Raw genomic sequence first — 57,671 nt, forward strand, 5'->3', positions numbered from 1 at the left:
CGCGCCGGGATCGACAGGAAGGCCCGGGTGTCGTCGTTGAAACCGACGGTGTTGTAGAAGCCGGCGGTCTCGGTGACCTGCTCGCGGTAGCGCCGCATGCCCTCCGGGCTGTCGTGGAACCACCACGCCGGCCCGAGCTTCAGCGCCGGATAGTGCCCGGCGAGCGGGGCGAGCTCGCGCGAATAGACCGTCTCGTCCAACGTGAACAGGATGATGGTCAGATCGGGCCGGTTGCCGAAACGGGCGAGCAGGGGCTTCAGGTCTTCGACATAGTCGGTCGGACCGGGAATGTCGCAGCCCTTGTCCTTGCCGAATGTCGCGAAGATCTCGGGGTTGTGGTCGCGGCGCGAGCCGGGATGGATCTGCATCACGAGCCCGTCGACGACCGACATCGCCGCCATCTCGGTCAGCATCTGAGCGCGGAACAGCTCGGCCTCGGCCGGCGTCGCCGCGCCGCTGCGGACCCGCGCATAGAGCGCCGCGGCGTCTTCCGCGGACAGGTCGGCGGTCTTGGCGGTGGGATGGCCGTGGTCGGTCGAGGTGCAACCGCCGACCTCGACGAAGTATTTGCGCCGCTTGACCAAGGCCGACAGATAGCCGGCGTAGGAGCCGGTGTCCTCGCCGGTGATCCGGCCGAGCGTGTCGAGATTGGCGGTAAAGCCGGGGAAGGCCGGATCGACGACCGGATCGGGCCGGAAGGCGGTGACGACGCGGCCGGACCAGTCGGAGGCGCGGATCGCCGCATGGTGGCGGAGGTCGTCGAGCGGGCTCTCGGTGGTCGAGATSACTTCGATGTTGAAGCGTTCGAACAGGGCGCGCGGGCGGAACTCGGGGCGCTCGAGGGCGGCGGCGATCTTGTCGTAGATCCGGTCGGCGCTGTCGGCGGAGAGGCGTTCGTCGATGCCGAACACCGTCTGGAAGGCGTGGTTGAGCCAGATCCACGACGGCGTGCCGCGATAGAGGTGGAAGTTCTCGGCCAAGATGCGCCAGATCTTGCGCTTGTCGGTCTCGACCGGGCCGCCGTCGAGGCGGGGCACGCCGACCCGCTCCGGCCGGATGCCCTGGGAGTAGAGCATGCGGTGGACGTAGTGGTCGGGGATCACGAACAGGCTGGCGGGGTCCGGGAAGGCGGCGTTCTCGGCGTACCAGGCGGGATCGGTGTGGCCGTGCGGGCTGACGATCGGCAGACCGGCGACCGAGGCATAGAGCTCGCGGGCGATGGCGCGGGTGCCCGGATCGGCGGGCAGCAGACGGTCGGGGTGCAGGGCGTAGGGCTCGGCCATGGAACGCGTCACCTCCCTCGAGGGCCGGATCGGTGGATCCGATCTCGGAAGCGATCACGCCGGACCGTGACGGCGGCGCCGTCGGTCCCGGTGGCTGGCGGCGTCCGCCGACGAGTCTGCCGGCGTCGGCATCGCCGATGCGCGTCGCAATTCCGCAGACTAGTATGGTGGTTTCGCCTTCGCAACAGAAAATTCGTATGGTAGTCTTACCGCCATGAGCCCCTTCGTCGTCTCCGACCTCGCCACGTCTTCCGAACCGATTGCGCGCCGTCTGGTCGAACTCCTGCGTCACGCCGTCGTGACCATGCAGATCCGGCCGGGCGAACGCCTGTCGGAACAGGACATCGCGCGGCGGTTCGGGGTGTCGCGCCAACCGGTTCGCGAGGCCTTCATCAAGCTCGCCGAGAGCGGGCTGGTGCGCATTCTGCCGCAGCGCGGCACGCTGGTGGTCAAGATCTCGCGCACCGCCGTCGAGGACGCCCGCTTCATCCGCGAGGCGATCGAATGTGCGGTGGTCCGCGAAGCGGCGATCCGCCGCGGCGGCGACCTGCTGCCCTCGCTCCACCTCTGCCTCGACGACATGGAACGCGCCTTCGAGCGCGGCGACGGCGCCCGCTTCTTCGCCCTCGACGACGACTTCCACGCCGGCCTCGCCGCCGCCGCCGGCCGACCCGCCGCTTGGCGCATCGTCGTCGACCTGAAGAGCCAGATGGACCGCGTCCGCTATCTCGACGTCGGCGAGGCGGTGCCGATGCACACCGTGCTCGCCCAGCACCGCGACATCCTCACCGCGGTCGAAGCCGGCGATCCGGTCGCCGCCGAACACGCCGTGCACGAGCACCTGATCGTCATCTTGACCAAGCTGCCGATGCTCGAGGCGCGCTGGCCCGACCTGTTCGAGACCGAGGACGAGGCCGAACCCCCGGCGCGGGCCGCCGTCGGCGGCTGATCGACGCGCCCCCCCTGAGAGACCACCGAAGCGGACGTCAGATCCGCGGACGACCGAAGACAGCGACTGGGAGGAAGACATGAAGATCACGTCGGCGCGGGTCATCGTGACCTGTCCGGGACGCAATTTCGTCACCCTGAAGATCGAGACCGACGAAGGCCTGACCGGGGTCGGCGACGCCACCTTGAACGGCCGCGAACTGGCGGTCGCTTCCTATCTGACCGACCACGTGATTCCCTGCCTGATCGGCCGCGATCCCCACCGCATCGAAGACACCTGGCAGTATCTCTATCGCGGCGCCTATTGGCGGCGCGGTCCGGTGACCATGTCGGCGATCGCCGCGGTCGACACCGCGCTGTGGGACATCAAGGCCAAGGCCGCCGGCCTGCCGCTCTATCAGATGCTCGGCGGGCGCTCGCGCGACGGCGCCCTGGTCTATCCGCACGCCAACGGCGCCGACATCGAGGAGACCGTCGACCGGGTCGGCGACTTCCTCGCCAAGGGGTTCAAGGCGGTGCGGGCCCAGTGCGGCATCCCCGGCATCGCCACCACCTACGGCGTCGCCCACGGCTCGAAGTTCTACGAGCCGGCGACCAAGGGCCTGCCCGAAGAGCAGATCTGGTCGACCGAACGCTATCTCGACTTCGTGCCCAAGCTGTTCGCGCGGCTGCGCGAGGTCTACGGCTTCGGCCCGCATTTCCTCCACGACGTCCACCACCGCCTGACCCCGATCGAGGCGGCGCGGCTCGGCAAGTCGCTCGAGCCCTATCGCCTGTTCTGGATGGAGGACCCGTCGCCGGCCGAAAATCAGGAGGCCTTCCGCCTGATCCGCCAGCACACGGTGACGCCGATCGCCGTCGGCGAGGTGTTCAATTCGATCCACGACTGCCGCGAGCTGATCCAGAACCAGTTGATCGACTACATCCGCACCACCGTGGTCCACGCCGGCGGCATCACCCACCTGCGCCGCATCGCCGATCTCGCGTCGCTCTATCAGGTCCGCACCGGCTCCCACGGCGCCACCGACCTGTCGCCGATCTGCATGGGCGCCGCCCTGCACTTCGACGTCTGGGTGCCCAATTTCGGCATCCAGGAATACATGATCCACGCGCCCGTCACCGACGAGGTCTTCCCCCACGCCTACACCTTCCAGGACGGCTACATGTTCCCCGGCGAGGTGCCCGGCCACGGCGTCGACATCGACGAGCGGCTCGCCGCCGAATACCCCTATGATCCCGCCTACCTGCCGGTCTGCCGGCTGGAGGACGGCACCTTGTGGAACTGGTGAGGCCGATGGCGCAGGGCACGGGAACCGAGACCGCGGCCGATCCGCTCGACGCGGAGATGGCGGCGGTGGTCGCGGCGCTGGCGGCCGCCCCGGCGCCCGATCCGGATGCCCCGCTCGCGGTGCGCCGCCGGGCGGTCGACGACGCGGCCCGCGACTGGGTCGGCGCGGACACCGTCGCCTGCCCGACCCGCGATCTCACCGTGCCCGGCGGGGACGGCGAGCCCTGTCGCGCGCGGCTCCACGGCACGCTCGACGACGACGGGCCGGTGATCCTCCACCTCCACGGCGGCGGCTGGACCTTCGGCTCGATCGACAGCCACGACGACCTGACCCGACGGCTCGCCGTGGCGAGCGGCCGGCCGGTGCTGTCGCTCGACTATCGGCTCGCCCCCGAACATCCCTTTCCGGCGCCCCTCGACGACGCGCTGGCGGCGTTGGATTTCCTCGAGCGCGGTGGCCTCGGCCGGCCGATCGCCGCGCGCCGGCTGGTGGTCGCCGGTGATTCCGCCGGCGCCCACTTGGCGCTGGCCGCGCTCCTCGCCCGTCGCGACGCCGGGCGACCCGCGCTCGCCGCCGGGCTCCTGTTCTACGGCTGCCTCGCCCCCGACTTCGAGACGGCGAGCCAACGCGCCTTCGGCGCCGACGAGACCTTTCTGCTTTCGACCGAACGCATGCGCTGGTACTGGGCCAATCTGCTCGGCGCCATCCCGGCCGAAACCACCGGCCTCGCCGCGCCGCTGCGCGCCGACCTCGCCGGTCTGCCGCCCTTGTTCCTCGATGCCGCGAGCCACGATCCGCTGCGCGACGACACGCTGCGGCTCGCCGCCCGGCTCGCCGCCATCGGTGCGCCGCACCGGCTGCAGATCACCGGCGGGGTGGTCCACGGTTACCTGCGCTTCGCCCGCGCCTTGGCGCCGGCCCGCGCCACCATCGAAGCCGCGGCCGCCTTCGCCGCCACGACCGCCTGAGGCGCAGCGAGCCGCGTCGCCCTACGGGTGAGATGCCGCGGCGCCGATCAGGCGCCCGAGGAGACGGTCGCCAGATTTGGGGCTTCGGACGCGCTCGCCGCCGTAGGCGTCGCCCGCACGGCCGGTCGCGACAGCGCCGCTCCGAGTCCGATGAGCGCGGCGATCCCCACGGCGCAGGTGGCGAGCTGGACGCCGGGATCGAATGCCGTCTCGATCATCACGATCTGGCCGGCGACCGCCAGGATCGTGCCGACCGCGAAGACCTCGAGCGAATGGCGCCCCGCCGCGGCCAGCCGGCGCGCCACCGGCCCGTCGAGCCGGCGGGCGGTCGGCGGCACGGCGCGCAGAAACAGCCAGGCGAGCGCCGCGAAATGGACGAGACGCGCCGGATCGAGGTTGGTCTTGTCGGCCCCGAATTCCATCGCCACCAGGGGCGCGAGCGCCGGCAGCGTCAGGACGCCCGCCTCGGCGAGCTTGACCGCGGCGGCGAACACCACCACGGCAATCGCGAGCGCGTCGACCGCTCTCGCCGCCCGGCCGTGCGGCAAGGCCAGCCCGGCGCTCGCGGCGCGGCCGGCAACCACGCCGAAGGTGAAGATCATCTGCCAGGCGAGCGGGTTGAAGAACCACTCTTCGTCACCGGCGGGCAGATCGATCTGGAAATGCGCCGCCGCCCGCCACAGCGCCGCCGACAGGACGAGCGCCAGCAGCGGCGACCGGCAGACCAGGACGTGGATCAGCGGATAGGCGGCGAGCAGCACCAGATAGAGCGGCAGGATGTTGAGGTAGTTGGGCTGATAGGTCAGCGTCAGCATCGCCACCGCCGCCCCGATCGTGTCGTCGAGCAGGGGATCGACGTCGATCGCATCGGAGTGCGCGGGATCGCCGGTCAGAGCCATCGCTCCGGCGACCAGACACACCACCGCCAGGAACACGATCAGGTGCCAGACGTAGATCGTTCCGAGCCGCGCCAGGATCTTGCGGCCGCCGGCCCCCGGCCCGAGCCGATCGATGGTCCGCCCGAAGCCCCAGGCCGCCGACATCCCCGACAGGAACACGAACAGCTCCGCCGCGTCGCAGAAGCCCCAGGCGTGCGGCATCACCGCGGCGACGAGATTGCCGGGCATGTGGTCGATGAAGATCACGATCAGCGCCAGACCGCGCATCACGTCGAGGCGTCGATCGCGGGGGATCGATGCGGCGGGCTCTCGCCCGATCGCCGCGCCGCCCGCCAGAAATCGCGCCCACGCCATCGTTCCGTTCCGCCGCCGACCGCCGTCCCCGGAGGGGCCCGGCGTCGGTCGTCGTCGAACGGGCCCCGGAAGAGACCGCGCGACGGGGCGAAAGGTTCGATCACGAGGTCGTGTGTCGGCGCTTCGGCGCGCCGGGCGGCGCGCCGACCGAGGCCCCGCGGGGCGGCGGGGCCTCCTCGCGCCGCGGCGCGGACCCGGGGGAACGGTGCGGATGCGCCCCCGGGTGGCCGTTCGATCAGGCCGGAACCAGCGCGAACCGCCGGCCATAGGCATCGGCAGCCTTGAGCGCCGCGAAGACCTGGGCCGGCGTGGTGTCCGACGGCACGTTGTGGATCGTCTCGCCGGCCGCGCAGGCGAGCTCGGCGACCTTCATCAGATCGGCGTCCGACGGCGAGTCGAGGCCGATGTCGGCGAGGGTGATCGGCAGCCCGACCGCGACGCAGAAGCGATAGACCTCGGTGATCACGGCGTTCGGCCGTCCGGTCAGGAACATCAGCGCCTGGGTCCCGATCGCCACCTTCTCGCCGTGCCAATAGTGATGGGTCGGCGCCAGCACGGTCAGACCGTTGTGAATGGCGTGTGCGCCCGACAACCCGCCGCTCTCGAAGCCGATGCCCGACAGGAGCGTGTTGGCCTCGATGATCCGTTCGACAGCCGCGTCGACCAGCCCCTCGGCCGCCTTGGCCTTGGCGGCGACGCCGTCGGCGCGCAGCGTGTCCCAGCACAGCCGGGCGAGCGCATGGACGGTCATCGATCCGACCCGTCCGGTCATGTTGGTGGCGCCCGACTTGAAGCAGTCCTCGGCCTCGAACCAGGTGGCGAGCGCGTCGCCCATGCCCGACACCAGGAAGCGCACCGGCGCCTGGGCGATCACCGCCGAATCGACCAACACCACGTCGGGATTGCGCGGCAGCACCAGATAGCTCTCGAAGGCGCCGTCGGGCGTGTAGATCACCGACAGGGCCGAGCACGGCGCGTCGGTGGAGGCCAGCGTCGGCGCGATCACCACCGGCAGGCCGCGGTCGTGGGCGACCGCCTTGGCGGTGTCGAGGGCCTTGCCGCCGCCGATCCCGACGATCACCTGCGCGCCGGTGCGTTTCGCCACCGCCGACAGGCGATCGATCTCGAGACGGCAGCATTCGCGGCCGAAGATCTCCACGTCGAAGGCGACCTCGGCATTGGCGGCCAGCGCCGCGGCGACGGCGGCATTGGTGTGTGCGGTCGGACTGACGATCGCCAGGGCCCGTGACCCCAGGCGCGCGGTCTCCGACGCCAGCGTCGCGAAGGCGTCGGCGCCCTGCACGTAGCGGCTCGGAAAGATGGAGGTGCTGATCATGACGCCCTTCCCCGTTGACGCCTGGCGTCGTCCGGCGACCACGCCGAACCCCGGCCGGGGCTCGCGTCGCTGCGCACCAGGCGCCGAACCCTAGGCGCCCTCCCGCCGGCCCGCCAATGCGCTAAGCGGGCGTAGTTGTTGTACGAACAGGTGGTTCTCGGGGCGGGGTGCCGCGCGGAAAGCCGAATAGTGTAAATCTTCGCGGGTTTTGAAAATGGCGCGGCCGGGGTCGGTGGACTTATGACTCCAGCGGACGGACGAGCCGCTGCGGAAGGTGCCGCATCCAGCCTCCGCAGATCGCTCCGACGTCGCGGCAGATCCGCGAATCCGGTCGGCATCGGCGGGCGGACGTCGACCAACGAGCGAGGGAGCCATGGACAGGACGGCGTTTCTGGCGGCGGTCGAAGCGGCCGGCATCGTGGGCGAAGGGGGCGCCGGCTTTCCCTCGCACGTCAAATACGCCGCCACGGCGGACACGGTGATCGCCAACGGCTGCGAATGCGAGCCGCTGCTGCACACCGACCAGCACCTGTTGCTGCACCACGCCGACGAGATCGTGCGCGGGCTGAGCCTCGTCCAGGCGGCGACCGGCGCGGCGCGCGGCGTCGTCGCCCTGAAGCGCAAATACACGGAAGCCACCGACATCCTGCGGCGGGCGATCGGCGCGCGGCCGCTGGAGATCGCTCTGCTCGACAACTTCTATCCGGCCGGCGACGAGCAGATCCTGACCCGCGAAGTGACCGGCCGCTCGGTGCCGCCGCTCGGCCTGCCGCTGCACGTCGGTGTCGTGGTCGCCAACGTCGGCACCCTGGTCTCGGCGGCGGCCGCCGCCGACGGCGTGCCGCTCACCCACAAGTACCTGACGATCACCGGCGACGTCGCCCGGCCCGGCATCCTGCGGGTTCCGACCGGTACGCCCCTCTCCGCCTGCCTCGCCGCGGCCGGCGGTGCGACCATCGCCGATCCGGTCTTTGTGCTCGGCGGACCGATGATGGGCCGGGTGGTCGACGAGGCCGCGGCCTTCGCCCGCGAGGTCGTCACCAAGACCTCGGGCGGCCTGATCGTGATCCCGCGCGGCCACCACCTCCACGTCAACGCCACCACGCCGGCCTCGCACACCCGCGCCCGCGCCGCCGCCGCCTGCATCCAGTGCCGGATGTGCTCCGACCTCTGCCCTCGCCAACTGGTCGGCCAACCCTTCGAGACCCACCGGGTGATGCGCGCCTTCGCCCACCACCGCGAGACCGAGGGCGCCGACGGCAAGCTGGCGCTGCTGTGCTGCGACTGCGGCGTCTGCGAGCATTTCGCCTGTCCCATGGGGCTGTTGCCGCGGCGGATCAATCAGTCGATCAAGACCCGCTTCCGCGCCGAGAAGATCGCCTACGACGGCCCGCGCACCATCGAGGAAAACCGCGTCCATTGGCGCGAGTTCCGCAAGGTGCCGGTGCCGCGGCTGGCCTCGAAGATCGGCATCTCCCGCTACCTGGACCTGCCCTGCGACGATCTCGGCGAGTTGCAGCCGGAGCGGGTGGTGATTCCGCTCGCCCAGCACATCGGCGCGCCGGCTCGCGCCGTGGTCCGCCCCGGCGACGTGGTGCGCCGCGGCGATCTGGTCGGGACGATTCCCGACGGGGCCCTCGGGGCGCGGATCCATACGGGCATCGACGGCACGGTCGAGAGCGTGGGTGCCACCGTGGTGGTCGCCCGCTGAACGTCACGTCGGAGTGGGGTCGGCCGACGCCGCCCCGACAGGAAGGAGAGACGCCGTGTCAGAGCTCTACGCCGCCGTCGGAATGGTGGAATTCACCAGCATCGCCGCGGGAATCGACGGCGCCGATCGGATGATCAAGTCGGCGCGTGTGCAGCCGATCTTCTTCAAGACGATCTGCCCCGGCAAGTTCGTCGCCGCCGTCACCGGCGACGTCGCCTCGGTGACCTCGGCGGTCGCGGCGGCGCGCGAGCGGCACCCCGACACGGTGGTCGACTGGTTCGTCATCGCCAACATCCACCCGGAAGTGGTGCAGGGCCTCGCCGGCGTCTGCCCCGCCACCGATCGCAAGGCGCTGGGCATCATCGAGACCTTCTCGGCGATCTCGGTGGTGATGGCCGCCGATGCGGCGGTCAAGGCGGCCAACGTCCATCTCGTCGACGTGCGCATCGCCCTGGCGCTCGGCGGCAAGGGCTACATCCTGTTGACCGGCGACGTCACCGCCTGCGAGGCGGCGGTCGAGGCCGGCGGCGCGGCGGTCGCCCGGCTCGGCCTGCTGGTCGGCAAGATCGTCATCGCCAATCCGTCCGAGGAGATCTTCGCCCAGCTCGGATGATCCGCCCGGCCCGCGGCCTACCGTCGCGCGTCGGACTTCTCGCCACCGTTTCGCCCATTCGGGCGTGCCGGAATCGACCGCAAGAGACGAGGTGACCCGAAATGCCGGCCCTTCTCGTGGTGGACGACACGCCGATCATCCGCTCGACGATCATCAACGTGGTCGAGAGCAGTGCCCTGGGGTTCTCCTCGGTCACCGAAGCCCGCAACGGCGCCGAGGCGATCGACTGCGCCCGGCGGTTGCCGCCCGACGTGGTGCTGATGGACATCCGCATGCCCGGCGTCGACGGCCTGGAGGCGGCGACGGTGATCTGCGGCGAATGCCCCGACGTCCGCATGGTGTTCCTCACCGCCTATGACGAATTCGCCTATGTCCAGCGGGCGTTGAAGCTCGGCGCGGTCGATTATCTGTTGAAGCCGATCCGCCCGGCGATCCTCCACGACGTGCTCGCCCGTCTGGCCCGCGACGTCGCGCCCAAGCCCGCCGCGGCCGCGCCGCCGCCGATCCGCATCGCCGCCCGCACCCACGCCCGCGCCGATCCGATCGAGCGCGCCCAAGCCTACATCCGCCAGAACTTCCGCTCGCCGTCGATCTCGCTCGCCGAGGTCGCCGAGGCCGCCCATCTCAGCCCGTCCCATCTCGCCCACCGCTTCCGCAAGCAGGTCGGGGTCGGCTACCAGCAATATGTCACCGGGTTGCGCATCGAAGCCGCCAAGACCCTGCTCGACACCAGCGATCTGCCGATCTCGACCATCGCCGAGGAGGTCGGCTATCCGAATCTGACCAATTTCTACCGGCTGTTCCAGCGCGAGGTCGGCCAGACCCCGGCCGCCTGCCGCCGGGCCCTGCACGCCGACCGCAAGACGGTCTGACCGAGGTCCTGCTCCGGCGTGATTGCCGACCCGAGTCCCTCGGATCGGCAATCACGCCGGATTTTTTTCGGGCGGCGTCCGTCGATCGGGCGGGTTGGGCGGATCGGGCGAGGGTCACAGTCCGAGCGCGTAGGCGCCGGCGACCAGCAGCGACGAACAGACGAGCAGGAGCAGCGCGAAGCGCGCGTTCCACGACAACCCGACGACGTGCGACGACACGCCCGTGAGCGACCCGGTGATCAGCGACATGGCGCTGATCGGCGACACCGCAATCGCCATCGCCCAACCGAGCGTCAGGGCCAGCGCCAGGGTCATCGGGTGGCCGGCGCCGGTGGTGCCGTGGCCGAACAACTGCACCAGCAGCACCACGAAGATCGAATGGGGGATCATCAGCGCCCCGGCCAGCGGCACGATCAGCAGGCACAGGCCGATGATCGCCAGATCCGGATAGGTGCCGTTCTGGACCGCGCCCCAGAACGCCTGTTCGCGCACGCAGATCGAGATCGCCGCGCCGATCACGTTGGCCGAGAGGAAGATCGCGCTCTCGCCGCGCATGTCGGTGAGCCCACGGAACATGCCGGCGAGATGGACGACGAGGGGCTTGGGCTCGGTCGCCGGTTCGAACATCACCCACACGATCGAGAACAGCGGGATCACCGCCGCCGTGGCGAGAATGAAGCTCATGCCCTGGAACTCGTGCAGCAGGATCGTCGCCGCCAGCAGCGCCGCGCTCACCGCCAGGATCGCCCATACCGGCTTCGAGGACTGGGGTGCGCCGTCGGCGCTCCGATCCTCCGATCCGTCGTCGGAGCGGCCGAACACGAAGCAGGTCAGCGCCAGGAGCAGGATCGCCGACAGGAACGACAGCACCAGGAAGCGCACCGGATCGAGCCGATCGATCCCGGTGGTGACGATCGCAAAGCCCAGTCCCATCGGCGACCAGATGGTCATCAGCACCGTGCCGCGCATGCCGGCGAGCAGCAACTCCTGGCGCTGGCGCTTCGGCATCCGCGCCTTGTCGCCCGAGCCGAGCAATTCGCCGATCAGGGCGATGATGCCGACGTTGAACAACAGGCTGAGGAAATGGCTGCCGACGTTGACCGCCGCATAACGGCCGCGCCGCGGCACCGAGACCAGGAAGCGCGCCGCTCTCTGCGCGATCGCCGAATGGCGCACCGCGTGGCGCAGCACGCCGATGGTCGAGAGCAGCACCGCGAAGGCGACGCCCTGGATCAGCGCCGCATGGAGTTCGCCGATCCGCCGCGGAAACCACAGCGCCACCGCCGGCCCGAGGACCAGCGCCGCGACCACGAAGATCCGCGCCATCACCGGCACCGTGCGCCACTGCGCCAGGGTGGCGAGGATCGCCGCGCCGATCGCCACTTGCGTCGCCGCCGGGACATGGGCGGTCTGGCCGAAGATCAGCAGCAGGCCGGTCGCGAGCACGAGAAGGTTGGTCGATCTTGCCATGATACCGGATGTGCGAGGAGACGTGCCGCTGCGCTCGGGCCGCGCCGCCGTCGCGGACGGACCCGCGACGGGAGGATTGCGGCGGGGCCTTCGCCGCCCCCGGCCGAGTCCGGCCGGGCCGGGCTCACAATCTGGCATCGATCGTGTGCACGAGCTGCGCGCCCAGCTCATAGGCGAGCTCCATGGGTCGTCCAAAAGTGGGGGTCTCGGTGGCGGTGATCGGCAGCGGCATCTCGTAGGCGCCGATCTGTCCGGTGAGGTGGCGGGCGATGGTGCGGCCGAACACCGTGCCCGGCGCGATGCCGCGGCCGTTGTAGCCGGAGAAGCAGATCACATCGTCGGCGGGCCGATGCAGCCGCGGCAGATTGTCCTTGGTCATGCCGATCAGCCCGTACCAGGCCGATTCGAAGGCAACCCGCCCGAGCTGCGGGAACACCTTGCGCGCCGCCCGCTCGGCCCAGGCGCGATGCACCGCCATACCGGTGAGCCGCAGCGCCCCGACGCTGCCGAACACCAGCCGGCCGGCGCGGTCGAGGCGGAACGAGCTCAGCACCTGCTTGGTGTCCCAGCAGCCCTGATGCTCCGGCAGGATGGTGCGCAGCACCTCCGGCGCCAGCGGCGGCGTGGCGAAGTTGAAATAGGGCAGGTGCACCTGCTCGTCGCGCACCGCCGCCCAAGGTCCCTGGGAATAGGCGTCGGTCGCCACCACGATGCGATCGGCGGTGACCCGCCCACGTTCGGTGCGCACTTCCCACTGGGTGCGGCGCCGGTCGGCGGCGATCACCGGCGAACCGGTATGAATTCGCGCCCCGGCGGTGATCGCCGCGTGGGCCAGCCCGCGAGCATAGGCGAGCGGCTGGATGGTGCCGGCGCGGCGGTCGAGCAGCGCCCCGGCATAGGCGGTGGAGCCGACCTTGGCCTCGGCCTCGCGGGCGTCGAGCAGTTCGACCGGCGCCCCGCGCCGCCGCCACTGCCGCTCGCGCTCGGTGATTTCGACGAGCCCGGCCCGCCCGACCGCGCAGTGCAGCGTCCCGGCGTGCGACGCCTCGCAGTCGATGCCCAGCCGCGCCACCAGATCGAAGACGTATTGCGGTGCATTGCCGAGGAGGTCGAGCAGGCGCTCGCCGTAGATCGGACCGAGCGTCGCCAGGAGGTCTTCCGGCTGCACCCACATCCCGGCGTTGACCAGACCGACGTTGCGGCCCGAGCCGCCGAAGCCGATCTCGACCGCCTCGAGCAGGACCACGTCGACCCCCGCCTCGGCGAGATGCAGCGCCGTCGACAGGCCGGTGTAGCCGCCGCCGACCACCACCACGTCCGCCGAGACGTCGCCGATCAGCGCCGGCGTCACTGGTGCGGGCGGCGCGCTCTGTTCCCAGAGGCCATGGGTTCGAGTGTCGTTCTGCATCGCGCGGGGATCCTTTTCATTCCGACCGAGACGCCGTATGGCTCGTAACCTGCCGAGGGTCATTCCGCCGGGCCGGGGATCGGCCGCGGAACGGATCCCCCGCAGACACGAAGACGGCGCGGAAATCCTCGGCAATCTAGTCAGGGACCCGCGAATCGGCCATCGACGTTTGGTCAAGAGTTCATTCTGTCGGAGCATGACATGCAGAGCCCGCGCCGCTTTTTGCCTTCGCTGTCGCTGTTGTCGGCCTTCGAGGCGGCGGCGCGCACCGGCAGCATCACCGCGGCGGCCAAGGAACTGTCGCTGACCCAGAGCGCGGTCAGTCGTCAGATCAAGGCGCTGGAGGAGCAGCTCGAGGTCGAGCTGTTCCACCGCGAGCGCCAATCGATCCGCCTGACCGTCGGCGGCGATGCCTATGCCCGCGAGATCCGCGACGCGCTGCGCAAGATCGGCGCCGCCTCGCTCAACCTGCGCGCCAACCCCTTCGGTGGCACGCTGACCTTGGCGATCCTGCCGACCTTCGGCACCCGCTGGCTGGCGCCGCGGCTGCCGAAGTTCCTGTCGCTGCATCCGGGAATCACCATCAACCTGCTGACGCGGCTGTCGCGTTTCGACTTCGGCCTGGAGCCGATCGATGCGGCGATCCATTTCGGCGCGCCGGAATGGTCGGGGGCCGAGACGGCGCTGTTGCGTTTCGAGACGGTGGTGCCGACCTGCAGCCCGGATCTCAAGAGCCACTACGAGTTCGTCAAGCCGGGCGACATCCGCAAGGCGCCGCTGCTGCACCTCACCACCCGGCCCGACGCCTGGGAACAATGGATGACCCGCCACGCGGTGCCGGCCCAGGCCGTGCACGGCATGCTGTTCGACCAGTTCGCCACCGCCGCCCAGGCCGCGATCTCCGGGCTCGGGGTGGCGCTGCTGCCGGATTTCCTGATCGAGGACGAATTGCGTTCGGGCAAGCTGGTGCTGGCGCTGGACCTGCCGATGCGCAGCCCCGAGGCCTATCATCTGGTGTGGCCGCACGAGCGCGCGGCGCACCCCCCGTTGGTCGCCTTCCGCGACTGGCTCCTGGCCGAGACCGCGCCCGACCGTTGAAGCGCCTCACTCGACCTCGAACACCACCCCCTGGGCGAGCGGCAGGCTGCGCCCGTAGTTGATCGTGTTGGTCGCCCGCCGCATGTAGGCCTTCCAGGCGTCGGAGCCGGATTCGCGGCCGCCGCCGGTCTCCTTCTCGCCGCCGAAGGCCCCGCCGATCTCGGCGCCCGACGGGCCGATGTTGACGTTGGCGATGCCGCAGTCGGAGCCGCGCACCGACAGGAAGGTTTCCATCTCGCGCAGGTCGTTGGTGAAGATCGACGACGACAGGCCCTGCGGCACGGCGTTGTGCAGCTCCAGCACGGCATCGAAATCGTCGTATTTGATCACCCATAGGATCGGCGCGAAGGTCTCGCGCTCGACCGTCGCGGTCTGCGCCGGCATTTCGACCAGCGCCGGGCGGACGTAGAAGGCCTCCGCCGCACCGTCGATCGCGACCCGCTCTCCGCCGGTCACCGTGCCGCCGGCGGCGCGGGCCTCGTCGAGCGCCTTCTGCATCGCCGCATGGGCGCCGCCGTCGATCAGCGGCCCGACCAGCGTGCCGGTCTCCAGCGGATTGCCGACCCGGACCGAGCCATAGGCCTTCTTCAGCCGCGGCACCAAGGCGTCGTAGACGCTCGCATGGACGAACAGCCGGCGCAGCGTGGTGCAGCGTTGGCCCGCGGTGCCCATCGCCGCGAAGGCGACGCCGCGCAGGGTCAGGTCGAGATCGGCCGAGGGGGTGACGATCGCCGCGTTGTTGCCGCCGAGTTCGAGAATCGCCCGGGCGAAACGGCCGGCGAGCTTCGGCCCGACCTTGCGGCCCATGGCGGTCGAGCCGGTCGCCGAGACCAGCGGCACCTTCGGGTGGTCGACCAGCACCTCGCCGAGTTCGCGCCCGCCGATCAGCAGGGGCGCGAGACCGGCCGGCGCGGTGCCGCCGTCGGCGACGTAGCGGGCGACCGCCTTGTCGAAGATCGCCCGGGTGGCGAGCGCCGTCAGCGGCGTCTTCTCCGACGGCTTCCACACCGTGGCATTGCCGCAGACCAGTGCCAGCGCGGAGTTCCACGCCCACACCGCGACGGGAAAGTTGAAGGCCGAGATGATGCCGACGACGCCGAGCGGATGCCAGGTCTCCATCATCCGATGGTCCGGGCGCTCGGTGGCGATGGTCAGGCCGTAGAGCTGGCGCGACAGACCGACCGCGAAATCGCAGACGTCGATCATTTCCTGGACCTCGCCGAGGCCTTCCGAGACGATCTTGCCGACCTCGATCGACACCAGCCGGCCGAGCATCGGCTTGGCCGCCCGCAGTTCCTCGCCGAACAGCCGGACCAGTTCGCCGCGCTTCGGCGCCGGCACCGAGCGCCAGACGAGGAACGCCGCCTGGGCCCGGGCGATCGCCGCCTTCGCCGCGTCGACGTCGTCCTCGGGCAGACGGCCGATCTCGCGGCCGTCGATCGGCGAGCGCACCACCAGGGTGCCGCCGGTGAAGCGGTCTTCGGCGACGCCGAGCGCCGTGAGGAGCGAGTGGACTTCGTGGGGGAGATCGAGGGCAGCGAGGGTCATGGCGGACTTTCCGGGACGGAGCGTTGCGGGGGCGTCCGGGCGAGGGCTGCGCGGGCGCCGGACGCGCGTCGCCGCGGCCTCGCCGGCCGGCTGTGGCGTCGGTTCTAGGGATCGAGCCCCCCCGCCGTAAAGTGACGATCGTGCAAAAGGTCATGCGGGGCCGGAATGCGCCGAGCGAAGGCCGCACGCGCCGGCGCTGCGCGCCGGGCCTCGGCCGGGGCGATCGAAGCGGCGACGCCGTCGCGCCGATTGCCGGATCGGCGCCGGGACCCTGTGCGACGTCCGGCAGTCGGGACCGTCGAGAATGACGAGTTCCATGGCCGTGATCTCGCCGGCGAAGAGCCTGCCGCGCGCCACCGAGGCAACCTCGACACGCCGAATTGCATCGGTGGGGACGGCGTCGCGACGGCGACCCGGCCCTCGGCGATACGAGATGTCGACACCCCTCGATATGTAGAAATCCGATCAAGCGGACATCGCATTGACTCCCGCCGGGAGCGAGACCAGATTATGCGCTGAAACGCATAAGCGGATGACCACATGATCAGCCCCGTCGACCTGATGTCGGCCCTCGCCGACCCGACCCGTCTCGCCGCCCTGCGCCTGCTGTGGGACGGGCGCGAGCACTGTGTCTGCGAACTGATGACCAAGCTCGGCGCCAGCCAGTCGCGGATGTCGCGGCACATGGGGGCGCTCAAGATCGCCGGCCTGCTCGTCGACCGGCGTGATGCCCAATGGGTGCGCTATCGCCGCAACCCCGACCTCGACCCCGCGGTCGCGGCGGTGATCGATGCGGTGATGGCCCTGCCCCTCGCGCAGAGGAAGGACGCCGCATGACCACCTGTTGCCCCGCACCGATCGTCGCCCCGCCGGCGGTCCGCCATCCCGCGCCCTGGCTGATCGGCACCGCCGGTTGCCTGGTCGCTTGGTGCTTGGTCTATGCGGTCCTCGAACCGGCCGCGACCGGACTGGTCGCCCTGATGCCGATCGAGCCCGGCAGCCGCCTCGCCGGCGCCGTCGCCTTCTTCGTCTACGACACGCCGAAGGTCTTGATGCTGCTGACCCTGGTGGTCTTCGCCATGGGCGTCGTGCGCAGCTTCTTCTCCGCCGAACGCACCCGCGCCCTGCTCGCCGGCCGCCGCGAAGGCCTCGGCAACGTCGCCGCCGCCGCGCTCGGCATCGTCACGCCCTTCTGCTCCTGTTCGGCCGTGCCGCTGTTCATCGGCTTCGTCTCGGCCGGCGTGCCGCTCGGCGTCACCTTCTCGTTTCTGATCGCCGCGCCGATGGTCAACGAGATCGCCCTCGGCCTGCTCTTCGCCCTGGTCGGGTGGAAGGTGGCGCTCACCTATCTGGTCTTCGGGCTGGCCGTCGCCATCGTCTCCGGCTGGGTGATCGGCCGCCTGCATCTCGAAGGCTGGCTGCAGGACTGGGTCAGGACCGTCCGCGCCGGCGCGATCGATCTGCCGGACGAGACCATCACCCTGGTCGACCGCATCCGCGCCGGTATCGACGCCGTGAAGGACATCGTCGGCAAGGTCTGGATGTGGGTCATCGCCGGCATCGCCCTCGGCGCCCTGATCCACGGCTATGTGCCGGTCGATCTCGTCGCCGCGGTCATGGGGCGCGACGCCTGGTGGTCGGTGCCCGCCGCCGTGGTCATCGGCATCCCGATGTATTCGAACGCCGCCGGCATCCTTCCGGTGGTCGAGGCACTGCTCGACAAGGGCGCCGCGCTCGGCACCGTGCTGGCCTTCATGATGAGCGTGATCGCGCTCTCCGCCCCCGAAATGATCATCCTGCGCAAGGTCCTGACCACTCGGCTGATCGTCGTGTTCGTCGCCGTCGTCGGCCTCGGCATCCTCGCCGTCGGTTGGATGTTCAACCTCCTCTTCGCCTGACTTCACTTTGTCCTACCGCCGACCGGGCCGAAACCCGCCGCGGCAACCCCCCAGGGAGACTGAAAATGGACGGAATCGGGTTCGTCGGCGCCGGGCGCATCGCCCGGATCATGATCGACGGGTGGCGGCGCGCCGGGCGGTCGCCGGCGACCCTCGTCGCCTATGATGCCGATCCGGCGGTCCTCGACGCGCTGATCCGCGACCATCCGACGGTCCGGCGCGGCGATCCGGCGGCGGTGGCGTCGCAGGCGATCGTCGTCCTCGGCCTGCATCCGCCGGCCGCGGCGGAGGTGCTGCCGGCGATCGCGCCGAGGCTCGCCGCCGACGCCATCCTGCTGTCGCTCGCCCCGAAGCTGAAGTTCGAAGCGCTCCGCGCCCTCGCCGGGGGCTTCGCCCGCATCGCCCGGCAGAATCCCAACGCGCCGTCGATCGTCAATCGTGGCTTCAATCCGATCGCCTTCGCCGCAGGGCTCGATCCCGCCGGCCGGGCGCGGCTGCTCGATCTGCTGGCGCCGCTCGGCGACTGCCCGGAGGTCGACGAGGCGACCATCGAGGCCTATGCGCTGATCAGCGCCATGGGCCCGACCTATCTGTGGTTCCAGTTCCAACAGCTCCGCACGCTGGCGGTTCAGTTCGGCCTGTCCGACGCCGCCGCCCGCACCGCCGTCGCGCAGATGGTCCATGGCGCCGCCGCGACGCTCTTGGAGAGCGACCTGCCGGTCGAGCGTGTGCTCGATCTGGTGCCGGTCAAGCCGCTCGCCGGCGACGAGGCCATGATCGCCGATCTCTACCGCGCCCGCCTCGAGCCCCTCTGGGCCCGCCTGACGGCCTGAACGAATGCGTGACCAAACCCTTGAAAGGACAGACGATGAAACAGGTGAAGGTCCTCGGACCCGGTTGCCGGCGCTGCCGGACGACCGCCGAGATGGTTCAAACCGAGGCCGATCGGCTCGGCATCGACATCACCATCGAGAAGGTGACCGATTATGCCGACATCGCCGGCTGGGGCATCGCCGCGACCCCGGGCATCGTGGTCGACGGCAAGGTCGTCCACGCCGGCGGGCTGCCGAAGGCCGAAGACATCGGCAAGTGGCTCGGCTGAGCGGCCCGCCGCCCCCGCCCCCGCCGCCCGAAACGGCCCCGTACGGGGGGAGGAGGCCCATCCGCGGCGGTGGCGGCGCTTCGGCACCGCCGCGAAATCCTGCGGGTTCGTCCGAACGCCGCCGTCGGCCTTTCATAGGGCGGTTCCCTTCCACCGCAGCAGCCGCATGGCGTTGGCCGTGACCAGGACCGTGGCGCCGGTGTCGGCGAGGATGGCCGGCCACAGCCCGGTGAGGCCGGTGATGGTCGTCACCAGGAACACCGCCTTGAGGCCGAGCGCGACGGCGATGTTCTGTCGGATGTTGGCCATCACGCGGCGCGACAGGGCGACCATGTCGGCGATGTCCATCACCCGGCCGTGGAGAACCGCTGCATCGGCGGTCTCGAGTGCGACGTCGGTGCCTCCGCCCATGGCGATGCCGACGTCGGCGGCGGCGAGCGCCGGCGCATCGTTGATGCCGTCACCGACCTTGGCGACGATCTCGCCCTGCCTCTGCATCTCGCGGACGATGTCCTGCTTGTCGCTCGGCATCAGCTCGGCGCGGGGCGTGATCCCGAGCAGCGTCGCCACCGCCTCGGCCGTGGCCCGGTTGTCGCCGGTCAACATCACCGGCTTCACGCCCGCCGCCTTCAACGCATCGAGGCCGCGCCGGGCATCGGCGCGCGGCTCGTCGCGCATGGCGATGGCGCCGATCGCCTCGCCGCTGCGCACCACCACCGACACCGACTTGCCTCCGGCGCTCAACGCCGCGATGCGCTCCGCGTCGATCGCCCCGATCGGCGCGAGGCCGCCGGCGGACGCGACCGAGCCGAAGAAGACCGCGTCGCCACCGACCACTCCCTCGACGCCCTTGCCCGGCACGGCCGCGGATCCGGCGCTCGCCGCGATCACCACGGTTCTCGCAGCCGCTTCCGTGAGAACGGCGAGGGCGAGCGGATGGCTCGACCCGGCCTCCAGCGCCGCGGCGAGAGACAGGACGGTGTCCGGGGTCTCGCCGCCGAAGCCGATCACGTCGGTGACCCGCGGTCTGCCTTCGGTCAACGTGCCGGTCTTGTCGAAGGCGATCGCCGTGATGCGGCCGACCGTCTCGAGGATGGCGCCGCCCTTCATCAGGAGACCACGCCGGGCGCCGGCCGACAGACCGGCGGCGATCGCCGCCGGTGTCGAGATGACCAGAGCGCAGGGACAACCGATCAACAGGATCGCCAGCCCCTTGTAGGTCCAGGCCGACCAGTCGCCGCCGAAGGCGAGCGGCGGGGCGAGCGCCACCAGGGCCGCGACGATCACCACGCCGGGTGTGTACCAGCGCGAGAACCGATCGATGAAGCGCTCGGTCGGTGCCTTGCTCTCCTGGGCCTCCTCCACCAGCTTCACCACCCGGGCGATCGTGTTGTCGGCGGCGGCGGCGCTCACGCGAATGCGCAGCACGCCGTCGCCGTTGACCGCCCCGGCGAAGACCGTGTCGCCGACCGTCTTGCTCTTCGGCATGCTCTCGCCGGTGACGGGCGCTTCGTCGACGGCGCTCTCGCCTTCGGTGACGGCGCCGTCGGCCGGGATGCGATCGCCGGGGCGGACCACGACGATCGCACCGACGGCGAGGCTTTCGGCCGCCACCTCCTCGATCACGCCGCCCCTCTCGAGGCGGGCGGTCTTCGGCACCAGGGCCGCCAGCCCCTGAATGCCGGCGCGGGCGCGGCTCGCGGCGACGCCTTCCAACAATTCGCCGACCAGGAACAGGAAGACCACGGTGGCGGCTTCCTCGGTCGCGCCGATGACGATCGCGCCGATCGCGGCGATGGTCATCAGCATCTCGATCGAAAACGGCGTGCCGGCGAGAGCCGCCATCAGCGCGCGCCGGGCGATCGGTACGAGGCCGACCGCGATGGCGGCGAGAAAGGCCCAGACTTCGAGTTTCGGCACGGCATGGCCGATGCCGTAGGCCGCCGCCAGCGCCACCCCGCTGGCGATGGTCGGCCGCGCCTTCGGCGACCACCACCACGGCGCATCGTTCGGGCTCGGTCCGTCCGGGTGCGACCGCGGGGCGGCGTCGCTCGTCGGCGCGTCGTGATCATGACCGGCGTGGTCGTGGCCGCCGTGCTCATGGCCGACATGGGCATGAGCGCCGTCGTGATCATGGTCACGTCCGGTAGAGGCCGGCCCGTGAGCCGGATCCTCGGGGGTGCCCGGCGTCGCCGCGGCGCCGGCCAGTCGCGTGGTCGCGTATCCGAGGCCGGCGATCTTGCGGGCGAGCGCGTCGAGATCGACGTCGGGCCCATGGGTCACCGACAGGCTCCGACCGGTGACGGAGACCGAGACGTCCTGCACGCCGGGAACCCGCCGGGCGGTGGTGTCGATCTTGGTCGCGCAGGCGGCGCAATCCATGCCATCGACGCGGAAGCGGGTCTTGGAAACGGTGCTCATGGGATCGTCCTTGTCCATCATCTCGGGCGAGCCTACATTCTCCAGCGACTAGAGGAGCAAGCACCGAGATGTCAGGCGTTCCGATCGGCGAGGCCGCGCGCGTCAGTGGAGTCAAGGTGCCGACCATCCGCTATTACGAAGAGGTCGGGCTGCTGCCGGAGCCGCCCCGCACCGCGGGCAACCGCCGCTTCTACGACGAGGCGCGGCTGCGACGGTTGACCTTCATCCGCCATGCCCGCGAGCTGGGTTTCGAGGTCGGCGCGATCCGCACCCTGCTCGATCTCCAGGACAATCCCGGCCAGTCGTGCTCGCCGGCCGATTCCATCGCGCGGCAACGGCTCCTCGACGTGGTCGCGCGCATCGACCGTCTGAAGGCGCTGCAGACCGAACTCGAGCGCATGATCGCCGGCTGCTCGCACGGGACCATCGCCACATGTCGGGTGATCGAGGTGCTGACCGATCACGGCCGGTGCGCGCATCCGAGCCACTGAAGCGGTCGGCCCCCCGGGCGGAGCGCCTCTCCGTCTCCGCTCACGGGCGGGCGGGGCCGCGCCGGCGCGCTCGACCGGCTTCGCCCCGATCTCGCCGGCGAAGACCCCGGGTTGCGCGCGCCGGTGAGGGATGGGGCGCGGTTCGCCCCGAATTGAATTTTTTGCTCAAATATGTACAATTCCTATGCATTTCATGGGAGAATTCGCCGCGACCAGCATTCCCGCCGGGGGTGCGTCGTTCCGGCGGCGCGCGCCCTGAGCTTGCTCTCGTGCGGGCGCGAGAGGGGATCGGGGCGACCGGTCCGGCCGACACCGACGACGACTCGGCCGCCCGCCGCGAGAACGCCGAACGCGGCGGCTCGAACGTCGCGCATCCCCATCCGAGACGCATCGCCGGCGGAGATCCCGCGCGATCGCCCGATTCGACAAGGAGATCCAACCGTGACGACCATGCTTCCCGTCGACTCCCTGACGCTGCCGCGCTTCTGCGGCGTGCCGACGTTCATGCGGCTCGAGCAGAACGGCAGCCTCGAAGGCATCGATGTCGCGATCCTCGGCATTCCTTCGGATTCCGGCGGCCCCTATCGCACCGGGGCGCGGTTCGCGCCGAACGCGATCCGCGCCATGTCGGTGATGCTTCGCCCGATCAACCCCTATCGCGGCGGCGTCAACATCTTCGAGACGCTCCGCGTCCGCGATGTCGGCGATTGCGGCGTCGTGCCCGGCTATCTGGAGGAGAGTTACCGGCTGATCGAAGAAGCGGTGACCGCGATCGCCGCCGCCGGGGTGGTGCCGATGTCGCTCGGTGGGGATCATTCGGTGACGCTGCCGCAGCTGCGCGCCCTCGCTCGCAGACACGGCCCCCTGGCCCTGGTGCACTTCGATTCCCACAGCGACACCTGGGACAGCTACTTCGCGGGGCTGCGCTACAGCGCCGGCACACCGTTCCGCCGCGCGGTGGAGGAGGACATCGTCGATGCCGCGCATTCGATTCAGATCGGCATGCGTGGCTCGCTGTTCTCGCCGACCGACGTCAGCCAGTCGGTCGAACTCGGCTACGAGGTCCTGACGACGGACGACGTCTTCGCACTCGGCGCCGAAAAGCTCGCCGAGCGGATTCGGGCGCGCACCGCCGGGCGGCCGGTGTTCCTGACCTTCGACATGGATTTCGTCGATCCCTCGGCCGCACCCGGGGTGCAGACGCCGGAGGCGGGCGGCTTCTCGGCCCACGAGACGCTGACCATCCTGCGCAAGCTGAACGGCCTGAACCTCGTCGGCGGCGACGTCGTCGAGACCAATCCGCTCTACGACGGCCCCGGCCAGATCACCGCTCTGCTGGCGGCGACGATCCTGTCGGAACTCCTGGCGCTTCTGGCCGACGAGCGACGCGGGGCGTGACCCCACCCGCCGACCGCCTCCGGCGCCGGCGTTCGGACCCGCGTCGGCGAGCCGGAGCGCCGCCGATCGCCCCTCCGTCTCGCCGATCCGTCAGGACGCGGCGCCCATCGGGCGGATGCGGTATCCGGCCGCTTCCAGGCGGGTGCGCACGGCGCGCGCCATGGCCACCGCGCCCGCCGTATCGCCGTGGACACAGACCGTGTCGGCGCGCACCGGAATGCGACGCCCGCCGACCGTGACGAGCTCGCCGGTCTCGACGATCCGCAGGATGCGTTCGGCCGCTTCGTCGGCATCGTGCAGCACCGCGCCGGGGAGCTTGCGCGAGGCGAGGTTGCCGTTGTCGGCATAGGCGCGGTCGGCGTAGATCTCGCGGGCCATCCGCAGGCCGAATTCCTCGCCGGCCCGCTCGGTCTCGAGCCCGGGCATGACGACGAGGATGAAGTCCGGATCGACCGACTTGACCGCACGGGCGACCGCGCGGGCGAGCTCGATGTCCTCGTGCGCGAGATTGCCGAGCGAGCCGTGCGTCTTGACGTGGGTGAGCTTCTGGCCGCCGGCGTGGGCGAGCGCCTGCAGAGCGCCGATCTGGTAGACCAGCTGCTTCTCGACGTCGTCGGGGCGCTCGCCGAGGATCGGCCGCCGGCCGAAACCCCACAGGTCGAAGAAGCTCGGGTGAGCGCCGGCGCCGACCCCGCGCGCGGCGGCGGCGGCGAGCGTCTTCGCCATCACCAGCGGGTCGCCGGCATGAAAGCCGCAGGCGATGTTGGCGGAGGAGACGATGTCGAGCATGGCTTCGTCGTCGCCGAGCGTGTAGACGCCGAAACCCTCGCCCATGTCGCAGTTCAGATCGATGGTCTTCATGTCGACTCCACAGGTTGTCCGTCGAGCGCCGAACAGACGCCGCCGATGAGATCGAGACCGAGGAGGAAGGCGGAATCGAGATCCTCGGCGGTGCGCGCGACTCGGCGCAGGCGTGTCAGGCGTCCGGTCGCGAGACGGTGGTGGTCGCGCACCGCAGTAGCCGCTTCCGCTGCGCCGATCGCAACGAAGCGGATCGTCTCGCCGGGGCGGCGCTGGGCGATCTTCGGCAGATCCGGCCCGATCACCGTGGCGATCTTGGGATAGCCGCCGGTGGTCTGGCGGTCGGCGAGCAGCACGATCGGCCGGCCGTTGCCCGGTACCTGGATGCTGCCGTTGACGATCCCGTCCGAAACGATGTCGTGCCCGTCGGCGTGTTCGATCGCCGGCCCGTCGAGTTGTGCGCCCATGCGATCGGTGCGGGACGTGACGCGGAATCCGGCGCTCAGGAAGGTCGCGACGCCGGCGGCGGTGAAATGATCGTCCTGCGGTCCCAGAACCACGCGCACCGGGCCGTCGGAACGGGGCCGATCGGCCTCCGGCAGACAGAGGTCCGGTCCTCGCGGCGCCCCGAGCAGCGGCAGCCGGTCGCCGGCGGCGAGCGCGCGACCGTGGAAGCCGCCGATGCCCGACCGCGAATGGGTCGACAGACTGCCGAGCGTCGGTTCGATCGCGAATCCGCCGGCAACCGCGAGATAGGCATACATGCCGTCCGAAATCGCACCGAAGTCGAGGCGCTCCCCTTCGGCGAGGTCGAAGGAGCGCCAACCGTCGACGCGGCGTCCCGCGACCGACATCGGCATGGCGGCACCGGCGACCGCCACGCGACAGGCGCCGCCGACGACGGTCGCGGCGAGGCCGGTCATCGACATCTCGATCACCGCGGTGTCCGGGGAATTGCCGACGAGGGCGTTGGCGATCCGCATCGCCACCGCATCCATGGCGCCGGATCCCGAGATGCCGAAGCGCTGACAGCCGAAACGTCCGACATCCTGGAGAGTCGAGGAGAGACCGCCCCTGTCGATCACGAGATGCAGGGTCACGGCATCATCTCCCGTTCGGCGACGATTTCGCCGGCTTCGGCCGCGCGGCACAGGCGCTCGTAGGTCGCACCGTCGATCGGTTCGAAGCGGATCGCGTCGCCGGCGGAAAACAGAAAGGGCTGAGACGTTCGATGCGGATCGTAGGAGCGAACCGGGGTCCGGCCGATCAGATGCCAGCCGCTCGGGACCTCGAGCGGGGAGGACACCGCCGTCTGGCGACCGCCGATCGACACGCTGCGGGCCGGCGTCTTCGGGCGCGGGTCGGTGCGGCGGCTGGTGTGGAGCGCCGTGGGCAGCCCGCCGAGATAGGCGAAGCCCGGCGCGAAACCGATCATGTGGACGCGATAGGTCGCGCCGGCGTGGAGCCGGACCACCTCGTCGGTGGCGAGGCCGTGACGGGCGGCGACGTCGTCGAGGTCGATGCCGCAGGCGCCGCCGTAACACACCGGAACCCGCCAGAGTCGGCGCTCGGCGTCCGATGCCGGGCGCGGGGGCGGCAACGCGGCGACGATCGCCCGCAACCGTGCGGCCGGCAGCACCAGGGGATCGAACAGCACCAGCAAAGACCGGTAGGTCGGAACCACCTCGTGGAGGCCCGGCAGAGCCAGTGCCTCGATCGCCGCGGCGAGGGCCACGACGGTCGCGTTGAGGCGGTCGTCGATCGTCTCGCCGAGTTCGATCACCAACCCGCCGTCACCGGCATCGAGTAGGCGCGGCGCAGGGGCGTCGCCGGTCATTCACGTCGTCTCCACCTCGTCGGTTCGAAGCTTGGAACAAGAATCGTACCAAGTCACGAAGATCGAACAATCGGCACCCGATCGCATCCCTGATTCCCCCGATCTCCCGGACGCACGGGCGTCCGCGTCGTCGCGCGCTTCCGCCGTTTCCGCGTCTCGGGGGGCTGCAACCGGCGACCGTCCCGGATCGATCGAGACCGAGCGCCACGGCCTCGAAAGCGCGACGAAAGGCGTAGATATCGCCCAGGAATCAGGCAGACCGTGCCAAAATATTCCTCTTGAACTCCACGGGTATACCAAGCACCATCATATGGTTATCTGATTAATGGCGAGTTCGGCGGCAGCCCTGCCCGCTGCGGGTAGACTCGGGGGGTACGATGGCGGAATCGAGGTCCACGGCCGGCGACGTCGAACGTTCCGTCGTTCTGCCGGCAGGCTACGGCAAGGCGATCCGCCTGCAGGCCGGTCGTCGCCTGCGGCTCGTCAATCTGCACGGTGTGCAGGCCGTCGATCTCTGGGCGTTCGTCGACGGCGACCCCGGCGAATACCTTTCGATGGAGCATTTCCGCTCGGTCCACAGCGTCGTCTGGGCGACCACCGCCACGCCGCTCGTCAGCAATGCCCGGCGGGCCATCGTCACGATCGTCGAAGACACCTCGTCCGGCCGTCACGACACCCTGCTCTGCCCCTGCAACGAGCCGCTCTACCGGCAGCTCGGCGCGCCGGCGGGCCACCGCAGTTGCGCCGACAATCTCCACGAGGGCCTCGCGGACCTCGGTCTCGCCGTCCCCTTCACGCCGGCCTCGCTCAACCTCTTCATGTGTGTCGAGGTCCGCGCCGACGGGTCGATCGACCGCCGCCTGCCCTCGTCGTCGCCGGGATCCCATCTCGTGCTGCAGGCGGAGGTCGACGTGGTGCTCGCCTTCTCCTGCTGCCCGCAGGACATCACGCCGATCAACGGGCCCGAGCGCACCCCGCGCGACTGCCGGATCGACATTCTCGCGCCTCCCCCGGAGGATGCTCGATGACCGCCGATAGGGACGCGCTCATTCGCATTCGCGGGCTGCACAAATCCTACGGACCGATCGAAGTTCTGAAGGGCATCTCGCTCGACGTCCATCAGGGAGAGGTCGTTTCGATCATCGGCGCCAGCGGGTCCGGCAAGAGCACGTTCCTGCGCTGCCTCAATGTGCTCGAGATGCCTCAGGCGGGGCGGCTGCGGTTCGAAGGGTTCGACTTCGACTTCGACGAGAATTCCCGGCACCGTCCGACCGCTGCGGATCTGCGCCTGTTGCGGGCGCGCATCGGCATGGTGTTCCAGAGCTACAACCTCTGGCCGCACATGACGGTGCTCGAGAACGTGATCGAGGCGCCGATCCGGGTCGCCGGCCAGCCCCTCCGCGAGGCCACCGCTAACGCCGAGGCGCTGCTCGCCCGGATCGGGCTGGTCGACAAGCGCCATTCCTATCCGACCCGCCTGTCGGGCGGGCAACAGCAGCGGGTAGCGATCGTTCGGGCCCTGGCGATGGCGCCGAAGGTGATGCTGTTCGACGAGGTGACGTCGGCGCTCGATCCCGAACTGGTCGGCGAAGTGCTGTCGCTGGTGGCCTCGCTCGCCGAAGACGGCATGACCATGCTGCTGGTCACCCACGAGATCGGCTTCGCCCGCGAGGTCAGTACCCGCACGCTGTTCTTCGACCAGGGTCTGGTCGCCGAGGACGGGCCGCCGCGCGAGGTTCTCCAGGACCCCCGGAGCGATCGGTTGCGCCAATTCCTGAAGCGGGTTCTCCACACCGATGTCCGGCGGGATGCCGGTCACGCCGTCGATGGTTCGGCGGGCGCGCAGGCGATCGAGGGGAGCGCGCCATGATCGCGACGTGGTGGGAAGGGTTCGAGCCCTATGTGGCGGGATTTCTCGACGCGAGTGTCGTCGTGCTGGTCCTGTCGATCTGCTCGATCCTGGTGAGTTGGATCTTCGGGCTCCTCGCCGCACTCGGCAAGGTCTCGCGCTTCCGGTTGCTGCGCTGGCTCAGCGACTTCTACATCTGGTTCATCCGCGGCACGCCGACCCTGATCCAGATCTTCATCGTCTATTTCGGGCTGCCGCAATTCGGTCTGCGTCTGTCGCCCTTCGTCGCCGGCGTCATCGCGCTCGGCTTCAACGGCGGGGCCTATGTCGCGGAGATCATCCGCTCCGGTCTGTCGGCGATCCCGCGCGGCCAGACCGAATCGGCCGAAGCCCTCGGCATGGGGCGGTCCCTGTTGATGCGCCGAATCATCCTGCCTCAGGTCTTCCGCATCATTCTGCCGCCGCTCACCAACGAAGCGATCTCGATGCTGAAGAACACATCGCTTCTTTCGGTCATCACCGTGGTCGAGCTGACTCTCTACTCGCAGACGATCATCGCGACGACCTTCCGTCCGTTCGAGTTCTATATCGCGACCGCCCTCATCTATCTCGTGATGACATCGGTGATTTCGCAGATCGCGGCCTACCTCGAACGAAAATTCGCACGCTCTCTGTGAGCCGCGCCCCGCGAACACCGCGGAAGTGATCTTCCCAGGGCGCCTCGCCCTCTCGTCAACGACCGGGGACCGGCCTGCCGGGTCAGGCCCCCGCCGACACCAGACGCAACCGGTCGGTTTCGGCCGCAAATCCGAACCGTGTCGTTCGGCGCGCCCGCGTCGGAACGGACATCCAGAGGAGATCGACGCATGCGCCTCAAGTTCCTGACCGTCGCCGCCGCCGTGGTCGGCGCTCTTCTCGCCGCTCCCGCCATGGCCGGAGACCTCGAGCTCCTCAAGCCCGGCAAGATTCTCGTCGCGACCGAAGGGACCTTCCCGCCCTTCAGCATGCGGTCGCCCGACGGCCAGCTCGACGGTCTGGAGATCCGGGTCGGCAAGGAGATCGCCCGTCGCCTCGGCCTCCAATACGAGCCGGTCATCATCAAGTGGGAGGCCCTGCTCGTCGGCCTCGCCGCCGATCAGTACGACTTCGCCTCCGACGCCATGGACATCACCGCCGAACGGCAGAAGCAGGTGACCTTCGCCGACGGCTGGCTCGAATCGGGCGGCCGCGTCGTGGTCAAGAAGGGCTCGGACATCAAGACTCCCGATGCCATCAAGGGACGGGTCGTCGGCGTCCAGGTCTCCTCGACCTGGCAGAAGCTCGCCGAGGAACGCGGCGCGAAGATCAAGACCTACAAGGCCGAATCCGATGCCATTCAGGATCTCGTCAACGGCAACGTCGACGCGGTGATCACCGACTCGGTCGCGGCGGCCTACGACATCGACAAGTCGAAGCTTCCCCTGGAACTGGTCGAGGGTTACGTCAGCCACATCCAGAAGGGGTTCCCCTTCAAGAAGGGCAAGCCCAATCTGGTCGCGGCGGTCAACAAGGCCCTCGCCGAGATGATCGCCGACGGCACCTACGCCAAGCTGACCTCGCCCCTGATCGGCTATTCCCCGGCGCCGAAGGAGCCCATTCGGTCGCTGTTCTGATCGACGGCGGCCGCGGACGATCCCGCGGCCGCCACAGCCCGAAGGGGTCTCCCGCCCTTCGGAGCGTTCGCCCCCCTTCCTCGAACGGAATCGCCATGGTCACCAAGCCCAGATCCGTCTCAACCATCGGCGACGACGACCGCGAGAAGAGTCTCGGCCAGACGGCCTACGATTCGATTCTCGATCGGCTCATCCGGCGCGAGATCCCGATCGGTTCGGTCCTCCAGGAACGCCGGATCGCCGAGATGCTGGCGATGTCCCGGACCCCGGTCCGCGACGCCCTGAACCGCCTCGAGAGCGAAGGCTTCGTGACGCGGCTGGTCGGCGGCATTCTCGTCGTCCGCGAATTCTCGACCCGCGAGCTGATCGAAACCCTGCACGTCCGCCAGATCCTGGAGATGGAGAGCGTTCGCCTCTCCACCGGGCGGATTCCGGCGAGCACCCTCGACGAGATCGAGGGCGAGATCCACGAATTGCTCGCCACGCCCGGCGCCGACGCCGAACGCGACTGGGCCGTCGACAGCCGGCTCCACGGCACCATCGCCGAGTACAGCGGCAGCGCCGTACTCGCCAAGCTGATCAACGATCTCCGCCTCAAGACGCACATGTTCAACATGAACCGTGTGCCCGAGCGCTTCGAGATCGGTCATCGCGAACACTGCGCGATCATCGAAGCGTTGAGACGCGGCGATGCGGCCACCGCCAGCGAAGGCATTCGACTCCACATCGAGAACGTCAAGATCGGCATTCTCGAAAAGCTCCGTCTCATCTGAGGGCGACATGACCGACAGGAAGATCGACGAAGGGACGCGCGGCGTCTTCATCATCGCGCCGACCCCGTTCACCGACCGCGGCGAAGTCGACGATCGCAGTACGGATGCGCTCGTCGACTTCTATCTGGAATGCGGCGTCACCGGGATGACCATCCTCGGGGTGCTCGGCGAGGCGCCCAAGCTGGCACCGAGCGAGGCCCATGCCTTCCTCGAGCGCGTCTCGAAGCGGGTCGACGGCCGCATCCCGATCGTCGTGGGGGCGAGCAATCCCGGCACCGACAATCTGATCCGGTTCTCCCGCACGGCGATGGATCTCGGGGCGGCCGGGTTGATGATCGCGCCGCCGCCGCGGCTGCGGACCGACGATCAGGTGTTCGCCTATTGGGACGAGGTCCTGTCGCGTCTCGGCCCGGACACGCCCGTCTGCTACCAGGACTACCCGCAGATCACCGACACCGTGACCTCGGTCTCGGTGCTGCACCGGCTGATCGATCGCTTCGCCAATCTGGTGATGCTGAAACACGAAGAGAGCCCGGGCCTGGGCAAGATCACGCAGCTGCGCCAGCGTTCCGATCGTCGCGAGGGACGGCGGGTGTCGATCCTGTGCGGCAACGGCGGCCTCCACCTGCCCCAGGAGCTGCGCCGCGGCGCCGACGGGGCCATGACCGGTTACGCCTATCCCGAGATGCTGGTCCGGGTGTGTGCGCTGTTCTTCGCCGGCGAAACGGAGGCGGCGGAGGATCTCTACGATCTCCATCTGCCGCTGTTGCGTCACGAGCAGCAACTCGGCTTCGGTCTCGCCCTGCGCAAGGAGGTGCTGCACCGGCGCGGCATCCTCGCCTCCGCGGTGACCCGCCATCCCGGCCCTCGGCTGACGGCCCGCGACCATGAGGAACTGGACCAGCTGTTGGCACGGTTGAACCGCAAGCTGCACGCAACGGAGTGAGACGATGGACCTCGGATTGAAGGGCCGCCGCGCCCTGGTGCTCGGCGCGAGCCGTGGTCTCGGCCGGGCGATCGCCGTCACCCTCGCCGCCGAAGGCGCCTCGGTCGTTCTCTGCGGCCGCAACCGGGAGGCGCTCGCCGAGGTGGCGGCGACGATCGCCGGCGCCGGCGGCGACGCTACGCCGCTGACCCTCGATCTCGCCGACCGGGCCGGTGTCGACGCCGCCCTCGCGACTCTCGGCGACGTCGGGATCGACATCCTGATCAACAACGGCGGCGGCCCGCCGCCCGGGCCGGTCGCCTCGGTCGAAAGCGACGTGTGGAGCCGGCAGTTCGAGGTGATGGTCAACGCGCTGTTCCGTGTGACGGCGCATGTCCTGCCGGGCATGCGGGCGCGGCAATGGGGGCGCATCGTCAACATCGTCTCTTCGGGCGTGGTCCAGCCGATTCCCAATCTCGGCATCTCCAACGCGCTGCGCGCCTCGGTCGTCGGCTGGGCCAAGACCCTCGCCGGCGAGGTCGCCGCCGACGGTGTCACGGTCAACTCGGTCCTGCCGGGACGCATCCACACCGAGCGCGTCGATTCGCTCGACGCCGCGGCGGCGACGCGTTCGGGCAAGACGGTCGCGGAGATCGCCGCCGCCTCTCGCGCCACCATTCCCGCCGGGCGCTACGGCACCCCGCAGGAGTTCGCCGACGTGGTCGCCTTTCTGGCGTCCGAACGCGCGAGCTACGTCACCGGTGCGCTGATGCGCGTCGACGGCGGCGCGATCCGCAGCATCTGAGACGGGCCGGTTCGAAGGGGCCGGCCCGACGATCGGTCGGCTCCGACCCGGCGACAGGACGCGATGTCATGAAGTGCCTCTTGGTCCAGCCGATCCACGCCGATGGAATCGCGGTCCTGCGGACGGCGGGGATCGACGTGATCGCCTGCCCCGCCGCCGACATGGAGACCGTCGCCCGCGCGCTCCCCGGCTGCGCCGCGGTGATCACCCGCAATGCCGGCCTGTCGGGGCCGGCGATGCGGGCCGGCGACGCGCTCAGGGTCGTCGTCGTGCACGGCACCGGCTACGATCACGTCGACATGGCGGTGGCGGGCGAGCGCGGCGTGCTGGTCTGCAACACGCCGGGGCTCAACGCCCGCTCGGTGGCGGAACTGGCCCTCGGTCTGGCCCTGGCGGCGGCGCGGCGCATTCCCGCCGCCGACCGCAGCGAACGGCGCGGCGAGACGGGATTTCGCGAGGCCGAGAGGTTCGTCGAACTCGGTGGCAAGACTGCCCTGGTGGTCGGCTGGGGAGCCGTCGGCTCGCGCCTCGGACGGATGTTGGCGGCGGGCCTGGGGATGAAGGTCCTGGTCCATTCGCGCTCGGCCGGTGATTTCGAGCGCGTCGCGACCCTCGCCGAGGGGCTCGCCCGCGCCGATCTGATCTCGCTCCACACGCCGCTGACGCCGCAGACCCGCGGCATGATCGGCGCCGAGGCGCTGGCTCGGGTCAGACCGGGCGCCCTGCTGGTCAACACGGCGCGCGCCGGGCTCGTCGACGAGGTGGCGCTGGCGGCCGCGATCGACAGCGGACGGATCGCCGCCGCGGCCCTCGACGACCATTCCCCGGGGGCGCCGACCGGACCGCTCGCGACGTCAGGCCGCGTGATCTTCACGCCGCATCTCGGCGGGACCACCGAGGAGGCCCTGCGCCGCGTCGCGATCGAAGCCGCCCGCCACGTCGTGACCGCGCTCTCGGGTGGGCGGCCCGCCACGGCCCTGAACGACCCCGGGAGTCTGCACCCATGACCTCGACGATCCGCGACACCATCGACCGATTGTTCGATCGCATCGGCGCCCTTTCCGAGGCCGGCCCCGGCTACACCCGCCCGTCCTACGGGGCGTTGGAGAGCCGAGCCCATGCGGTCGTCGCCGATCATGCCGCGACCCTCGGCCTCACGGTGACACGCGACGCCGCGCTCAATCTGTTCGCCCGCCTGCCCGGCGCGGACCGGGACGCACCGCCGCTCCACGTCGGCTCCCATCTCGACACGGTCGCCAACGGCGGTGCCTACGACGGGGTCGCCGGGGTGGTCGGCGCCGTGGCCCTCGCCGCCGACCTCGTCGCGCGCGGGGTCCGCCTGCCGTGCGATCTGGTCGTCACCGTCACCCGGGCCGAGGAGAGCGTGTGGTTTCCCGTCTCCTATGTCGGTTCGCGCGCCGCCCTCGGACGGCTCGGGGCCGACGATCTCCGGGCGAGGCGGAGCGACAGCGGCCGCACCCTCGCCGAACACCTGCGGGAGGAAGGCGGCGATCCCGACGCGATTCTGCGCGGCCCCGGGTTGGCGCCGGCGCGGTTCGTCGAGATGCACATCGAACAGGGGCCGGTGCTCGACGCGGCCGGCGAGGCCTTCGCCGTGGTCGACGCGGTGCGCGGCGGTCTGCGCTATCGCGACGCCCGCATCCAGGGCGTCTGGGCCCATTCCGGCGGCGCGCCGCGCGAATTGCGCTCCGACGCGGTCTTCGGTCTGGCCGATCTCGTGACCGCCATGGATAGGGGTTGGGCGCGGAGCCTCGCCGAGGGCGGCGATCTCGCCGTCACCTTCGGCCGCGTGGATGCGGCGACGCCCGAACACGCCTTCGCCAAAGTGCCGGGCCGTCTCGATTTCTGCGTCGATCTGCGCAGCGTCGACGATGGCGTTCTCGAGTCCACGGACGCGCTGCTGCGCGCCGAGATCGCCGCCATCGAACGGGCGCGCGGGCTGCGCTTCGATCTGGGGCCGCAATCGCGCAGCCGTCCGGCGCGGATGTCGCCCGCCCTCGTCGCGGCGCTGGTCGGCGCCGCCCGCGAACGCGGCGTCTCACCCCGGATCCTGGCGTCCGGCGGCGGCCACGACGCGGCCGCCTTCGCCCTCGCCGGCTGGGATGCGGCGATGATCTTTCTGCGCAACCAGAACGGCAGCCACAATCCCGACGAAGCGATGGATCTCGGCGATCTCGCCGAGGCCGTCGCCGTTCTCGCCGCGGCGATACCGGGGATCGCCGCGACACCACGCTCCGCGGCGTGACGTCTCGGCCGCACCGTCGACCACCGCGAACGACACGAGGGTTCGAGAATCCCATGGCAGCCAACGACATCCAGCCGGGCCGCGAGGCCGCGTTCCCCAGGGCCGAGTTCGCGCCGCGCATCGCCCGCGCCCAGGGCGCGATCGCGCGCGCCGGTCACGAGGCGCTGATCGTCACGTCCCCGGAGACGCTCTATTGGCTGAGCGGCCGGCAGACCGCCGGCTACTTCGCGTTCCAGGCGCTGATCGTCCCGGTGGAGGGCGACCCCACCCTGTTGGTCCGGCGGCTCGAGTTGCCCGGCGCCGTCGCCAACACCCACCTCGCCGACATCGTCGCCTACGACGACGGCGAGGATCCCGCCGCCGCCCTCGCCGCCGTGCTGCGGCGCCTGGGCATCACCCGCCCGGCGATGGAGCTGGGCGGATGGTTCGTCTCGCCGGTGCTGGCCGCCCGCATCGCCGCAGCGCTCGGCTTCGACGCCCTGACCGACGGCTCGGCGATCCTGCCGCCCCTCAGGATGGTCAAGTCGCCGGCCGAGATCGAGGCGATCGAGGCGGCCGGCCGCTATGCCGAAGCCGGCATGATCGCCGCGATCGAGGCCTGTCGCGCCGGGGTCGACGAGAACGCGGTCGCCGCCGCGATGCTCGCCGCGGCGACCGCGGCCGGGTCGGAGACCATGGCGATGGAGCCCCTGGTGTCGTCGGGGCCGCGCAGCGGCCTGCCGCACATGACGTGGCGCCGCCGTCGACTCGAGCGCGGCGATCCGATCTTTCTCGAGCTCGCCGGCAGCCACGCCCGCTATCACGCCGCGCTGATGCGCAGCGTGTGGCTCGGGCCGCCGCCGACCGCCGCGCGCCGGATGATGGACTGCGCCCTGCGGGCGCTCGAGGTCGCGCTCGCGGCGATCCGGCCGGGGCAGCCCTGTTCGGCGCCGCACGCGGCGGCGCAGGCGGTGATCGACGCGGCCGGCTACACCGAGGCCTTCCGCAAGCGCATCGGCTATTCGATGGGCATCGCCTTCGCCCCCGATTGGGGGGAAGGCGGGCTCCTCAGTCTGTTCTCGGGCGTCGAGACGATCCTCGAGCCGGGAATGGTCTTCCATCTGCCCGCCACGCTGCGCGACTTCGGCACCTGGACGGTCGGCGCCTCGGAGACTGTCGTCGTCACCGAGGACGGCGCACGGCCCCTGTCGCGGTTGCCACGCGACATCACCATCCGCTGACCGCTGCGCGCCGGGCCGCGAGGCCCGGGCGTGCGACGAGACGCCAACCCAGGCGGTGACCGCCGAAGGAGAGTCGATGTTCGAGGGACGCTGGTTCAGGATCGAAGAATACGAGGCGCGGTGGGCGCGGGTGTTGGACGAGATGCGGGCGCGCGGCTTCGAGACCGCCGTGGTCTTCGGACGCGGCGGCGGCACCACCGACAACTGCGGCGACATCCTCTATCTTGCCAACCACTACGCGATCAGCGGCGGCACCGATTCACTGATCTGGTCCGCCCGCTCGTTCGCGGCGGTGATCCTCCAGCAGGGGCGCGAGCCGTTGCTGGTCATCGACGAACCGGAACCGCGACGCGACCTGGTGTCGATCGCCGACGTCCGCTGCGGCCACCATCCCTTCGCTCTGGTGGCGGAGGTGCTGGTGGAACGCGGCGTGAAGGGGCCGGTGGCGCTCGCCGGTACCCAGTTCATCCCGGTCAAATACCATCGCCAACTCGTCGTCGGCGCGCCCGAGGTCGAATGGGTCGACAACGACGACCTCGTGCGCAGCGTCCGCCGCCTCAAGAGCCCGGCCGAGCTCGACTGCTATCGCATCGCTGGCGAGGCCGCCACCGCGAGCCTCGACGTCCTGATGAAAGGGCTGGTCGGCGGCCTGTCCGAGCGCGACGCGGCGGCGGAAGCCGCGCGCGAGGTGGTCCGCCACGGCGGCCGCCTGCAGATGCTCGGCACCAATCACGGCGAGACGCTCGGTTTCGATCAACGCTTTCCCCTGACCGGATCGAGCGCCGACACCCCGCAACCGGGCGACATCGTCACCGGCACGCTCCATGCGGCGTTCTTCCAGGGCTATTATCTCGACCCCGGTCGAACCGGATGCCGGGGCACGCCGAACCCGGCCCGGCGTCGTCTGCTCGAGGCCGCCGCCGGCATCGTGCACCACCTGTCGGATAGGGTCCGCCCCGGCGCGCGGCTGCTCGACATCGCCGCCGAGGGCGACCGGCTGACCACCGCCTTCGGCGGAACGATCTCGCCGATCATGCAGAATTTCCCCTTCTACGGGCACGGCATCGGGCTCGGCTTCGAACAGCCGCGCATCTCGACCTGCATGTCCCTGCCCGACGACGTGGTCGAGGAGAACATGGTCTTCGGCGTCGAGATCTTCCTCGCCGACGAAGGTGTCGGCGCCGCCTTCTTCGAGGACAATATGATCATCGGTCGAGACGGCAACGAACTGCTGACCCGGACGCCCAGTGTCTGGTGGTGAGCCGGGAGCGGCGCCGATCCGCTCAGACCTCGACTTCGGTGCCGTGCGGTCGGTCGTCCGACGGCATGGTCGGGGCGAGGCGCGGCGCGGCGTCGTGAGCGCGGCCGAGATGGGCCCGCATCGCCGCGGCGGCGGCGGTCAGATCACCGGCGCGAACCGCATCGATGATGGTCAGATGTTCGCGACACCATTCGCGGATGCGGTGGCGATCACCGTAGCCGCTGAACTCCAGCAGGCGGCGCAGCCGGTTCTGTTGCTGGACGGCGCGAAACAGGAAGACGTTGCCGCTGAACTCGGCGAAGAGTTCGTGGAAGGCGGCGTCGGTGGCGAACAGATGGCGGTTGCCGACCGCGGCGATGTCGGGGTCGGCGACGAGATGGAGATGCTGCCGGCGCATCCGCTCGAGCGCGGCGGGATCGGCCCGGAAGGTCGGCAGGAGAAAGGCCGCGGGCTCGAGCACGATGCGGAAGTCGTAGCTCGCCTGCAACGAGACGGCCGTGTCGAGGGTCGAGCGGAACGTCCAGCCGCGGCCTTCGTTGCGCTCGACGAGACCATCCTCGGCGAGCCGGGCCAGGGTCCGCAGCATCACCACGCGATCGACGTCGTAACGCCGTTCGATCTCGCTCTGGGTGACGGATTCGGGAATGATCCCGGCGATGCGGTCGTTGACCAGTCGCTCGTAGAGCCGCTGGTCGGCGCTGGAGGGAACCTCGATCTCGATCCGGTGCAACGCGTCGAAGGGACGGAGCAGGAAGAAGCCCTGGTTGCGGCGCGCCTCGACGACGCCGCGCTCGGCGAGCAGATCGAGGGCGCGCCGAATCGGCGTGCGCGAAACGCCGAAGAGATCGCCGAGTTGCTGTTCGCGCAGGTGACAGCCCTGTTCGAGGCGCGCCTCACGGACGAAATCGAGAATCTGATTGGCCAATCGATGCCGGCTCGAACTCGCCGAGTGCGCCATGACGCCATGCTCCTTCCAGACGCGAGCCGGCCGCGGCTCGGTCGTCCCGCGTCCCCTGTCGCCGAGGTCTGCGGCCTTCTTAGCCGCCCGATTCCATCGCGTCGAGACGCTCGGCGGGCCGGACCGCCGGGGCGACGTCGCGCGCCCCACCCGACCGGCCGGCTTGACCGGTGGCAGAGGCGATTGTACTATTTTTTCCATAAAGAGCAATTCTCGGCCGAGCGGCTCGCCGGATGCCGACGGCGTCCGGTCCGCCACCCGTGGGTCGCCTCTCGGTGCAGGAGTCCGACTTCGTCATGACCACAAGTCCCGACTTCGCCCGTATGAAGCGCGATCTCGCCGGCCTCGTCGCGATCGACAGCCAGAACCCGCCGGGGCGCGAGCGCGAGACGGCCGAGCGCATCCGCGATCTGATCACGCCGGCCGGCTTCGACGTCGACCTCTCCGACATCGCGGCCGGCCGTACCAACGTCGTGGCGCGTCTGGCCAACGGTCCCGGACCGGTGTTCGCCTTCAACACCCACATGGACGTGGTTCCGGTCGGCGAAGGCTGGACCAGCGATCCGCTGACCTTGCGCGAGGACACGGCGACGGGCCGGCTCTACGGGCGTGGGGCCTGCGACGCCAAGGGGCCGCTCGCCGCGATGCTCGAGGCGATGCGCCTGCTCGCCGCCGACCGGACGCGCTGGTCGGGCACGCTGCTCGGCATCTTCGTCGCCGACGAGGAGGTGGCGAGCGCCGGGGCCAAGGCGCTGGTGGCCGAGGGCGGACCGCGGGTCGACTTCGCCGTCGTCGGCGAGCCGACTTCCAACGCCACCTTCCGCGCCCACAAGGGCAGCCTCCGGCCGGTGGTGCGCGTGCACGGCGTCGCCGCCCACTCGGGGACCCCGCATCTCGGCGACAACGCGATCTACCGGGCCGGCGAACTGATCTCGCTGATCGCCCGCCACCACGACGACGTCGTCTGCCGCCGCCGTCACCCCCTCGTCGGGGCGGCGAGCCTCACGGTGACACGCATCCTGGGGGGGCACGCCGACAACGTGGTGCCCGAGGCCTGCGACCTGCTGCTCGATCGCCGGATGGTGCCGGGAGAGGACGAGAGCGAGGTCGCCGCCGAACTCGCCGCGCTGTTCGAAGGCGCCCGTCGGAACCAGGGCGTGCGGGCCGAGATCGTCGAGTTCAAGGCGACGACCGGTGGCGCGACGGAGACCCCCGCCTACGCGCCGATCGTCGGCGCCGCGCTCGCCGCCTGTCGTGACGCCGGCGTCGCCGATCCCGGCCCCTTCGGCTTCCAGGGCGGCTGCGATCTCGTGCATTTCCGCGCCCTGGGTGCCTCGGGCGTGGTGATCGGTCCGGGCGATCTCGCCGTCGCCCACAAGCCCGACGAATTCGTTCCGGTCGACGAGTTCTTCGCCGCCGCCGGCCTCTACCGCGACATTGCCGAGACGATGCTCGGGTGAGGCCGACCGGCGTCCGGTCCGACCGCACGCCGGTTTCGCGCACCCCCGTCGCTCGCCGCGTCCGCCGCACCACCGTCCCGACACTGTGGGCCCTTCGGCCCGCGGAACCCCAGAGGAACTTCCATGAGAGACATCGACGAGTGCCGCGAACGGCTGCACGGCATCTTCAACATCACCGTGACGCCGTTCACCGCCGACGGGGCCTTCGATTTCGCGGGGTTGGCGCGGTCGATCGAGCGGGTGATCGCACTCGGCTTCGACGGCATCCTGATCGGCGGTACCTACGGCGAGTTCCCGGCCATGTCGGCGGAGGAACGGGTCGAGCTGTTCCGCCGGGTGATGGACGTGGTCGGCGACCGCGTCCCGGTGATGCTGTGCTCGGCGGCCTCCGACGTGCGTCTGGCCCGCGATCTGATCGCGCTCGCCGGCGATCTCGGCGGCCTGCCGATGGTCACCGCCCCCTTCGTCTCCGAGGTCACCGACGGCCAGATCGAGGCCTTCTTTCGCGACATCGCGCCGGTCTCGAAGACGGGCATCCTGGTCTACAACGCGCCCGGCATCGGCATCACCCTGTCGCCGCGCCTGCTCGAGCGGATCGCCGACATCGAGACCGTGGTCGGCGTCAAGCAGGGCGATCTGTCGCCGACGGCGATCGACGAGATCGGCAACCGTCTGGCCGGTCGGCTGCGGCTGTTCTGTGCCTCGGATCTCGCCTTCCTCGGGCCGATGGCCCTCGGTTTCGACGGCATCAGCTCCACCAACAGCGGCGCGCTGCCCGAACTGATCCTGGCCGCCTATCGCGCCATCGAGTCCGGGGACGGCGCCACCGCCCGCGATCTGCACCGCCTGTGGTTTCCGTTCCGCGAACTCGCACGGCGGTTCGGGCAGCCGCAGACCACCAAGGCGGCGATGAACCTGCGCGGCTTCGACGGCGGCTCGGTCCGTCGGCCGCTGCTCGATCTCGGCACCGAGGAACGGGCCCGGGTCGCCGAGGTCCTGACCGCCTTCGCCGCCGATTCGCGCACCGGCGTCCGGCTCGCCTGAGCCGAGCCGATCGACCGAACGACGAGGCCGTGGATCACCCGATCCCCGGCCTCTCGGCGTTTCGACGTCGTTGCCGGATCAGGCCGCGACCGTCGTCCGTCGCAGACGGGCGCAGGCGGCGGCGATGCGCGCCATCGCCTCGGCGAGCGTGTCCTCCTCGAGCGCGTAGGCGATGCGCAGATGCCCGGGCGCGCCGAAGGCCGAACCGTGGACCAAACCGACGTGGGCTTCCTCGAGCAGGTGTTCGGCGACGTCGAGATCGCCGGCGAGACGCGCGCCCGACGGCCGGCGGGCGCCGAGAAGGCCGGAGCAGTCGACCCAGACGTAGAAGGCGCCCTGGGGGACCTCGGCGCGCAGACCGTCGATGCGCGCGACCGCGTCGAGGACGAGGTCGCGGCGTCGGCGCAGCGTCTCCCGCCACCCGGCGAGGAAGCTTTGGTCGCCGTCGAGTGCCGCCACCGCGGCGGCCTGGGAGATCGAACTGGGATTGGACGTCGACTGCGACTGCAGCGTCTGCATCGCGGCGACGAGCCAGGCCGGGCCGCCGGCGAAACCCAGCCGCCAGCCGGTCATCGAATGGCTCTTGGACACGCCGTTGATCGTCAGGATCCGATCGGCCAGACGCGGCTCGATCGCCGCCGGGGTGGCGAAGACCCCGGTGTAGACGAGATGTTCGTAGATGTCGTCGGCCATCACCAACACGCGGGGATGGCGCAGCAGCACCGCGCAGAGCGCGGCGATCTCGGCCGGGGAATAGACCGCGCCGGTCGGGTTGCCGGGCGAATTGAGGATCAGCCAGCGGGTGCGCGGGGTGATCGCCGCCTCGAGCGCGGCGGGCGTCAGCTTCCAGCCGTCGGCGGCGCCACACGCGACGATCCGGGGCTCGCCGTCGGCGAGCGCCACCATGTCCGGATAGGACACCCAGTAGGGGGCGGGAACCACGACCTCGTCGCCGGGGGCGACGGTCGCCAGCAGCGCATTGAACACCAGTTGCTTGGCGCCCGCGCCGGCGATCACCTCGTCGGGACGGAAGGCGAGGCCGTTGTCGCGGTCGAACTTGGCGATGATCGCTCGCTTGAGCGCCGCCGTTCCGGCGACCGGCGTGTATTTGGTGTCGCCCGCTTCGATGGCGGCGATGCCGGCGGCGCAGATGTGCGCGGGCGTGGCGAAATCGAGTTCGCCCTCGCCGAGATTGATCACCGCGTGGCCGGCCGCCGCGAGGGCGCGGACCTTGTCGGAGATCGCCGCCGTCGGGGAGGGGCGCACGCGACGCATCCGCGGCGCCAAGTCGTGGTCGGACATCGAGGGGGACTCCGTTTCGATCCGGTATCGTTTTCTATGTATCAAAAAATACAATCTTGTCGACACGGAATGCCGGCCGGGACATAGTATCTCTCGGCTGCGCGCCTCTCGCGTCCGCCGTCGTTTCGATTTCGAGCCCCCGCGGGTTCGGTCGCAGCGGCCACGACGGAGGGGCTCGTCCCTGGTCTCGGCGCCGTCCGAGGTGTCGACGCGGGCGTCTCCGGCCGGCGTGACCGACACGCGGCGCCGACCGCCGTCGTCACCCTGCCCGTGCCTCGGGCGATCCCGTTCTCTCCTGCGAGTGGCTCTTGAAGATGACCGAATTCGTCGTTGCTCCCCCTTCGATTTCCAGTGTCGCCGTGGTCGGTGGCGGGCGATTTCCGGTTCGTCGGATCTTCTGCGTCGGCCGCAACTACGCCGAGCACGCGCGCGAAATGGGGGGCGATCCCGATCGCGAACCGCCCTTCTTCTTCTCCAAGCCGGCCGATGCGATCGTCGTCGACGGCGCCGACATGCCCTATCCGCCGCTGACCTCGTCGTTGCACTTCGAGATCGAACTCGTCGTCGCGATCGGAAAGGGCGGTGTGGCCATTCCCGTCGCGGCGGCGACCGAGCACGTGTTCGGTTACGCCGTCGGTCTGGACATGACGCGCCGCGATCTCCAGGCCGAGGCGAAGAAGACCGGACGCCCGTGGGACATGGCCAAGGCCTTCGATCATTCGGCGCCGATCGGACCGATCCGGCGTGCCGACGAGATCGGCCATCCGACGCGCGGCGCCATCGTCTTGCGGGTCGACGGCACCACGCGCCAGAGCGGCGACCTCTCGGAGCTCATCTGGAGCATTCCGGAAATCGTCGCCCATCTCTCCACGGCCGTGCGCCTGGAACCCGGCGACCTGATCTTCACCGGCACGCCCGCCGGCGTCGGCGCCGTCTCGGTGGGCGACAAACTCGAAGGCTCGGTCGCCGGGGTCGGCGAAGTGACGACGACCATTCGTCGATGAACGGCCGCGATCCGGCCCGGAGGCAGGGTGTCGCGGCGTCGCCGACCGCATCCCGCACGTTCACCCACCCTCGTGCCGCGACGGCGGGCGGCTGATCCGACCGACACCGCTCGCCCGAACGTCCGGGCCGGCGGTCGGAAACACAGGGGCCGCGACGCGACGAGCGTCGCGGCCCTCGTCGTTCGATCGGCCGACCCGGGGCTCGGCGATGGCGATGCCGGCGAATGGCAACCACGCGCCCCGCGTGTGCCCGGCGCACGGCTCGATGCCCCGTCGACCGGCCTGCGGCGTCTGCCTTCGGTGCAGCTGGTGCGGTCGCCCGCGCGGCCGACGTCGCCGGCTTCGCCCCCGCCGGTGAAGCCGCTCGCGGCTTCGAACATGGGGCGTTCCTCGCCGCCTGTGAGGCGAACCTGTCGGAGGTTGCCGAAACCACTTTCGAGGCCGATCGCCTCGCCGTGGCGATCCGCGACATGGTCCGCGCCGAATACTCGACGGGATGGAACGGCACTGCTCCGCTTGGGGACCTGTTGGTGACCCGGTGCCCGAAAACGACGAAAGCCGCCTCGCGGCGGCTTCAAAAAGTTTTGTGCATTCCAAGTGGTAGATGGCGCGCCCGGAGCGATTCGAACGCCCGACCCTCAGATTCGTAGTCTGATGCTCTATCCAGCTGAGCTACGGGCGCCTGCCCTGACCGCCGGGACAGGTCCCTGCCGCGTCGGTGGCGTTCTCTATCCGGTTCGCCGGGCTCATGCAAGTCCCCCCGCGCCGTCGCCGTGGGAAATTTCGTGCCACCCACTCGCCCGCCCGCGCCTCAGCGCCGTCGACGGCGCCGTCCGGACCGGCTGCCGCGGCCGCGAGAGCGCGCATCTCCGGCGTCGCAGCCCGTCGAGGCGACGCCGGGCCGCCCGCCGCACCATCGCCGACGCGGTCGTTCCGATCATCGGATCTGCGCGCCACGCAGAGCTCGCTCCGTCGAATATGCCGGCCGACCGTGGCGCCCCGGCGCCGCCCGCGCTACGGTGCCCGGCCCGCCGTGGCGCCGTCTCGGGGCGACGCGGCGGGCCGTCCGTCCTCTGCGATCGTCCGTCGCCGCATCGCCGCGCGGCCCCGTCCCCCTCCCGCCGAGGGGCGTTTCCCGTTCCCGATCGCTCGCCGATCCGACAGCTCCCGGTCCCCGCGTGTCGCCCCTCCTCGGTCCCGCCTACAAGATCGCCTCGACGCTGACCTTCGCCGCGATGCTGGTGATGATCAAACTCCTCGGCACACGTGTGCCGCCGGGCGAAGTGGTGTTCTTCCGCTCCGCTCTGGCGTTGATTCCGGTGGTGGCGTGGGTGGCGTGGCGCGGCGAGTTGCGCACCGGGCTGCAGACCCGGCGGCCCTGGGGCCATCTGCTGCGCTCGGTGATCGGCGTCACGGCGATGGGCCTGTGGTTCACCGGCGTCCAGCGCCTGCCGCTCGCCGACGGCCTCGCCATCACCTATGCCGCACCGCTGGTCACCGTGTCGCTCGCGGCGATCCTGCTCGGCGAGACCGTGCGGCTGCAGCGCTGGGGGGCGGTGGTGGTCGGTTTCGTCGGGGTGCTGATCGTACTGGCGCCGCACATGAAGGACGTCGGCCACCTGATGGAGGGTGGGGCCGCGACCGGAGCCGTCGCCTGCTTCTGCTCGGCCTTCTTCATGGCGCTCGCCCAGATCCAGGTCAGTCGCCTGACCGAGACCGAACGCACCGGCGCGATCGTGGTCTATTTCTCTGGCGGCAGCGCCGTGCTGATGCTCGCCACCGCGCCCTTCGGCTGGGTGATGCCCGACGCTTCCGACGCGCTGCTGCTCGCCGGCTGCGGCCTGTTCGGCGGCTTCGGCCAGATCTTCCTGACCGAGGCCTTCCGTCATGCCGACGCTTCGGTGGTGGCGCCGCTCGAATATACCTCGATGCTGTGGGCGACCGCCGTCGGCTGGGCGCTGTTCGGCGAGATCCCGAGCGGCACGGTGATGCTCGGCGCCGGCGTGGTGATCGCCTCGGGCATCGCCATCGTCCTGCACGAGCGCCGCGCCGTGGAGCACTGAGGCCCGGGTCTCAGGCCGCGTCGGTATCCGTCGCCGGGGTGGGACGGCCGAGCAGGGCCTCGCCGGCCTCGGCGCCGAGCCGCCGGAACGACAGGAAGGCCAGCGCCGAAATCGCGCCCGCGATTGCCAACGCGATCGAGAAGTCGCCGGAACTCGGCAGCGCCCCGTCGGGCGACAGCAGGTGCAGGGTCATGGCGCCGAGCGCCACGCCCGAACTCAGCGACAGCTGCTGCACCATGCTCGACAGCGCCGTCGCCCGGCTCATCGCCTCGGCGTCGATGTCGGCGAAGGCGATGACGTTGATCGCCGTGAACTCCAGCGAACGCAGGAAGCCGCCGGCGAGCAGCAGGGTCATCACCACCACCATCGGCGTCGACGCGCCGATCGCCCCGACCGCCCCGAGCAGCACCGACGCGGCGACTGCGTTGATCAGCAGCGTGCGGCGGAAGCCGAAGGCGCGCAGGATCCGCCCGGCGGTGGCCTTCATCAACAGCGCGCCCGCCGCGGCCACGAAGGTGGTCAGACCCGATTCCAGCGCCGAGCGGCCGAAGCCGACCTGGAGCTGCAAGGGCAGCAGGAAGGGCAGGGCGCCGACGCCGATGCGGAACAGCGAGCCGCCGATCACCGCCACCCGGAAGGTCGGGATGGCGAGGAGCTCGAGGTCGATCAGCGGCCGGGCGACGTCATGGGCGTGGCGCACGTAGACGACGATCAGGCCGATCCCGGCCGCCGCCGCAGCGACGCCGACGAGCGGCGACACCACGTCGCGCCCCGCGGTCTCGAAGGCGAACACCAGGAAGGCCAGCCCGGTGGCGCTGGTGAGAAATCCGAGCCCGTCGAAGGGCGTGCGTTCGCGCTCGGCGATCGGCGGCAGCAGGGTCAGCGCCAGGGTCATCCCGGCGAGACCGATCGGCACGTTGATCCAGAAGATCCACCGCCAGGTCGTCGCCGTGGTGATGAAACCGCCGAGCGGCGGCCCCATCAGCGGCCCGAGCAGCGCCGGCATGGTGAACCACGCCATCGCCGAGATCATTTCGGCCTTCGGCACCGAGCGCAGCAGGATCAGCCGCCCGACCGGCACCATCATCGCCCCGCCGAGCCCCTGCAACAGTCGCCCGGCCACCAGAATCCCCAGCGACGGCGCGCTGCCGCAGACCACCGAACCGGTCAGGAACAGGGCGATCGCCCCCACGAACACCCGCCGCGCCCCGACCCGGTCGGCGAGCCAGCCCGAGGCCGGGATGAACACCGCCATCGCCACCATGTAGCTGGTGATCGCCAGATTGAGCCGCACCGGCGACAGGTCGAGATCGCGCGCCATCGCCGGCAGCGAGGTGGCGATCACCGTGGCATCGAGATTTTCCATGAACAGCGCCGCGGCGACGATCAGCGGGACGGTGCGGGAGGCGGGCAGGGGCATGAGCTGGGCGATACCGCTGAGGGGAGGGGGCCGGGACGGCGCCCGCGGCCCTCCCGAATAGGGCACCGTCGACCTTTCGGCCAGTCGTCGACTTGCAGGGCGGCCGCGCGGCGCCGATCACGTCCGCGCGAGGGGCCTCACTCGACCCGCACCCGTACGCTCGCCGAGGCCCCGGTGGCGTCGATCACCGACAGCCGGGCAAAGCCCGCGCCTTCGGGCGTCCACAGGATGTCGCGGCGCGAATCGCTCTCGGCCACCGGCCGGCCGTCGACCAGCCAGGTCAGCGGCGGCACCCCGCCATGGGCCTTGAGCGCCACCGGCCCCGGCGCCGCCGGCAGGCCGGCGAGCCGCGGGAGCCCGAGCCCGAGATCGATCCTGGCGCCATCCGGCGGAAAGGCGATCTCGAGGCGCACCCGGGTGGTCGCCGCCAGGGTCTTCGGCACGTCGCGGCGCAGATGGCGCAAGGGCGGCGGCAGGCCGACGGTCGACGAGCGCAGCACGCCCGCGGGTGCGGCGATCGGTTCGCTGTCGAAACCGAGGCGCTGCAACGCGTCGAACAGGATCGGCGCCGCGGCGACCCGCCCGACCAGCCCCGGCACCGGCAGTCCGTCGGGTCGCCCGACCCACACCGCGATGGTCACCCGCCGGTCGAAGCCGACCGCCCAGGCGTCGCGGAAACCGTAGGAGGTGCCGGTCTTGAAGGCCAGCCGGCCGGCCGGCGCATTGAGCGGCGGCGGCGCGCCGCGCAGGATGTCGGCGACGTACCACGCGGCGACCGGCTCGGTCAGGCGACGATGATCGCTCGCCGCCGCCGGCTCGCCGAGGCGGCGCACGATCGGCAGCGTCTCGCCGCCCCGCGCCAGCCCCGAATAGAGCCGGGCGAGATCGGAAAGTCGAATGCCGACGCCGCCGAGCCCGACCGCGAGACCGGTCGGCGCGCCCTCGGCCATCACCAGATCGGCGCCGGCGTTGCGCAGCCGCGACAAGAGCAGTTGCGGCCCGATCGCCTCCAACACCTCGACCGCCGGCATGTTCAGCGACTGCTGCAGGGCGATCCGCGCCGTCACCGTGCCGCGGAAGCTCTGGTCGAAGTTCTCCGGCGCCCAGGCGCCCCAGCGCGCCGGCCGATCCTCCAGGATCGTCTCGGGATGGGCGAGGCCGTTCTCGAAGGCCAGCGCATAGATGAAGGGTTTCAGCGCCGAACCCGGCGAGCGGATCGCCTGGGTCAGGTCGAGGGAGCCGGATCGTGAGGCGGCGAAATAGTCGGGCCCGCCGACCGAAGCCAGGAGCTCGCCCGAGGCGTTGTCGATCACCAAGAGCGCTGCCGACTGGGCCGCGGGCGAGGTTTCGGCGCGATCGCGCAACAGCCGCTCCAGGGTGGTCTGCAGGCGCAGGTCGATCGTCGCGCGATGGATCCGCGCCTCCGGCCGCTCGGCGACCAGATCTTCGGCGAGATGCGGCGCGATCATCGGGAATGGCCGCCGGGTCGTCGGCACCGGCTCGCCGCGCGCCCGCGCCACCTCGTCGGCGCCGAGCACCCCGCTCGCCAACCCACGCTCCAGGACCCGGTCGCGGGCCCGCCGCGCGGCTTCGGGGAAGCGATCGGGCCGCCGCGTCTCCGGCGATTGCGGCAGCGCCACCAGGAGCGCGGCTTCCGCCGCCGACAGCCGCTTCGGCTCTTTGCCGAACCAGGCGAGCGACGCCGCCCGCACGCCCTCGAGATTGCCGCCATAGGGGGCGAGGCCGAGATAGGCGTCGAGGATCTGGCGCTTCGACCAGCGCCGCTCGAGATCGAGGGCGCGCAGCACCTGGGCGCGTTTGGCGGCGAGGTCGCGGGTCTCGCGCGGCTCCATCAGCCGCGCCACCTGCATGGTCAGGGTCGAGGCGCCCGACACGAAGCGGCGGGCGAGGAGGCTCTGGCCGACGGCGCGGACGACCGCCCGCGGATCGACCCCGGCGTGATCGCGGAAGCGCGAATCCTCGAAAGCGACGAGCAGCGCCAGGAAGCGCGGATCGACGTCGTCGACCCCGACCGGCAGGCGCCAGCGCCCGTCGTCGGTGACGAAGGGCCGCAGCAGCCGCCCCTCGCGGTCGAGCACCACCGTCGAGCGCACCTCCGCCAGCCGCGGGTCGAGCGGCCCGAGCCGGTCGACCGCGCCGCTGAGCGCCCCGAGCCCCAGCCCGACGGCGATCAGCGCGCCGACCGCCGCGCAATAGGCGGCGAAGGCGTAGCGCCGCCACCCTCGTCGTCGCGTAGCCTCCGCCGCCATCCGCGCCTCACTTCGCCGGGGTCACCTCGACCGTCCCGAAGCCGGTGCGGCCGAAGCGTTCCGGCCGGTACATGTCCTCGACCACCGCCGGCGGCAGGACGTAGCGGCCGGGGGTCACCGCGCGGATCGCATAGGCGACGTTGAAGAACGCCGACTGGCTGGCCTCGCGATCGAAGGCCGCGACGAAGCGGTCGTCGAGGAACTCGCTGCGCACCGGCACGACGCTGCCCTCCAGCCACGAGAAGGCCTGGACCTCGCCGCCGTCGACCAGCTTGGGGTCGGCGATCTCGAAGCCCGCCGGCAGGCGGTCGACGAGCACGATGCGCGCCGCTTCCGCCTTGGCCTCGGTGACCTTGAGCACCACCACCAGCCGATCGGTCTGGCGCACCCGGCTCGGATCGACCTTGGTGCCGTCGGCCTTGTGGAAGGTCCGTTCTACCTGATAGCCGAACGACGCCGGCGGATCCTGGCCGATCGGCGCGCCGGCGGTGGTCACCACAACCCGGGCCGCCGTCTCGCCCTTGTTGGCGACGGTCACCGCATGGGCCTCCAGCTCCTCGCCGCGGAAGGTGCGGTAGTAGCTGCCGGCCTTGTCTTCCGGCGCGACGCCGTCGTCGACGGCGATCTTCTGCCGTTCGGCGTCCTTCGGCGTCGCCGCCGCCGCCAGCACCATCCACGCCTGTTCCTGGGTCGACGTATAGCGCTGCGCGTCGCGGGCCTTTTCGACCGCCTCGCCGGCCTTGGCCCAGTCGATCGGCGGCCGACCGGATTCGGCCATCAAGGTCATCACCGCCGCGCCGTCGCGCAGCGGCGAGCCGTAGTCGGCCCGCCACATGCGCTGGCCGGCGATCGCCGCGAGCCGTTCGAGCGCCCCGCGGAACACCGGTTCGGCGCGGTTGCGGTCGCCGAGCAGGGCGAGCCCGGCGGCGAGCTGGGCGCGCGACAAGGGCGAGGGGAACACGTCGATCTTCTGGTCGGTGAGATAGCGCAGGTCGCCCATCACCGGCCGGCCGTTGCGGGCGAGATCGTAGATCGCATAGGCCAGATCCGGGCCGTCGGCGGGCTTCGGCTCGGTGGTGTTGACGACGTGGTTGCGCAGCCGGTCGAGGGCCAGATCGAAGGCCTTCGGCGGCACCGCGAAGCCGCGTTCGCGCGCCCGGGTCAGGAAGTCGACGACATAGGAATCGAGCCACAGATCTTCGCCGCCGACCCCCCACAGGCCGAACGAGCCGTTGGCGTCCTGCCGGGTCAGCACCCGGTCGATCGCCGCGCGGATCCGCTCGTCGATGGCGGAATCGAGCGCCAACCGCGATTCCGCGGCGAGCTTGTTGACGTAGAGCAGCGGCAGCGCCCGGCTCACCACCTGTTCGGTGCAGCCGTAGGGGTAGCGGTCGAGCTCGCGCAACAGCGCCGGCACCTCGAGGGCGCTCCAGGTCGAGGCCGACACCGACACCGCGCCGGTGCCGGGCAGATAGTCGGCGAGCAGCTCCGGCCCGACGGTCAGCGAGGCCCCCGGTGCCAACGGCTTCACCGTGCGGCGATGGACCTCGCGGGTCGGCGGCTGCACGGCGAGCGACACCGTCTGGGTGGCGTCGATGCCGCCGCCGGTCAGCCGCACGGCGATCGAGGTGGGGCCGAGCCCGGCCGCGGTGACCGGCACGGTGATCACGCCGCGGCCCTTGGCGGCCAGCGTCGCCTTGGCCGAGAAGGCCTCGGCCGGGATCACCAGCGGCCCGCGCACGTCGAGATCGACGCGGTAGTCGCCGGCCGGCCCGTCGACGTTGTCGAGCGCCAGCGTCAGGGTCGAGCGGTCGCCGAGCGCCAGGAAGCGCGGCACCGTCGGCTGGATCACCACCGCGTCGCGCACCACCACGTCCCTTGCGCCGTGGCCGACCCGGGTCTTGGTCCAGGCCATCGCCATCACCCGCACCGTGCCGTTGAAGGCCGGCACGTCGAAGGCGATCTCGGCGGTGCCGTCGGCCCCGACCTCGACCACGCCCGAGTAGCGGGAGAACGGCGCCTCGCGCGGCGGCGCCGCGCCCATGTCGGCGCCGCCGTCGCCGCCGGCGGTGATCTTGCCGCGGGTGCCCTGCATGCCGTCGATCAGATAGCCGTAGAGATCGCGCAGATCGGTGGCGAGCAGGCGCTGGCCGAAGAACCAGCCGTCGGGATCGGGCGTCTCGTAGCGGGTCAGATTGAGGATACCGACGTCGACCGCCGCCACCACCACCCGCGCCGTCTCGCCGGCTGCTGCCCCTTGGATCTTCACCGGGATCTTCAGCGTGCCGCGCGGCCGGATCATCTCCGGCACGGCGAGCCCGACCTGGAGCCGGTGGGCGGTCGGCTCGACCGCGAACCACGCCACCCCGACCGCCCGGCCGGGCTGGCGATGGGCCTGGACGTCGAGCGGCCGATGGGCGATCGCCAGAGCATGCGCCCCCGCGCCCCAGGCCGGATCGACCGGGAAGGCCACGGTGGCGCCGTCGTTGCCGACCTCGACCACCTTCATCGCCTCGACCTTATCGGTGACGATCGCCACCGTCGCGGTGCCGGCGAAGCGCGGCTTGACCCGCACCTGCACGCTCTCGCCGCGGCCATAGGCGGTCTTGTCCAGCGCCACGTCGAGTACGTCGGGGGCGTCGGCCTTGTCCGACCCGGCCCAGCCGACCGCGAAGGTCTTGGAGGTGTGGATCGCCCCGTCGGCCGAGCGCAGGTCGAGCCGGTAGCTGCCCCAGTCGACCGGCACGGCGAGACGTGCGGGACCGCTCGTGGCGAGATCGATCCGCCCGTCGGCGATCCGCCGCGTCGTCTTGATCGCCTCGAAGTCCCAGCGCCCGTCGCTGTTGAACCACTGGTGACGGGTGGTGACCTCGAGCAATTGCCACGTGACGCCCTTGGCCTCGCGGCGCGTGCCGTCCGGCAAGGTCGAGACGACGTCGAATTCCGCCTTGGATCCGGCGGCGAGTGCCCCCGCGTCGAACAGCGGCTTGACCGCGATCACCGGCCCGGCCGGCAGGATCGGCAAGGTGATCACCCGCTCGACCGCGCGGCCGCCGCTCTCGGCGACGGCGACGTCGATCTTGGCCTGCAACGGCCGTGTCGAGACCGCCGGGGGGATCTCGACGGTCAGCCGGGCATGGCCCTTGGCGTCGGTGGTGCCGAGCTCTTCGAGCTCCTTCGACACCGCCTCGAAGCTCTCGTCGTCGAGGCCGACGGTGTAGCCGGCGAGCCCCGGAATCGGCGTGTCGTCGGCGAGCGACACCGCGACGTCGCCGCGCAGATCGAGCTCGGCGCCGGGCGCCCCGTAGAGGTGATCGGCCTGGACCTCGACCACCGCCGGTTCGCCGGCGGCGAGCCGCGGCTTGGGCGTGGTCAGGGTCACGTCGATGCGCTCGGGCACGTAATCGGCGACCAGGAAGCTGGTCTCGCCGATCGGCGGCTGCTTGGGGTCGGCATAGGCGCGGATCCGCCAGGTGCCGGTCTGCAGTCCGGAAATCAGCGCCAGCGACCACGCGCGGCCGCCGTCGCCCTGATCGGCGACCGCCTGCCGGCGATATTCGACGCCGTCGGGGCGCTGCGCCACCAGGGTCAGCGGCAGGTTGGGCACCGCCACACCGCGGGTGTCGCGCAAGAGCGCGGTGACGTCGACGGTCTCGCCGGTGCGGTAGACGCCGCGCTCGGTGGCGACGAAGGCGTCGAGCCCCTTGGGCACCGCGCGGCCCTTGACGCCGCGATCACCGAGATCGAAGGCGGCCTGCGCGAGGTCGAGGAAACCGTAGTCGCCCTTGCCGTCGCCGGCCACCACCACACCCGGCGCGGCGCCGCCGCTGCCGCGGGTGAGCCCCGCTTCGAAGGTGGCGCGACCGGTGGCGTCGGTCTTCTTGGTCGCCAGGATGTCGTTGTTCTTGGCCAGCAGCCGGATCTCGGCCTCGGCGACCGGCTTGGCGTCGCCGAGCGAGCGCACCACCACGTCGATGCCGTTCTCGCCCGAGAAGGCGGTGAGCCCGAGGTCGGACACCAGGAACCACTGGGTCGCCCGCGATTCGTAGGCGTCGGCCTCGTCGCCGTTCTCGTCTTTCGCGCTGGTGCCCGGCAGCTTGGCGGTCATCACATAGATGCCAGGCTCGAGCCGGCCGACCGCCTCCAGCACCGGGAAGGCGGTGACCGTGTCCTTGTTGAGCTCACTCGCCACCGCCAGCGTCCCGGTCCACATCAGCCGGCCGTCCTCCTCGGCGATCTTCTTGGCCTGACGGCCGTCGAGGCTCTTGAGGAAGGTCTCGCCGCGCAAGGTCGGCGCCAGCGAGCGGTCGCCGATCCGGTGCACCCGGATCTCCACCGACGGGGTGTTGACGGTGACCACCGGCAGGCCTTCCTGGCCGCTGCGCGGCAGCACGTAGTTGCGCCCGGTGAAGCGCACCTGCGGCGAGCGGTCGCGCACGTAGATGTCGTAGTCGGCGGCCTTGGTCAGGTCCTCGCCGACCGTCGACGGCAGGCCGGCGCGCAGCACGATGCCGTAGCGCTTGCCGTGTTCGAGCCCGTCGACGCAGATCTGCCGCGCCTCGACGGTGATCGCCGGCGTGGCCAGACCCGACACCGCGACGAAGGGGGCGTAGTCGAACTTGCCCGAGGTCTTGAGATCGTCGGAGAAGGTGAAACAGGCGCGCGGGCTGGCGGCGTCGCTGTCGACCTTGTAGTCGGCGATCTTGAAGCCGAATTCCGGGCGCAGCCGCTCGTATTCGGCGCGGGCCTGGGGATTTTCACCGGTCTTCAAGGCCACCCGCAGGATCGCCAGGGCTTCGCGATTGTCCTCGGAGCGGACGTAGGTCCCGGCCAGCGTGGTCAACGCCGTCGCCTCGTCCTTCGGGGTCGTGGCCAACCGGTAGCCGGCATAGGCTGCGGCATGCGCCGCGCTGCGCAGCTTCCACCGCGCCGAATAGTCGGCGACGTCGACCTGGGCGGCGGCCGCGGCATAGGCGGTCCACAACGACCAGTCCTTGGGCGCGAGAGCGATCGCCCGCCCGTAGATCTGCTCGGCCCCGGCGAAGTCGCGCTTGGCGAGTGCCGCCTCGCCGGCCTTGCGCAGTGGCTCGAGTTCGGCGGGCTTGGTCGCCGCGGCCTTGAACTGCGTCTCCAGCCGCACCGCGTCGCTGGCCAGCCCGTCCCGCGACAGGAGCTTGTCGGCGGCGGTCGCCGGAACCATGGCCGTCGCCAGCAGGACCGCCGTCGCCACGGCGCGGAGCAGGGTCTTCATGGTCGTCTCCTCGTGGGACCGGCGCGCGCGGGAACGGAGGGTGGCGGCTCTGAAAAAGCGGATCCGGCGCGGCGGTCGCCGGGATCCTAGCACCACCGCGGCGCCCCCGTCAGGGCCGATCGCCTCACACCTTGGGCCCTCTCGACGCCCGTCCCGACCTCTGCGAAACTCCCGCCGCCGCGACGTCATTTCGTCGCCCAGGGAGATCGAGCCATGACCGCCGAACCGGTTGCCGCCGACACCCGTCCGAGGCGTCGGGGCCTGCGCGCCGCCGTCGCGTGCCTCCTCCTCGGCGTCGCGGTTCTCGCGCCGCTCGGCGAGGCCGCCGCCCAGCCCGCGACGCCGCGCCCGACCGCGGCCCCCGCCCGTCCGGCCGCCGCGCCGGTGCCCGCGACCGCGCCGTCGCCGGCCTTCGAAGCGACCCGGCTCGCATGGGACGCGCTGCCGCTCGATCGGCGGATCGCCGTCCAGGACGCCCTGGTATGGAGCGGCGACTATACCGGTTCCCTCGACGGGACCTTCGGCAAGATGACCTTCGAGGCGATCGCCGCCTTCCTCGGCCGCCGCAAGCTCGGCCCCGAGACGGTCGGCGGAGAGGTCGCGACCAAGGCGCTGGCAGAAGTTGCCGCCCAGAAGAAGGCCGCCGCCGGCTTCCAGATGATCGCCGACGCCGCCACCGGCACCTTCATCGGCATTCCCACCCGGCTGGTCGGCGCCGCCACCCGCACCGAAACCGGCAGCCGCTGGGCGGCCAAGGACGGACGCGTCGAGATTCTCGCCCATCGCCTGCCCGGGGTCGATCTCGCCGCCCTCTACGACAGCCTCAAGGCCGATCGCCCCGGCCGCAAGGTGTCCTATGCGGTGCTGCGTCCCGACTGGTTCGTGATCGCCGACGACGAACCCGGCCGCCGCGGCTACACCCGCATGGTCCGCGGCGACGGCGAAGTCCGCGGCTTCGCCTTCTTCGTCGATCCGGCGCTCGGGCCCGAGGTCGACCGCGTGGTGATCGCCACCGCCGGCACCTTCCTGCCGTTCCCGCCGCCCCCGGGCCCGATCGTTCCGCCCTCGACCACCGCCGCCCCGGTCGCCACGGCCCCCGCCGCTTCCGCGACGCCCGCCACGCCTGCGGCACCGGCCACGCCCGCGGCCGCTCCCCCCGCCGCGGCGCCGCTCGCCTCCGGCCTCGTCGTCGCCGCCGGCAAGGTGGTGACCGCCGCGAGCGCGGTCGCCGACTGCAAGACGCTGACCGTCGCCGGCCGCCCGGCCAAGCCGCTGACCATCGATGCCGGCCGCGGTCTGGCGCTCCTCGCCGTCGATGGCCTCGCCGCGCCCAAACCCTGGCGCCCGGCCGCCGCCGCCCCCGCCGGTGGCCCGCTCGTCGCCTTGTCGGCGGGCGATGCCACCGGCCGGCTGGTGGTCACCTCGGGCTACGCCGCGCCGCTCGGCGCCCGCCTCGCGCTCCAGCGCGGCGGCCACGGCGCGGTGGTCGCCGATCTCTCCGGCGGCATCGTCGGGCTGGTCACCCGTCGCCCCGACGAGACCCGCCTCGTCGCCGGGCTGATCCCCGAGGCGACCTATCCGCTCGCCGGCGATCTCGCCGGTCTGACGGAAGCCGCCGGCCTCGCGGTCGATCGCACGCCGCCGCCGCCCGCCGGCTCCAGCGGCGCGGTGGTCGCCGATCTCGCGCCGCGGGTGGTCGCGGTCGCCTGCGGGCGCTGATCGTCGCCGGACACACGAAAGGGGGCTCGCGCCCCCTTTCGATCGTCTCGATGTGGCGGCGTCGCGGTCAGAACGCGTCGTCGGGGAACTCCATGATCGACCGCCCGCCGGCCATCACCGCCGAGAACCGCGCCGAGCTCTCCGGCAACAGCCGATCCATGAAGAACCGCGCCGTGGCGATCTTGGCCTCGTAGAACGTGTCCGGGCCGTCGGCGTCGAGCCGGGCATAGGCGACCTCGGCCATCCGCGCCCATTGATGCGCCAGCGCGGTCAGACCGAACAGCTTCAGATAGTCGGTCGCCGCTGCGCCGGCTTCGTCGGGCCGGGCGAGGCCGGCGCGGGCCACTTGCGCGGTCGCCTGTTGCAGCCGCACGAAGGCCTTGGCCAGCGGCTGCACGAACACGCCGAGCCGCTCGTCTTCGACCTTCGCCTCGATGAAGGCCTGGACCGGATGGAAGAACCGCCTGAGCGCCCGCCCGGCGTCGGCCGGCATCTTGCGCCCGACCAGATCGAGCGCCTGGACGCCGTTGGTGCCCTCGTAGATCTGGGTGATGCGGGCGTCGCGGACATATTGCTCCTGGCCCCATTCGCGGATGAAGCCGTGGCCGCCGTAGACCTGGACGCCGAGATTGGCGACCTCCGAGCCGAGGTCGGTCATCATCGCCTTGGCGATCGGCGTCATCAGCGCCACGTAGTCCTCGGCCGCCTGCCGCACCTTGGGATCGGGATGGCGCTGCGACACGTCGAGTTCGCGAGCGATCCCCGCGGCCAGCGCCCGGCAGCCCTCGGTATAGGCCCGCTGGGTCAGCAGCATCCGCCGCACGTCCGGATGGACGAGGATCGGATCGGCCGCCTTGTCCGGCGCCTTGGTCCCCGACAGCGAGCGCCCCTGGATCCGGTCGCGAGCATAGGCGACGGCGTTCTGGTAGGACACCTCGGCGATGCCGAGGCCCTGGATGGCGACGCCGAGCCGCGCGGTGTTCATCATCGTGAACATCGCCCGCATGCCCTTGTGGCGCTCGCCGATCAGCCAGCCGGTGGCGCCGTCGAAGTTCATCACGCAGGTCGACGACGCCTTGATCCCCATCTTGTGCTCGATCGAGCCGCAGGTGACGCCGTTGGGGCCGCCCACCGCGCCGTCGTCGCCGACCGCGTATTTCGGCACCAGGAACAGCGAGATGCCCTTGATGCCCTTGGGCGCGCCGGGGGTACGGGCGAGCACCAGATGCAGGATGTTGTCGGTGAGGTCGTGGTCGCCGGCCGAGATGAAGATCTTGGTGCCGGTGACCGCCCACGAGCCGTCGTCCTTCGGTTCGGCGCGGGTGCGGATCAGGCCGAGGTCGGTGCCGCAATGCGGTTCGGTCAGGCACATCGTGCCGGCCCATTCGCCGGCCACCAGCTTCGGCAGCCACTTCTCCTTCAGCGCCTCGGTGCCGTGGCGGGCGAGTGCGTTGTAGGCGCCGTGCGACAGCCCCGGATACATCCCGAACGACAGGTTGGCCGAACAGATCATCTCCTCGACCAGGGTCGAGACGACGTTCGGAAAGCCCTGGCCGCCCCAGGCCGGATCGCAGGAGATCGACGTCCAGCCGCCGTCGCGGAAGCGGTCGTAGGCTTCCTTGAAGCCCTTGGGCGTGGAGACCACGCCGTTGGCCAGCGTGCAGCCCTCTTCGTCGCCGGAGCGGTTGAGGGGGAACAGCACCTGTTCGCAGAGCTTGGCGGCCTCGTCGAGCACCGGCTCGACCAGATCGCGGCCGAAGTCCTCGAAGCCCGGCAGCTCGGTCATCGCCTCGCCGCCGTGGAGTTCGTAGAGCACGAAGCGCATGTCGCGCAGGGGGGCCTTGTAGATCGGCATGGTCTTCTCCTCGCCCTCAGTTGCGCAACGGTTTGCCGGTCATCAGCATGTGCTCGATGCGGTCGAGCGTGCCGGCGGACTTGACGAGACCGGCGAAGGCCGTCCGCTCGAGTTCGAGGACGTCGTCCTCGGAGAGTTCGGCGATGACGTCGGTATCGCCGCCCGACAGCACCACGGCCAGCGCCGAGGACACCACCGCGTCGTAGGCCGTGGCCTTGCCGAGCCGGCGGAAGCCGTCGACCGCCATGTCCATGCCGACCTTGGCCGAGGGCCCGGGCAGCCGGAAGGTCGGCGGCGCCGGCGGCTGGTAGCCCTCGACCAGCGACAGCGCCTTGGCCTTGGCGTCGGCGAGCAGGCGGTAGCGGTTCATGGTGATGCCGTCCGACGGCCGCAGGAACAGCAGTTCCTTGGCCTCGGCCGCCGACTTGGCGACGGTCGCCGTCGAGATCGTCTCGAAGGCCTTGATCACCGGCGGCATCGGCCCGTTGGGCAGCCGCCCGAGGCTCTGCCAGCGCGCCAGCATCTCCTTGCAGCCGCCCCAGCCGGGGATCAGCCCGACCCCGACCTCGACCAGACCGACATAGGTCTCGGCATGGGCCTGGATCGCCGAGCAGTGCAGCAGGATCTCGCAGCCCCCGCCGAGCGCCATGCCCGAAGGCGCCCCGACCACCGGGAACTTGGCGTATTTCAGCGCCTTGTACACCGCCTGTCCCGAGGCGATCAGGTTCTCGATCTCGGCGAAGGCGGCGATGTTGGCGGCGAACAGCGCGAGCCCGAGATTGGCCCCGACCGAGAACTGCGAGCCTTCGTTGTAGATCACCAGGGCCTT

Annotated in this window: 46 protein-coding genes and 1 tRNA gene (1 of these 47 running past the window's edge); 29 read left to right on the top strand and 18 right to left on the bottom strand. The window is 70.8% G+C overall.

From position 1 onward, the window contains the following. A partial coding sequence (gene uxaC / locus EYW49_RS16075) for a glucuronate isomerase (protein WP_131310646.1) occupies positions 1–1,283 on the bottom strand: 1,283 nt, incomplete at its 3' end. Positions 1,284–1,497: 214 nt separating this feature from the next. Between uxaC and EYW49_RS16080 the strand changes: the two genes are divergently transcribed. The 3 genes from EYW49_RS16080 (at position 1,498) to EYW49_RS16090 (ending at position 4,488) form a co-directional block, all read left to right on the top strand. After that, complete coding sequence (locus tag EYW49_RS16080) at positions 1,498–2,232, top strand: GntR family transcriptional regulator (RefSeq protein ID WP_131310647.1); 735 nt, start codon at positions 1,498–1,500, stop codon at positions 2,230–2,232. Between the two features lie 79 nt (positions 2,233–2,311). Next, positions 2,312–3,520: a D-mannonate dehydratase ManD gene (gene manD / locus EYW49_RS16085; protein ID WP_131310648.1), complete on the top strand. Its 1,209-nt coding sequence runs from the start codon at positions 2,312–2,314 to the stop codon at positions 3,518–3,520. A gap of 5 nt (positions 3,521–3,525) precedes the next feature. Next, positions 3,526–4,488: an alpha/beta hydrolase gene (locus EYW49_RS16090; RefSeq protein WP_131310649.1), complete on the top strand. Its 963-nt coding sequence runs from the start codon at positions 3,526–3,528 to the stop codon at positions 4,486–4,488. A gap of 47 nt (positions 4,489–4,535) precedes the next feature. Here EYW49_RS16090 and EYW49_RS16095 read toward each other — a convergent pair whose 3' ends face one another. Beyond that, a complete protein-coding gene (locus tag EYW49_RS16095) occupies positions 4,536–5,741 on the bottom strand; it encodes an OpgC family protein (RefSeq protein WP_165498291.1) in 1,206 nt (401 codons plus the stop codon). Positions 5,742–5,976: 235 nt separating this feature from the next. Then, positions 5,977–7,077 carry a glycerol dehydrogenase gene (locus EYW49_RS16100; RefSeq protein WP_131310651.1) on the bottom strand — a complete coding sequence of 367 codons (1,101 nt, stop codon included), beginning with the start codon at positions 7,075–7,077 and terminating at the stop codon, positions 5,977–5,979. A gap of 373 nt (positions 7,078–7,450) precedes the next feature. Here EYW49_RS16100 and EYW49_RS16105 point away from each other — a divergent pair, with 373 nt between their 5' ends. From EYW49_RS16105 to EYW49_RS16115, 3 genes are all read left to right on the top strand, one after another. Continuing rightward, a complete protein-coding gene (locus tag EYW49_RS16105; protein WP_131310652.1) occupies positions 7,451–8,788 on the top strand; it encodes a 4Fe-4S dicluster domain-containing protein in 1,338 nt (445 codons plus the stop codon). Positions 8,789–8,843: 55 nt separating this feature from the next. Beyond that, positions 8,844–9,401, top strand: coding sequence for a BMC domain-containing protein (locus EYW49_RS16110; RefSeq protein ID WP_131310653.1), 558 nt, complete (start codon positions 8,844–8,846; stop codon positions 9,399–9,401). A 101-nt stretch (positions 9,402–9,502) separates the two neighbouring features. Then, entirely contained in the window at positions 9,503–10,273 is a 771-nt protein-coding gene (locus tag EYW49_RS16115; protein ID WP_131310654.1) for a response regulator, read from the top strand. A 114-nt stretch (positions 10,274–10,387) separates the two neighbouring features. Here the strand turns inward: EYW49_RS16115 and EYW49_RS16120 are convergent, their stop codons facing one another. Both EYW49_RS16120 and EYW49_RS16125 read right to left on the bottom strand, forming a co-directional pair. Continuing rightward, entirely contained in the window at positions 10,388–11,743 is a 1,356-nt protein-coding gene (locus tag EYW49_RS16120; protein ID WP_131310655.1) for a hypothetical protein, read from the bottom strand. 124 nt (positions 11,744–11,867) lie between these two features. Continuing rightward, entirely contained in the window at positions 11,868–13,151 is a 1,284-nt protein-coding gene (locus EYW49_RS16125) for an NAD(P)/FAD-dependent oxidoreductase (RefSeq protein ID WP_131310656.1), read from the bottom strand. Positions 13,152–13,352: 201 nt separating this feature from the next. Here EYW49_RS16125 and EYW49_RS16130 point away from each other — a divergent pair, with 201 nt between their 5' ends. Beyond that, positions 13,353–14,249 carry a LysR family transcriptional regulator gene (locus EYW49_RS16130; protein WP_131310657.1) on the top strand — a complete coding sequence of 299 codons (897 nt, stop codon included), beginning with the start codon at positions 13,353–13,355 and terminating at the stop codon, positions 14,247–14,249. A gap of 6 nt (positions 14,250–14,255) precedes the next feature. Here EYW49_RS16130 and amaB read toward each other — a convergent pair whose 3' ends face one another. Continuing rightward, positions 14,256–15,797, bottom strand: coding sequence for an L-piperidine-6-carboxylate dehydrogenase (amaB, locus tag EYW49_RS16135; protein ID WP_131310658.1), 1,542 nt, complete (start codon positions 15,795–15,797; stop codon positions 14,256–14,258). A gap of 540 nt (positions 15,798–16,337) precedes the next feature. Between amaB and EYW49_RS16140 the strand changes: the two genes are divergently transcribed. From EYW49_RS16140 to EYW49_RS16155, 4 genes are all read left to right on the top strand, one after another. Then, entirely contained in the window at positions 16,338–16,634 is a 297-nt protein-coding gene (locus EYW49_RS16140) for an ArsR/SmtB family transcription factor (RefSeq protein WP_131310659.1), read from the top strand. Continuing rightward, the gene (locus tag EYW49_RS16145) at positions 16,631–17,695 is read left to right on the top strand and encodes a permease (protein WP_131310660.1); all 1,065 of its coding nucleotides are present in this window, start codon (positions 16,631–16,633) and stop codon (positions 17,693–17,695) included. Before EYW49_RS16140 ends, EYW49_RS16145 begins: the two co-directional genes overlap by 4 nt. Positions 17,696–17,760: 65 nt before the next feature. Continuing rightward, positions 17,761–18,528, top strand: a complete 768-nt coding sequence (locus tag EYW49_RS16150; protein ID WP_131310661.1) for a pyrroline-5-carboxylate reductase family protein — start codon at positions 17,761–17,763, stop codon at positions 18,526–18,528. A 35-nt stretch (positions 18,529–18,563) separates the two neighbouring features. Further along, positions 18,564–18,797 (top strand): thioredoxin family protein, encoded by a 234-nt coding sequence (locus tag EYW49_RS16155; protein ID WP_131310662.1) that lies wholly within the window; start codon positions 18,564–18,566, stop codon positions 18,795–18,797. A gap of 132 nt (positions 18,798–18,929) precedes the next feature. Here the strand turns inward: EYW49_RS16155 and EYW49_RS16160 are convergent, their stop codons facing one another. Next, positions 18,930–21,218, bottom strand: coding sequence for a heavy metal translocating P-type ATPase (locus EYW49_RS16160; protein WP_131310663.1), 2,289 nt, complete (start codon positions 21,216–21,218; stop codon positions 18,930–18,932). A 68-nt stretch (positions 21,219–21,286) separates the two neighbouring features. On the opposite strand from EYW49_RS16160, the gene EYW49_RS16165 reads away from it, so the two are divergent. Together EYW49_RS16165 and speB are read left to right on the top strand one after the other, a co-directional pair. Beyond that, complete coding sequence (locus EYW49_RS16165; protein ID WP_131310664.1) at positions 21,287–21,709, top strand: MerR family transcriptional regulator; 423 nt, start codon at positions 21,287–21,289, stop codon at positions 21,707–21,709. A gap of 450 nt (positions 21,710–22,159) precedes the next feature. After that, positions 22,160–23,107, top strand: a complete 948-nt coding sequence (gene speB / locus EYW49_RS16170) for an agmatinase (protein ID WP_131310699.1) — start codon at positions 22,160–22,162, stop codon at positions 23,105–23,107. A gap of 90 nt (positions 23,108–23,197) precedes the next feature. Here speB and EYW49_RS16175 read toward each other — a convergent pair whose 3' ends face one another. From EYW49_RS16175 to pxpB, 3 genes are read right to left on the bottom strand one after another with little or no spacing between them, the layout of a single operon-like run. Continuing rightward, a complete protein-coding gene (locus EYW49_RS16175) occupies positions 23,198–23,968 on the bottom strand; it encodes a LamB/YcsF family protein (RefSeq protein WP_131310665.1) in 771 nt (256 codons plus the stop codon). Next, on the bottom strand, positions 23,965–25,008 hold the full coding sequence (locus EYW49_RS16180) for a 5-oxoprolinase subunit C family protein (RefSeq protein WP_131310666.1): 1,044 nt from the start codon (positions 25,006–25,008) through the stop codon (positions 23,965–23,967). Before EYW49_RS16180 ends, EYW49_RS16175 begins: the two co-directional genes overlap by 4 nt. Beyond that, positions 25,005–25,745 (bottom strand): 5-oxoprolinase subunit PxpB, encoded by a 741-nt coding sequence (gene pxpB / locus EYW49_RS16185; protein ID WP_131310667.1) that lies wholly within the window; start codon positions 25,743–25,745, stop codon positions 25,005–25,007. Before pxpB ends, EYW49_RS16180 begins: the two co-directional genes overlap by 4 nt. A gap of 377 nt (positions 25,746–26,122) precedes the next feature. Here pxpB and EYW49_RS16190 point away from each other — a divergent pair, with 377 nt between their 5' ends. The 11 genes from EYW49_RS16190 to EYW49_RS16240 all read left to right on the top strand — a co-directional run bounded on the left by EYW49_RS16190 (position 26,123) and on the right by EYW49_RS16240 (position 36,496). Continuing rightward, positions 26,123–26,773: a DUF1989 domain-containing protein gene (locus tag EYW49_RS16190; RefSeq protein ID WP_131310668.1), complete on the top strand. Its 651-nt coding sequence runs from the start codon at positions 26,123–26,125 to the stop codon at positions 26,771–26,773. Next, complete coding sequence (locus tag EYW49_RS16195; protein WP_131310669.1) at positions 26,770–27,615, top strand: amino acid ABC transporter ATP-binding protein; 846 nt, start codon at positions 26,770–26,772, stop codon at positions 27,613–27,615. The genes EYW49_RS16190 and EYW49_RS16195 overlap by 4 nt, the downstream gene beginning before the upstream one ends. After that, positions 27,612–28,271 carry an amino acid ABC transporter permease gene (locus EYW49_RS16200; RefSeq protein ID WP_131310670.1) on the top strand — a complete coding sequence of 220 codons (660 nt, stop codon included), beginning with the start codon at positions 27,612–27,614 and terminating at the stop codon, positions 28,269–28,271. The genes EYW49_RS16195 and EYW49_RS16200 overlap by 4 nt, the downstream gene beginning before the upstream one ends. A 189-nt stretch (positions 28,272–28,460) precedes the next feature. Further along, on the top strand, positions 28,461–29,246 hold the full coding sequence (locus tag EYW49_RS16205; protein ID WP_131310671.1) for a transporter substrate-binding domain-containing protein: 786 nt from the start codon (positions 28,461–28,463) through the stop codon (positions 29,244–29,246). A 95-nt stretch (positions 29,247–29,341) separates the two neighbouring features. After that, on the top strand, positions 29,342–30,019 hold the full coding sequence (locus EYW49_RS16210; protein WP_131310672.1) for a GntR family transcriptional regulator: 678 nt from the start codon (positions 29,342–29,344) through the stop codon (positions 30,017–30,019). Between the two features lie 7 nt (positions 30,020–30,026). Further along, the gene (locus EYW49_RS16215) at positions 30,027–30,965 is read left to right on the top strand and encodes a dihydrodipicolinate synthase family protein (RefSeq protein WP_131310673.1); all 939 of its coding nucleotides are present in this window, start codon (positions 30,027–30,029) and stop codon (positions 30,963–30,965) included. Positions 30,966–30,969: 4 nt separating this feature from the next. Next, the gene (locus EYW49_RS16220; protein WP_131310674.1) at positions 30,970–31,749 is read left to right on the top strand and encodes an SDR family oxidoreductase; all 780 of its coding nucleotides are present in this window, start codon (positions 30,970–30,972) and stop codon (positions 31,747–31,749) included. Between the two features lie 68 nt (positions 31,750–31,817). Continuing rightward, positions 31,818–32,756: an NAD(P)-dependent oxidoreductase gene (locus tag EYW49_RS16225; protein WP_131310675.1), complete on the top strand. Its 939-nt coding sequence runs from the start codon at positions 31,818–31,820 to the stop codon at positions 32,754–32,756. Further along, a complete protein-coding gene (locus EYW49_RS16230) occupies positions 32,753–34,015 on the top strand; it encodes a hydantoinase/carbamoylase family amidase (RefSeq protein WP_131310676.1) in 1,263 nt (420 codons plus the stop codon). Before EYW49_RS16225 ends, EYW49_RS16230 begins: the two co-directional genes overlap by 4 nt. Positions 34,016–34,068: 53 nt before the next feature. After that, positions 34,069–35,235 (top strand): M24 family metallopeptidase, encoded by a 1,167-nt coding sequence (locus tag EYW49_RS16235; protein ID WP_131310677.1) that lies wholly within the window; start codon positions 34,069–34,071, stop codon positions 35,233–35,235. 76 nt (positions 35,236–35,311) lie between these two features. Continuing rightward, on the top strand, positions 35,312–36,496 hold the full coding sequence (locus EYW49_RS16240; RefSeq protein WP_131310678.1) for a M24 family metallopeptidase: 1,185 nt from the start codon (positions 35,312–35,314) through the stop codon (positions 36,494–36,496). A gap of 22 nt (positions 36,497–36,518) precedes the next feature. Here EYW49_RS16240 and EYW49_RS16245 read toward each other — a convergent pair whose 3' ends face one another. Continuing rightward, complete coding sequence (locus EYW49_RS16245; RefSeq protein ID WP_323052996.1) at positions 36,519–37,421, bottom strand: GntR family transcriptional regulator; 903 nt, start codon at positions 37,419–37,421, stop codon at positions 36,519–36,521. A gap of 329 nt (positions 37,422–37,750) precedes the next feature. Between EYW49_RS16245 and EYW49_RS16250 the strand changes: the two genes are divergently transcribed. Both EYW49_RS16250 and EYW49_RS16255 read left to right on the top strand, forming a co-directional pair. Continuing rightward, positions 37,751–38,914, top strand: coding sequence for a M20 family metallopeptidase (locus EYW49_RS16250; protein WP_131310680.1), 1,164 nt, complete (start codon positions 37,751–37,753; stop codon positions 38,912–38,914). A 123-nt stretch (positions 38,915–39,037) separates the two neighbouring features. Beyond that, on the top strand, positions 39,038–39,958 hold the full coding sequence (locus EYW49_RS16255) for a dihydrodipicolinate synthase family protein (protein WP_131310681.1): 921 nt from the start codon (positions 39,038–39,040) through the stop codon (positions 39,956–39,958). 78 nt (positions 39,959–40,036) lie between these two features. Here EYW49_RS16255 and EYW49_RS16260 read toward each other — a convergent pair whose 3' ends face one another. Then, positions 40,037–41,260: a pyridoxal phosphate-dependent aminotransferase gene (locus tag EYW49_RS16260; RefSeq protein ID WP_131310682.1), complete on the bottom strand. Its 1,224-nt coding sequence runs from the start codon at positions 41,258–41,260 to the stop codon at positions 40,037–40,039. A gap of 314 nt (positions 41,261–41,574) precedes the next feature. Between EYW49_RS16260 and EYW49_RS16265 the strand changes: the two genes are divergently transcribed. Then, a complete protein-coding gene (locus EYW49_RS16265) occupies positions 41,575–42,264 on the top strand; it encodes a fumarylacetoacetate hydrolase family protein (protein ID WP_131310683.1) in 690 nt (229 codons plus the stop codon). Between the two features lie 605 nt (positions 42,265–42,869). On the opposite strand, the gene EYW49_RS16270 is transcribed toward EYW49_RS16265, so the two are convergent. Then, a tRNA-Arg gene (locus tag EYW49_RS16270) sits at positions 42,870–42,946 on the bottom strand. 496 nt (positions 42,947–43,442) lie between these two features. Between EYW49_RS16270 and EYW49_RS16275 the strand changes: the two genes are divergently transcribed. Continuing rightward, complete coding sequence (locus EYW49_RS16275) at positions 43,443–44,327, top strand: DMT family transporter (protein WP_228259643.1); 885 nt, start codon at positions 43,443–43,445, stop codon at positions 44,325–44,327. Between the two features lie 10 nt (positions 44,328–44,337). On the opposite strand, the gene EYW49_RS16280 is transcribed toward EYW49_RS16275, so the two are convergent. From EYW49_RS16280 to EYW49_RS16290, 3 genes are all read right to left on the bottom strand, one after another. Next, positions 44,338–45,747 (bottom strand): DHA2 family efflux MFS transporter permease subunit, encoded by a 1,410-nt coding sequence (locus tag EYW49_RS16280; RefSeq protein WP_131310684.1) that lies wholly within the window; start codon positions 45,745–45,747, stop codon positions 44,338–44,340. A gap of 137 nt (positions 45,748–45,884) precedes the next feature. Then, complete coding sequence (gene pbpC / locus EYW49_RS16285; protein ID WP_131310685.1) at positions 45,885–48,017, bottom strand: penicillin-binding protein 1C; 2,133 nt, start codon at positions 48,015–48,017, stop codon at positions 45,885–45,887. A 7-nt stretch (positions 48,018–48,024) separates the two neighbouring features. After that, complete coding sequence (locus EYW49_RS16290) at positions 48,025–53,268, bottom strand: alpha-2-macroglobulin family protein (RefSeq protein WP_131310686.1); 5,244 nt, start codon at positions 53,266–53,268, stop codon at positions 48,025–48,027. A gap of 213 nt (positions 53,269–53,481) precedes the next feature. On the opposite strand from EYW49_RS16290, the gene EYW49_RS16295 reads away from it, so the two are divergent. After that, entirely contained in the window at positions 53,482–54,987 is a 1,506-nt protein-coding gene (locus EYW49_RS16295; RefSeq protein ID WP_131310687.1) for a serine protease, read from the top strand. 67 nt (positions 54,988–55,054) lie between these two features. Here EYW49_RS16295 and EYW49_RS16300 read toward each other — a convergent pair whose 3' ends face one another. Both EYW49_RS16300 and EYW49_RS16305 read right to left on the bottom strand, forming a co-directional pair. After that, complete coding sequence (locus EYW49_RS16300; protein ID WP_131310688.1) at positions 55,055–56,842, bottom strand: acyl-CoA dehydrogenase C-terminal domain-containing protein; 1,788 nt, start codon at positions 56,840–56,842, stop codon at positions 55,055–55,057. A 16-nt stretch (positions 56,843–56,858) separates the two neighbouring features. Then, a protein-coding gene (locus tag EYW49_RS16305; RefSeq protein WP_131310689.1) for a 3-hydroxyacyl-CoA dehydrogenase/enoyl-CoA hydratase family protein crosses the window boundary here: on the bottom strand, positions 56,859–57,671 show its 3' portion. It continues 1,509 nt past the right edge of the window; the window shows 813 of its 2,322 coding nt (coding positions 1,510–2,322); its start codon lies beyond the right edge, outside the window; the stop codon is at positions 56,859–56,861.

It is taken from the genome of Siculibacillus lacustris (assembly GCF_004328075.1).
GTDB classification, from domain to species: domain Bacteria; phylum Pseudomonadota; class Alphaproteobacteria; order Rhizobiales; family Ancalomicrobiaceae; genus Siculibacillus; species Siculibacillus lacustris.

Coding starts and splice junctions, on each gene's coding strand:
- speB (WP_131310699.1), top strand. CDS start 22,160: ATGCTTCCCGTCGACTCCCTGACGCTGCCGCGCTTCTGCGGCGTGCCG.
- EYW49_RS16255 (WP_131310681.1), top strand. CDS start 39,038: ATGAGAGACATCGACGAGTGCCGCGAACGGCTGCACGGCATCTTCAAC.
- pxpB (WP_131310667.1), bottom strand. CDS start 25,745: ATGACCGGCGACGCCCCTGCGCCGCGCCTACTCGATGCCGGTGACGGC.
- EYW49_RS16265 (WP_131310683.1), top strand. CDS start 41,575: ATGACCGAATTCGTCGTTGCTCCCCCTTCGATTTCCAGTGTCGCCGTG.
- EYW49_RS16300 (WP_131310688.1), bottom strand. CDS start 56,842: ATGCCGATCTACAAGGCCCCCCTGCGCGACATGCGCTTCGTGCTCTAC.
- EYW49_RS16225 (WP_131310675.1), top strand. CDS start 31,818: ATGAAGTGCCTCTTGGTCCAGCCGATCCACGCCGATGGAATCGCGGTC.
- EYW49_RS16200 (WP_131310670.1), top strand. CDS start 27,612: ATGATCGCGACGTGGTGGGAAGGGTTCGAGCCCTATGTGGCGGGATTT.
- EYW49_RS16125 (WP_131310656.1), bottom strand. CDS start 13,151: ATGCAGAACGACACTCGAACCCATGGCCTCTGGGAACAGAGCGCGCCG.
- EYW49_RS16290 (WP_131310686.1), bottom strand. CDS start 53,268: ATGAAGACCCTGCTCCGCGCCGTGGCGACGGCGGTCCTGCTGGCGACG.
- EYW49_RS16260 (WP_131310682.1), bottom strand. CDS start 41,260: ATGTCCGACCACGACTTGGCGCCGCGGATGCGTCGCGTGCGCCCCTCC.
- EYW49_RS16145 (WP_131310660.1), top strand. CDS start 16,631: ATGACCACCTGTTGCCCCGCACCGATCGTCGCCCCGCCGGCGGTCCGC.
- EYW49_RS16115 (WP_131310654.1), top strand. CDS start 9,503: ATGCCGGCCCTTCTCGTGGTGGACGACACGCCGATCATCCGCTCGACG.
- EYW49_RS16165 (WP_131310664.1), top strand. CDS start 21,287: ATGTCAGGCGTTCCGATCGGCGAGGCCGCGCGCGTCAGTGGAGTCAAG.
- EYW49_RS16210 (WP_131310672.1), top strand. CDS start 29,342: ATGGTCACCAAGCCCAGATCCGTCTCAACCATCGGCGACGACGACCGC.
- EYW49_RS16235 (WP_131310677.1), top strand. CDS start 34,069: ATGGCAGCCAACGACATCCAGCCGGGCCGCGAGGCCGCGTTCCCCAGG.
- EYW49_RS16230 (WP_131310676.1), top strand. CDS start 32,753: ATGACCTCGACGATCCGCGACACCATCGACCGATTGTTCGATCGCATC.
- EYW49_RS16205 (WP_131310671.1), top strand. CDS start 28,461: ATGCGCCTCAAGTTCCTGACCGTCGCCGCCGCCGTGGTCGGCGCTCTT.
- EYW49_RS16295 (WP_131310687.1), top strand. CDS start 53,482: ATGACCGCCGAACCGGTTGCCGCCGACACCCGTCCGAGGCGTCGGGGC.
- EYW49_RS16095 (WP_165498291.1), bottom strand. CDS start 5,741: ATGGCGTGGGCGCGATTTCTGGCGGGCGGCGCGGCGATCGGGCGAGAG.
- EYW49_RS16175 (WP_131310665.1), bottom strand. CDS start 23,968: ATGAAGACCATCGATCTGAACTGCGACATGGGCGAGGGTTTCGGCGTC.
- EYW49_RS16215 (WP_131310673.1), top strand. CDS start 30,027: ATGACCGACAGGAAGATCGACGAAGGGACGCGCGGCGTCTTCATCATC.
- EYW49_RS16280 (WP_131310684.1), bottom strand. CDS start 45,747: ATGCCCCTGCCCGCCTCCCGCACCGTCCCGCTGATCGTCGCCGCGGCG.
- EYW49_RS16250 (WP_131310680.1), top strand. CDS start 37,751: ATGACCACAAGTCCCGACTTCGCCCGTATGAAGCGCGATCTCGCCGGC.
- EYW49_RS16120 (WP_131310655.1), bottom strand. CDS start 11,743: ATGGCAAGATCGACCAACCTTCTCGTGCTCGCGACCGGCCTGCTGCTG.
- EYW49_RS16155 (WP_131310662.1), top strand. CDS start 18,564: ATGAAACAGGTGAAGGTCCTCGGACCCGGTTGCCGGCGCTGCCGGACG.
- EYW49_RS16100 (WP_131310651.1), bottom strand. CDS start 7,077: ATGATCAGCACCTCCATCTTTCCGAGCCGCTACGTGCAGGGCGCCGAC.
- EYW49_RS16195 (WP_131310669.1), top strand. CDS start 26,770: ATGACCGCCGATAGGGACGCGCTCATTCGCATTCGCGGGCTGCACAAA.
- EYW49_RS16240 (WP_131310678.1), top strand. CDS start 35,312: ATGTTCGAGGGACGCTGGTTCAGGATCGAAGAATACGAGGCGCGGTGG.
- EYW49_RS16105 (WP_131310652.1), top strand. CDS start 7,451: ATGGACAGGACGGCGTTTCTGGCGGCGGTCGAAGCGGCCGGCATCGTG.
- EYW49_RS16220 (WP_131310674.1), top strand. CDS start 30,970: ATGGACCTCGGATTGAAGGGCCGCCGCGCCCTGGTGCTCGGCGCGAGC.
- EYW49_RS16160 (WP_131310663.1), bottom strand. CDS start 21,218: ATGAGCACCGTTTCCAAGACCCGCTTCCGCGTCGATGGCATGGATTGC.
- EYW49_RS16150 (WP_131310661.1), top strand. CDS start 17,761: ATGGACGGAATCGGGTTCGTCGGCGCCGGGCGCATCGCCCGGATCATG.
- pbpC (WP_131310685.1), bottom strand. CDS start 48,017: ATGGCGGCGGAGGCTACGCGACGACGAGGGTGGCGGCGCTACGCCTTC.
- EYW49_RS16130 (WP_131310657.1), top strand. CDS start 13,353: ATGCAGAGCCCGCGCCGCTTTTTGCCTTCGCTGTCGCTGTTGTCGGCC.
- EYW49_RS16140 (WP_131310659.1), top strand. CDS start 16,338: ATGATCAGCCCCGTCGACCTGATGTCGGCCCTCGCCGACCCGACCCGT.
- EYW49_RS16190 (WP_131310668.1), top strand. CDS start 26,123: ATGGCGGAATCGAGGTCCACGGCCGGCGACGTCGAACGTTCCGTCGTT.
- manD (WP_131310648.1), top strand. CDS start 2,312: ATGAAGATCACGTCGGCGCGGGTCATCGTGACCTGTCCGGGACGCAAT.
- amaB (WP_131310658.1), bottom strand. CDS start 15,797: ATGACCCTCGCTGCCCTCGATCTCCCCCACGAAGTCCACTCGCTCCTC.
- EYW49_RS16090 (WP_131310649.1), top strand. CDS start 3,526: ATGGCGCAGGGCACGGGAACCGAGACCGCGGCCGATCCGCTCGACGCG.
- EYW49_RS16080 (WP_131310647.1), top strand. CDS start 1,498: ATGAGCCCCTTCGTCGTCTCCGACCTCGCCACGTCTTCCGAACCGATT.